The 57,671-nt window shown below is 53.5% G+C and carries 49 protein-coding genes and 2 rRNA genes (1 of these 51 running past the window's edge); 31 read left to right on the forward strand and 20 right to left on the reverse strand.

Translation table 11 applies throughout. From position 1 onward, the window contains the following. The 3 genes from VH187_RS21055 to VH187_RS21065 form a co-directional block, all read left to right on the forward strand. Positions 1–129, forward strand: a 23S ribosomal RNA gene (locus VH187_RS21055); the annotation flags it as partial. A 102-nt stretch (positions 130–231) separates the two neighbouring features. Further along, positions 232–347: ribosomal RNA gene (gene rrf, locus VH187_RS21060) — 5S ribosomal RNA — on the forward strand. A 490-nt stretch (positions 348–837) separates the two neighbouring features. Further along, on the forward strand, positions 838–2,136 hold the full coding sequence (locus VH187_RS21065) for an MFS transporter (RefSeq protein WP_329703391.1): 1,299 nt from the start codon (positions 838–840) through the stop codon (positions 2,134–2,136). A gap of 2 nt (positions 2,137–2,138) precedes the next feature. On the opposite strand, the gene VH187_RS21070 is transcribed toward VH187_RS21065, so the two are convergent. From VH187_RS21070 to trxC, 5 genes are all read right to left on the reverse strand, one after another. Continuing rightward, the gene (locus VH187_RS21070; protein ID WP_329703392.1) at positions 2,139–2,462 is read right to left on the reverse strand and encodes a YfiM family lipoprotein; all 324 of its coding nucleotides are present in this window, start codon (positions 2,460–2,462) and stop codon (positions 2,139–2,141) included. Positions 2,463–2,506: 44 nt separating this feature from the next. After that, positions 2,507–3,862, reverse strand: coding sequence for a CDP-diacylglycerol--serine O-phosphatidyltransferase (gene pssA, locus VH187_RS21075; protein ID WP_329703513.1), 1,356 nt, complete (start codon positions 3,860–3,862; stop codon positions 2,507–2,509). Positions 3,863–3,976: 114 nt separating this feature from the next. Then, on the reverse strand, positions 3,977–6,634 hold the full coding sequence (locus VH187_RS21080; RefSeq protein ID WP_329703393.1) for a bifunctional acetate--CoA ligase family protein/GNAT family N-acetyltransferase: 2,658 nt from the start codon (positions 6,632–6,634) through the stop codon (positions 3,977–3,979). 36 nt (positions 6,635–6,670) lie between these two features. Further along, positions 6,671–7,369 (reverse strand): tRNA-uridine aminocarboxypropyltransferase, encoded by a 699-nt coding sequence (gene tapT, locus VH187_RS21085; RefSeq protein WP_329703394.1) that lies wholly within the window; start codon positions 7,367–7,369, stop codon positions 6,671–6,673. Between the two features lie 69 nt (positions 7,370–7,438). Further along, positions 7,439–7,864: a thioredoxin TrxC gene (trxC, locus tag VH187_RS21090; RefSeq protein ID WP_329703395.1), complete on the reverse strand. Its 426-nt coding sequence runs from the start codon at positions 7,862–7,864 to the stop codon at positions 7,439–7,441. Positions 7,865–8,071: 207 nt separating this feature from the next. Here trxC and VH187_RS21095 point away from each other — a divergent pair, with 207 nt between their 5' ends. After that, on the forward strand, positions 8,072–9,172 hold the full coding sequence (locus tag VH187_RS21095; RefSeq protein ID WP_329703396.1) for a tRNA/rRNA methyltransferase: 1,101 nt from the start codon (positions 8,072–8,074) through the stop codon (positions 9,170–9,172). A 51-nt stretch (positions 9,173–9,223) separates the two neighbouring features. Here VH187_RS21095 and ung read toward each other — a convergent pair whose 3' ends face one another. Beyond that, positions 9,224–9,916 carry a uracil-DNA glycosylase gene (ung, locus tag VH187_RS21100; RefSeq protein WP_329703397.1) on the reverse strand — a complete coding sequence of 231 codons (693 nt, stop codon included), beginning with the start codon at positions 9,914–9,916 and terminating at the stop codon, positions 9,224–9,226. 317 nt (positions 9,917–10,233) lie between these two features. Between ung and grcA the strand changes: the two genes are divergently transcribed. Next, complete coding sequence (gene grcA / locus VH187_RS21105; protein ID WP_329703398.1) at positions 10,234–10,617, forward strand: autonomous glycyl radical cofactor GrcA; 384 nt, start codon at positions 10,234–10,236, stop codon at positions 10,615–10,617. Positions 10,618–10,666: 49 nt separating this feature from the next. Here the strand turns inward: grcA and srmB are convergent, their stop codons facing one another. Continuing rightward, positions 10,667–12,001 (reverse strand): ATP-dependent RNA helicase SrmB, encoded by a 1,335-nt coding sequence (gene srmB, locus VH187_RS21110; protein WP_329703399.1) that lies wholly within the window; start codon positions 11,999–12,001, stop codon positions 10,667–10,669. 133 nt (positions 12,002–12,134) lie between these two features. Between srmB and trmN the strand changes: the two genes are divergently transcribed. Then, positions 12,135–12,872 (forward strand): tRNA(1)(Val) (adenine(37)-N(6))-methyltransferase TrmN, encoded by a 738-nt coding sequence (gene trmN, locus VH187_RS21115; protein ID WP_329703514.1) that lies wholly within the window; start codon positions 12,135–12,137, stop codon positions 12,870–12,872. Here the strand turns inward: trmN and nadB are convergent. Further along, positions 12,857–14,476, reverse strand: a complete 1,620-nt coding sequence (gene nadB / locus VH187_RS21120) for an L-aspartate oxidase (protein WP_329703400.1) — start codon at positions 14,474–14,476, stop codon at positions 12,857–12,859. The genes trmN and nadB overlap by 16 nt on opposite strands. A gap of 424 nt (positions 14,477–14,900) precedes the next feature. On the opposite strand from nadB, the gene rpoE reads away from it, so the two are divergent. From rpoE to acpS, 11 genes are all read left to right on the forward strand, one after another. Beyond that, positions 14,901–15,476, forward strand: coding sequence for an RNA polymerase sigma factor RpoE (gene rpoE, locus VH187_RS21125; RefSeq protein ID WP_329703401.1), 576 nt, complete (start codon positions 14,901–14,903; stop codon positions 15,474–15,476). 30 nt (positions 15,477–15,506) lie between these two features. Beyond that, a complete protein-coding gene (rseA, locus tag VH187_RS21130) occupies positions 15,507–16,166 on the forward strand; it encodes an anti-sigma-E factor RseA (protein ID WP_329703402.1) in 660 nt (219 codons plus the stop codon). Beyond that, positions 16,166–17,119 (forward strand): sigma-E factor regulatory protein RseB, encoded by a 954-nt coding sequence (gene rseB / locus VH187_RS21135; protein WP_329703403.1) that lies wholly within the window; start codon positions 16,166–16,168, stop codon positions 17,117–17,119. The genes rseA and rseB overlap by 1 nt, the downstream gene beginning before the upstream one ends. After that, complete coding sequence (gene rseC, locus VH187_RS21140; RefSeq protein ID WP_329703404.1) at positions 17,116–17,595, forward strand: SoxR-reducing system protein RseC; 480 nt, start codon at positions 17,116–17,118, stop codon at positions 17,593–17,595. Before rseB ends, rseC begins: the two co-directional genes overlap by 4 nt. Before the next feature lie 184 nt (positions 17,596–17,779). Beyond that, positions 17,780–19,579, forward strand: coding sequence for a translation elongation factor 4 (lepA, locus tag VH187_RS21145; protein WP_329703405.1), 1,800 nt, complete (start codon positions 17,780–17,782; stop codon positions 19,577–19,579). Between the two features lie 16 nt (positions 19,580–19,595). Then, positions 19,596–20,570: a signal peptidase I gene (lepB, locus tag VH187_RS21150; RefSeq protein ID WP_329703406.1), complete on the forward strand. Its 975-nt coding sequence runs from the start codon at positions 19,596–19,598 to the stop codon at positions 20,568–20,570. A 222-nt stretch (positions 20,571–20,792) separates the two neighbouring features. Continuing rightward, positions 20,793–21,473, forward strand: a complete 681-nt coding sequence (rnc, locus tag VH187_RS21155; protein WP_329703407.1) for a ribonuclease III — start codon at positions 20,793–20,795, stop codon at positions 21,471–21,473. Beyond that, positions 21,470–22,375 (forward strand): GTPase Era, encoded by a 906-nt coding sequence (gene era / locus VH187_RS21160; protein ID WP_329703408.1) that lies wholly within the window; start codon positions 21,470–21,472, stop codon positions 22,373–22,375. Before rnc ends, era begins: the two co-directional genes overlap by 4 nt. Before the next feature lie 9 nt (positions 22,376–22,384). Next, the gene (gene recO, locus VH187_RS21165; RefSeq protein ID WP_329703409.1) at positions 22,385–23,095 is read left to right on the forward strand and encodes a DNA repair protein RecO; all 711 of its coding nucleotides are present in this window, start codon (positions 22,385–22,387) and stop codon (positions 23,093–23,095) included. A 40-nt stretch (positions 23,096–23,135) separates the two neighbouring features. Continuing rightward, entirely contained in the window at positions 23,136–23,867 is a 732-nt protein-coding gene (gene pdxJ, locus VH187_RS21170) for a pyridoxine 5'-phosphate synthase (protein ID WP_329703410.1), read from the forward strand. Next, positions 23,867–24,247: a holo-ACP synthase gene (acpS, locus tag VH187_RS21175; RefSeq protein WP_329703411.1), complete on the forward strand. Its 381-nt coding sequence runs from the start codon at positions 23,867–23,869 to the stop codon at positions 24,245–24,247. Before pdxJ ends, acpS begins: the two co-directional genes overlap by 1 nt. Here the strand turns inward: acpS and VH187_RS21180 are convergent. Further along, positions 24,244–24,504 carry a YfhL family 4Fe-4S dicluster ferredoxin gene (locus tag VH187_RS21180; RefSeq protein ID WP_329703412.1) on the reverse strand — a complete coding sequence of 87 codons (261 nt, stop codon included), beginning with the start codon at positions 24,502–24,504 and terminating at the stop codon, positions 24,244–24,246. The genes acpS and VH187_RS21180 overlap by 4 nt on opposite strands. 114 nt (positions 24,505–24,618) lie before the next feature. Next, on the reverse strand, positions 24,619–25,467 hold the full coding sequence (locus tag VH187_RS21185) for a MurR/RpiR family transcriptional regulator (protein ID WP_329703413.1): 849 nt from the start codon (positions 25,465–25,467) through the stop codon (positions 24,619–24,621). A gap of 258 nt (positions 25,468–25,725) precedes the next feature. On the opposite strand from VH187_RS21185, the gene yfhb reads away from it, so the two are divergent. Together yfhb and tadA are read left to right on the forward strand one after the other, a co-directional pair. Beyond that, positions 25,726–26,361, forward strand: a complete 636-nt coding sequence (yfhb, locus tag VH187_RS21190) for a phosphatidylglycerophosphatase C (protein ID WP_329703414.1) — start codon at positions 25,726–25,728, stop codon at positions 26,359–26,361. A 52-nt stretch (positions 26,362–26,413) separates the two neighbouring features. Continuing rightward, positions 26,414–26,911, forward strand: a complete 498-nt coding sequence (gene tadA / locus VH187_RS21195) for a tRNA adenosine(34) deaminase TadA (RefSeq protein WP_329703415.1) — start codon at positions 26,414–26,416, stop codon at positions 26,909–26,911. On the opposite strand, the gene mltF is transcribed toward tadA, so the two are convergent. Continuing rightward, positions 26,908–28,458, reverse strand: coding sequence for a membrane-bound lytic murein transglycosylase MltF (mltF, locus tag VH187_RS21200; RefSeq protein ID WP_329703416.1), 1,551 nt, complete (start codon positions 28,456–28,458; stop codon positions 26,908–26,910). The two genes, tadA and mltF, sit on opposite strands and share 4 nt — an antisense overlap. 256 nt (positions 28,459–28,714) lie before the next feature. Here mltF and purL point away from each other — a divergent pair, with 256 nt between their 5' ends. From purL to glnB, 5 genes are all read left to right on the forward strand, one after another. Then, on the forward strand, positions 28,715–32,602 hold the full coding sequence (purL, locus tag VH187_RS21205) for a phosphoribosylformylglycinamidine synthase (RefSeq protein WP_329703417.1): 3,888 nt from the start codon (positions 28,715–28,717) through the stop codon (positions 32,600–32,602). Positions 32,603–33,146: 544 nt separating this feature from the next. Beyond that, positions 33,147–34,583, forward strand: coding sequence for a two component system sensor histidine kinase QseE/GlrK (gene qseE, locus VH187_RS21210; protein WP_329703418.1), 1,437 nt, complete (start codon positions 33,147–33,149; stop codon positions 34,581–34,583). Next, a complete protein-coding gene (gene qseG / locus VH187_RS21215; RefSeq protein WP_414714026.1) occupies positions 34,580–35,296 on the forward strand; it encodes a two-component system QseEF-associated lipoprotein QseG in 717 nt (238 codons plus the stop codon). The genes qseE and qseG overlap by 4 nt, the downstream gene beginning before the upstream one ends. Then, positions 35,293–36,630, forward strand: coding sequence for a two-component system response regulator GlrR (gene glrR, locus VH187_RS21220; RefSeq protein WP_329703420.1), 1,338 nt, complete (start codon positions 35,293–35,295; stop codon positions 36,628–36,630). The genes qseG and glrR overlap by 4 nt, the downstream gene beginning before the upstream one ends. 64 nt (positions 36,631–36,694) lie before the next feature. Continuing rightward, positions 36,695–37,033 carry a nitrogen regulatory protein P-II gene (gene glnB / locus VH187_RS21225; protein WP_002914032.1) on the forward strand — a complete coding sequence of 113 codons (339 nt, stop codon included), beginning with the start codon at positions 36,695–36,697 and terminating at the stop codon, positions 37,031–37,033. A gap of 90 nt (positions 37,034–37,123) precedes the next feature. On the opposite strand, the gene hmpA is transcribed toward glnB, so the two are convergent. Further along, entirely contained in the window at positions 37,124–38,302 is a 1,179-nt protein-coding gene (hmpA, locus tag VH187_RS21230; RefSeq protein WP_329703421.1) for an NO-inducible flavohemoprotein, read from the reverse strand. Between the two features lie 316 nt (positions 38,303–38,618). On the opposite strand from hmpA, the gene glyA reads away from it, so the two are divergent. After that, entirely contained in the window at positions 38,619–39,872 is a 1,254-nt protein-coding gene (glyA, locus tag VH187_RS21235) for a serine hydroxymethyltransferase (RefSeq protein WP_329703422.1), read from the forward strand. Positions 39,873–39,966: 94 nt separating this feature from the next. Here the strand turns inward: glyA and VH187_RS21240 are convergent, their stop codons facing one another. The 6 genes from VH187_RS21240 to VH187_RS21265 all read right to left on the reverse strand — a co-directional run bounded on the left by VH187_RS21240 (position 39,967) and on the right by VH187_RS21265 (position 47,241). Continuing rightward, entirely contained in the window at positions 39,967–40,389 is a 423-nt protein-coding gene (locus VH187_RS21240) for a DoxX family protein (protein WP_329703423.1), read from the reverse strand. A gap of 115 nt (positions 40,390–40,504) precedes the next feature. Further along, complete coding sequence (locus tag VH187_RS21245) at positions 40,505–40,690, reverse strand: ChiQ/YbfN family lipoprotein (RefSeq protein WP_329703424.1); 186 nt, start codon at positions 40,688–40,690, stop codon at positions 40,505–40,507. Positions 40,691–40,724: 34 nt separating this feature from the next. Further along, positions 40,725–42,176 (reverse strand): OprD family outer membrane porin, encoded by a 1,452-nt coding sequence (locus VH187_RS21250; protein WP_414714031.1) that lies wholly within the window; start codon positions 42,174–42,176, stop codon positions 40,725–40,727. Positions 42,177–42,217: 41 nt separating this feature from the next. Then, positions 42,218–44,416, reverse strand: a complete 2,199-nt coding sequence (locus VH187_RS21255; RefSeq protein ID WP_329703426.1) for an alpha-galactosidase — start codon at positions 44,414–44,416, stop codon at positions 42,218–42,220. Beyond that, positions 44,413–45,804 carry an MFS transporter gene (locus tag VH187_RS21260; RefSeq protein WP_329703427.1) on the reverse strand — a complete coding sequence of 464 codons (1,392 nt, stop codon included), beginning with the start codon at positions 45,802–45,804 and terminating at the stop codon, positions 44,413–44,415. Before VH187_RS21260 ends, VH187_RS21255 begins: the two co-directional genes overlap by 4 nt. A gap of 237 nt (positions 45,805–46,041) precedes the next feature. Further along, positions 46,042–47,241 (reverse strand): ROK family protein, encoded by a 1,200-nt coding sequence (locus tag VH187_RS21265; protein ID WP_329703428.1) that lies wholly within the window; start codon positions 47,239–47,241, stop codon positions 46,042–46,044. A 115-nt stretch (positions 47,242–47,356) separates the two neighbouring features. Here VH187_RS21265 and VH187_RS21270 point away from each other — a divergent pair, with 115 nt between their 5' ends. The 4 genes from VH187_RS21270 to VH187_RS21285 all read left to right on the forward strand — a co-directional run bounded on the left by VH187_RS21270 (position 47,357) and on the right by VH187_RS21285 (position 54,207). After that, complete coding sequence (locus tag VH187_RS21270; protein WP_329703429.1) at positions 47,357–50,623, forward strand: DUF5107 domain-containing protein; 3,267 nt, start codon at positions 47,357–47,359, stop codon at positions 50,621–50,623. A 71-nt stretch (positions 50,624–50,694) separates the two neighbouring features. Further along, positions 50,695–52,125: a sugar porter family MFS transporter gene (locus tag VH187_RS21275; RefSeq protein WP_329703430.1), complete on the forward strand. Its 1,431-nt coding sequence runs from the start codon at positions 50,695–50,697 to the stop codon at positions 52,123–52,125. Then, complete coding sequence (locus VH187_RS21280) at positions 52,125–52,982, forward strand: aldose 1-epimerase (RefSeq protein ID WP_329703431.1); 858 nt, start codon at positions 52,125–52,127, stop codon at positions 52,980–52,982. Before VH187_RS21275 ends, VH187_RS21280 begins: the two co-directional genes overlap by 1 nt. A gap of 70 nt (positions 52,983–53,052) precedes the next feature. After that, entirely contained in the window at positions 53,053–54,207 is a 1,155-nt protein-coding gene (locus tag VH187_RS21285; RefSeq protein WP_329703432.1) for a 3-phenylpropionate MFS transporter, read from the forward strand. Here VH187_RS21285 and csiE read toward each other — a convergent pair. Continuing rightward, positions 54,183–55,466, reverse strand: coding sequence for a stationary phase inducible protein CsiE (gene csiE, locus VH187_RS21290; protein ID WP_329703433.1), 1,284 nt, complete (start codon positions 55,464–55,466; stop codon positions 54,183–54,185). The genes VH187_RS21285 and csiE overlap by 25 nt on opposite strands. 122 nt (positions 55,467–55,588) lie before the next feature. On the opposite strand from csiE, the gene VH187_RS21295 reads away from it, so the two are divergent. Both VH187_RS21295 and VH187_RS21300 read left to right on the forward strand, forming a co-directional pair. Then, a complete protein-coding gene (locus tag VH187_RS21295) occupies positions 55,589–56,227 on the forward strand; it encodes a DUF1007 family protein (protein ID WP_329703515.1) in 639 nt (212 codons plus the stop codon). Next, positions 56,218–57,198, forward strand: a complete 981-nt coding sequence (locus tag VH187_RS21300) for a nickel/cobalt transporter (protein WP_329703434.1) — start codon at positions 56,218–56,220, stop codon at positions 57,196–57,198. The genes VH187_RS21295 and VH187_RS21300 overlap by 10 nt, the downstream gene beginning before the upstream one ends. 95 nt (positions 57,199–57,293) lie before the next feature. On the opposite strand, the gene suhB is transcribed toward VH187_RS21300, so the two are convergent. Beyond that, positions 57,294–57,671 carry the end of an inositol-1-monophosphatase gene (suhB, locus tag VH187_RS21305; protein WP_329703435.1) on the reverse strand. It continues 429 nt past the right edge of the window, so 378 of the gene's 807 nt are visible here — the last part of the coding sequence; the start codon falls outside the window, past its right edge; it ends in the stop codon at positions 57,294–57,296.

Here is a 57,671-nt window from a genome sequence, read left to right on the forward strand (position 1 = left end):
AGATGAGTTCTCCCTGACTCCTTGAGAGTCCTGAAGGAACGTTGAAGACTACGACGTTGATAGGCTGGGTGTGTAAGCGTAGCGATACGTTGAGCTAACCAGTACTAATGAACCGTGAGGCTTAACCTTACAACGCCAAAGCTGCTTTGGTGAGAGACGACAATATTCAGCTTGAGACAGATAAAGACAGACTGCGACGCGGAAGTGAAGCGGTAGGTCGAACAGAATTTGCCTGGCGGCAACAGCGCGGTGGTCCCACCTGACCCCATGCCGAACTCAGAAGTGAAACGCCGTAGCGCCGATGGTAGTGTGGGGTCTCCCCATGCGAGAGTAGGGAACTGCCAGGCATCAAATAAACAAGAAAACCTCATGCGAAAGCATGGGGTTTTTTTGTTTGTCTGCTGTTTGTCGGGGACCGGTCTCGTGAGAGGAGGACAAATTCGTCGGGAACGAATTTGCACAGCACGACGTGCTGCCCGAAGGGTGACGGGCAGAAAGCCCGGCATACAACTGCCAGGCATCAAACAAGTGGAAAGCCCAGTCGAAAGACTGGGCTTTTTGCGTTGTTGCATATCTGGAAAGCAATATCTGCGTTGTTAATGCCTGGATCCTTAGTTTGCCCCCACATTCTCACATGAAATCCTCCACCAAAAGCTAATAACCCGACGACGTACTGCTGCGACAAATCCTGAATACTGAGCCTGCTAATGAAAAATGTGTGATATGTCACAAATTCCATGGTAACAACTATGTAACATTTCGCTCACGAATTGTTCCGCTGTCGTCTGGTAAAGGCAAGGCGCAGCGGGTCTGGTTTTTTGCAGGAGTATAATAACAATGACTGAGAACGCATTTTCATCTCGCGAATCGTTGACGGGTAGTGACACCCGACGCCGGGTCTGGGCTATCGTGGGGGCTTCATCCGGGAATCTGGTGGAATGGTTTGATTTCTATGTTTATTCGTTTTGTTCACTCTATTTCGCACACATCTTTTTCCCTTCAGGCAACACAACGACTCAGTTACTCCAGACGGCCGGCGTTTTTGCTGCCGGATTTTTGATGAGACCCATCGGTGGCTGGCTGTTTGGGCGTATTGCCGATCGTCACGGGCGCAAGAAATCGATGCTGATCTCTGTCTGCATGATGTGTTTCGGATCGCTGGTGATCGCTTGCTTACCTGGATACGCCACTATTGGCACCTGGGCTCCAGCATTACTGCTGATAGCCCGTTTATTCCAGGGACTTTCCGTTGGGGGTGAATATGGCACCAGCGCCACCTATATGAGTGAAGTTGCCATCGAAGGACGTAAGGGCTTCTTCGCGTCATTCCAGTATGTAACGTTAATTGGCGGTCAGTTGCTAGCCTTACTGGTTGTTGTGGTTCTACAGCAGGTGCTCAGCAGCGAAGATCTACATACCTGGGGTTGGCGTATCCCGTTTGCCCTTGGTGCTGTACTGGCGTTAGTTGCACTTTGGCTTCGTCGTCAGCTGGATGAAACCTCGCAACAAGAAACGCGTGCGCTCAAAGAGGCTGGATCGCTCAAAGGTCTATGGCGTAATCGCAAAGCATTCGTGATGGTGCTTGGTTTTACTGCCGGTGGTTCTCTGGTGTTTTATACCTTCACAACTTATATGCAAAAATATCTGGTCAACACCACGGGAATGAGCGCAAGTGTTGCCAGTATTGTTATGACCGCTGCGCTCTTTGTTTATATGGTCGTTCAGCCATTGTTTGGTGCGCTATCTGACAGGATTGGTCGCCGGACATCGATGTTATGCTTTGGTGGCCTGGCAACGCTGTTTACCGTACCCATCCTCACCGCACTTCAGCGTGTACATTCGCCTTATGCCGCATTCGCATTGGTGATATGCGCGCTGCTGATCGCCAGTTTTTATACGTCGATAAGCGGGATCCTGAAAGCGGAAATGTTCCCGGCGCAGGTTCGTGCCTTAGGGGTTGGGCTTTCCTATGCTGTGGCGAATGCGCTATTCGGTGGTTCGGCGGAGTATGTGGCGCTTTCGCTGAAATCCGTAGGATTTGAGAGTGCGTTCTTTTGGTATGTCACACTACTGAGCGCAGTGGCTTTTTTGGTTTCGCTGATGCTACACAGCAAAGGGAAGGGATTACGTCTATAGCCTCATTGATGTGCCATCTGCCACACCGTATAACCGGTCGTGGCACCGGCAACATCCCACGCAAAATCTTTCCAGCTCCAGCCGCTTCCCGATGGGCGGCTGTCCCACAATTCTTTTCCGGCTCCGAGACTGAGGGAAAACATCAACCCATAGACTGCACTTCTGTCTTGGCTGAGTCCCTGATGCTGAGCGTATTCGTTGCCTGCTGCAGAGAGAATGGCAGAGGCGATAAAATGTTGAGCTTTATCCTGCCCGGTCCAGGCATCATTCGCCATATGACTACAGCCGCAAAGCCATAATGAAGACAGCAGAACCAAAATACGCATCGCAGACTCCTGTAAAAAAGCCCCGAAAATTCGAGGCTTGCAGATCACAGAATACGGCTGATAAGTCTGTCGATTCGAATTCGACGCAGACGACGAATCAGCTTACGCACTTTAACCGGGTAATCGGAAATACTTTGCAGATCGCGATAGTGCTTCACGATTGTCGTGTGCGTACGGATCAGCGCTAACTCTTTCTCACGTGCCTCCGCTAACTGCTGTTTCGGATCGTGAATGAGAATGGCATTCTCCAGATCCAATCGCCAGGCGCGTGGGTTCAGGTTATTACCAGTCAACAGCATCCATTCATCATCAACCCACATTCCTTTCAGGTGATAGCTGTTGTCCTCATCTTTCCACAGACGAACCACCAGTTGGTCTGTGTTCACGTAATATTGCAGACGGCTGAGGAAACGGCGCAGATTGATTTCGTACAAATAAGGCAGCGCGCCGATAATCTTAAACGGCTGATCTTCAGGGATATAGAAGTCATTCGCTGTTTTGTCGCCGACGATAATTTCCACTTTCTTACCCTGACGCAGCAAGTGGATAATATTTCGCACCAGCACTGCAGGTAGGTTGAAATACGGTGTGCAGATAGTGAGTTTTTCTTCGGCACACGGCATCAGGTGGAAAATCGTTTTGTTGAGCATACTCGATTTTCCGAGCCCAACCAGCGGTGTCACCGAAAGCTGTTCATTGTCGGCATTGCCCTGAAAATGATAACCGGTGTCACGCAATTCCTGGCGATAAAGTCGGATATCGTTTTTGATTTCAGGACTCTTCGGGCGCTCGTTGTCATCGAGGCGATTGACGCCGCGACCCTGCACCAAATTCTGGTCGACCCAATCAAACATGATATCGGCCATTTGCGTGTTAACAATGGCCTGGTAGCGATCGTAGCGGTATTTATCATGTTGATGCAGGTAAACATCATTCAGACTGGCTCCGCTGTAGAGCACACAGTCATCAATGATAAAGCCTTTGAAATGCAGAACGCCGAGTGCTTCCCGAGTGTTTACCGGAACGCCATAAACGGGGACATCAACGCCTGGGTTTTCCTGCGCCATGCGGCAGTACCAGTCAGCGTTGGTGTTTGATGCGGCAGCGCCAATACGTCCACGCTGGGCGCGATGCCAGTCAACGAGAATGCGGACATCCAGTTCCGGACGATGACGTTTCGCATCATAAATGGCCTGCAAGATGGTTTTTCCGGCGTCATCCTGCTCCAGATAAAGGGCAATAATGCAGATGCGGCGGGTGGCATTGGCAATTTTAGCCAACAGCGCTTGCCGGAAATCCGAAGGCGTGTAAAAGAACTCGACATCATCAACTGACTGAGAAAGCTTAGGTAGTTGAGCAAGGTGTTGTTGATGCTTGTTGCGCTTAAATTTTGACAACATCACAGTGCGTTTCTTCTCTGATTAATCAAGGGACCTCTGTACCATGCAGACGACAGAAGCGGGCAATAATACCATTAGTGCTCGCTAATGTGGTCAACATTTCCAGCAGCTTAGTCAGGATGGCGATGAAGCCAGCTTCAACGTTAATCCTACAATGCCATCTTCTAACTGAATATCGACCTCAAAACCCAACTTGCGCGCCAACGCAATCATTCCCTGATTGTTCGGCATGGTAATGCCATTCAGACGTTCCAGTCCATGCTCACGCGTGTAATTGATGAGCTTTTCCAACAATCGACGCCCAAGGCCCAGGCCTTTAAGATCGGAACGCACCAACACGGCAAACTCGGCATCAATATTGTCAGGGTCTGAAATAGCGCGTGTGACGCCAAGGATTTCAGTACCGCTCGCAGTGGTATGCACGGCGACAAAAGCCATCTCACGATCGTAGTCGATCTGCGTCATATTGGCTAAATCGTCGTGGGTAAATTCATTGATTTCACTGAAATAGCGGTAGTAGAGATCTTCTTTAGTGACCTGCGAAATGAACTGCTGCAAGAGTGGTTCATCTTCCGGCAGAATCGGTCTGAAGAGACAGCGATCGCCGTTTTTCAATACGACCCACTCTTCAAACTGCTGCGGGTAAGGGCGCACCGCCAGGCGGCTTTCACTGTTGCCACTGAATGGTGCGATGCCCAGTGTCACATCCAGCGCGGTGAATTCATTACCTGAGGCCAGCAGAGGATGAATGTCCAGGCGTTGGATCTCCGGGCAATCAACAATCAAGTTGGAGACCTGAACCAGAACCTGACTGAGCCCGGCAATGTCTAAAGGACGCAAGCCGCTTCGTCCACGGATCTTTTTACTTTTAATGGCCTGGATCACCAGATAACGGGCGAGGTTCATGTTCAACGGTGGGAGTGCCACGGCGGCTTGATCTTCTGCGCGCCACTCAACACCGCCTTCACCCAACATGATTAACGGGCCAAATAGTGGATCGTGTTCCACAACGACGCGGAGTTCCTGGGCACCAGCACGATTCGCCATGCTTTGCACGAGCAATCCGTGGATCCTCGCCTGCGGCCAGGCCATTTTTACGCGATCAATAATCGCATCGGCAGCTTGCTGTACTTCTGCAGCGGTACGTAGATAAAGCATTACGCCCTGAACTTCCGACTTATGCGGGATATCCGGCGAGCGCAGTTTAAGTGCCACCGGATAACCAATTTGTTCGGCGATATGCACGGCTTCTGCGCTGTCAGCCGCAATCCAGGTCGGCAGTGTTTGCATCCCATAGGCTTTCAGGATGGGTTGCACTTCGTGGGTATCGAGTGACGTTGCGCCATCCGCAATGGCCTGCTGCAACAATGCATGGGCTTCTGCCGTATTGGCGGTCAGGTCGTCCGGTAGTATGGGCGTTTCGCGCAGCTGTTTCTGGTTGCGGCGATATTCCACCATATGCATAAACGCCGTAATGGTGCCTTCTGGGGTGCGATAAGTCGGGATGCCCGCATCACTAAACAGTCGCCGAGCCTCCTGGGATGAATATTCTCCACACCAGTTAGTCAGAACGGTGACATATTTCCCGCGTGGGTGGTTGTTGAGTGTATCGATCAACGCCTGCGCACTTTCGGTGCCGGGGGCCGCCGCACTTGGGGAATGAATAACCAGCAGGGCATCATAGTCCTGGCTGTCGAGTAAAATACTCAGCGCTTTTTGATAGTGCGCGCTGTTAGCATCATCGCGCAGATCGAGCGGGTTTGCCGCATCAACGCTTGAAGGCAGTGCTTCGCGAATGCGCGTCAATGTCTCATCGCTAAGTGTTGCGAGCTTACCGTTGCGTAGCCAAAGTTCATCGAGGGCCAGAGCAGCAGGCGCGGCACCGTTGCTGATAATCATCAGTCGCTCACCGCGCAGGGGGCGCATGTGGCTCAGGGTTTCGACGGCAGAAAACAGCTCATGGGTATCCTGAACGCGTAACAGCCCGGCCCGCTGAATCGCAGCGTCCCATGCGGGATCCATTCCGGAATTTACATGCAGTAAGCGCTGTGCCGCTGGGCTGCGACCACTTTTGATGACCAGAATCGGTTTATTGCGCGACGCACTTCGGGCTGCCGAAACAAAACGCCGCGCGTCACTGAGATGTTCCAGATACAGCAGAATGGCGCTGGTTTTACTGTCGCGGGCCAGGAAATCGAGTAGATCGTCCACGTCGATATCAAGGCTGTCACCGAGAGCAATAAAATACGAAAAGCCCATTTCACGCTGTTGTGCCCAATCGAGAATGGTATTGGATACGGCAGCCGACTGTGAAATAAAGGCTAATTTTCCGCGACGAATCGGTACGGGGGAAAAACTGGCATTCAGCCCTTGCCAGGGGGCGAGTAGCCCCAGGCTGTTTGGGCCGAGTAACCGCATTTGATAACGTGCAGCCGTTGCTTTCAGTTCACCGAACTGTTCCGGCGGCGCAGAAAGAATAATGCAGGTTTTACACCCTTTCTGTCCGAGTGCTTCCAGAAGAGTGAGATTGCGTTTAGCGTGAGTGCAAATAACCGCCAGATCGGGCGTAAACGGCAGGCTCTCGATATCGGGCCACGCCAGTACACCCAATACCGCTTTCCAGGTTGGCGTCACTGGCAGTACCGGGCCACTGAATCCCCCAGCCAGCAGGTTGCGCATCATTAAATAGCCCGCTCGCTGCGGTTTCATCGACGCGCCAATCACGGCAATCGATTTGGGTTTCAGTAACGCTTCCAGTCCCCGTTGGCTCATCGCATTCATCTCCAGGATGCTCGTTCCTGAATGATTTTAAACGCTTTCCGTCTCCGGCACTGTGATGTTTCCCTTATGATGCGTTTTTCCTGCCAGATAACGAGTGCGGAAACAGTGAAAATGCGAACCCAGCGCGGTTGCTGCCTTGGTGTCATTAGCCAGATCCAGCAAGGCGATAGCCACTTCGGCTGTACAGTACTGGCCTTCGGCGTGGGCTTCGCGCAGGTGGTAGGCCGATACCCGCGACAAATCTACTGAAATAACTGGCAGTGCGTCGAGATACGGGCTTTTGCGGAACATTTTGCGTGCTTCCGTCCAGGTGCCGTCGAGCATAATAAACAGCGGCGGTTTACCTGATGGGGGCGCAGTAAGCACTTCTCTTTCGGCTCCGGCATAGGACGCAGGGAAGACGACCATAGGCTGATAATCGGGATGCTGCACCAACTCAAGCAGCGCCTGCGGCGGCTCGGTACGCGACCACTGAAACGCCTCTGTATCAGGCAGAATATCGGCAATCAGACGACCGGTATTGCTGGGCTTCATCGGCTCCGTGTCGAACATCACCAGACAAAAACGGCTACGCGCAGCGGAAGACGTGAGGGTTTCGCACAGACACTGTTTCAACGGTAAAAGACAGCGCTGACAGCGACGAATACGATTGCCACGAGCAAGGAAAGGGCGAGTAGCGCGAGCGAGGCGCTCGGCGCGCAAACGGAGTACGGCGTTATCAGTCATTGGAAGCTATGCAGGAAAAACGCCATTGTCGCAGAGGGGAAAGCGGGGCACAAGATGTGCCCCGGTAGATCAAGCTTCGGTGGCTTCGTTCAGCCAACTGTCGAACGGTGCTTTCGGCACGGCGCCGTTCAGCATGTCGATAACTTCGCCTTTATGGAAAATCATAATGGTTGGAATGCTGCGAATGCGAAAGCGTGCGCTGAGCTCGCGTTCGGCTTCAGTGTTCACTTTCACGAAACGCATCTTGCCGCTGCGTTCTTCTGCAACGTCTTCGAAAATGGGGGCAAAGTTACGGCACGGGCCGCACCATGGCGCCCAGAAATCGACCACGACCGGCAAATCGTCTTTCAACAATTTATCCAGCGTTTCTCCCGTTGCATTGATAACATCGCCATCAAACAGCTCATGACCGCAACGACCGCACTTCGCGGTATCATTAATACGTTCGTCGGGGATACGGTTAAGCGCCTGACAACTGGCACAAACGGTATTCATAGCTAACCTCTGGGTAATCGGGTTGAGACAACGGCCTGAGTGACCGAAATGTATCTGTAATGTTACGTATTATCGATGAGACTGTTTTAAAGGACAATGTGGTTTATTCGATGAATATAATAGTCGCAGTCTTTGGTACGAAATCATGGCGAAGCTCGGACACATCGAGTAATCTTCGCGCTTCGCGCAGCGCAGGTGGAGAAAAAGATGAACGACGAACTGAAAAATAAAAGCGGCAAGGTCAAAGTGATGTATGTCCGCAGTGATGATGACTCGGATAAACGCACGGAAAACCCGCGTACCGGTAAAGGTGGCGGCCGCAGTGGCCCATCCCGCACCGAAGGTGGTCGTCGTCCTGCGCGCGATAGTCGCGATAGCCGTGACGGAAAGTCTCGTGATGGAAAACCACGCGGTGACCGTTTCCGTGATAACGCCTCACGTGACCGCGACAGTCAGCCGCGCGAGAACTCACCGTGGCGTACCGTTTCCCGCGCTCCGGGTGAAGAAGTTGCAGACAAGCCGGATCACGGCGGGATCAGCGGTAAAAGCTTTGTTGATCCAGAAGTTATTCGTCGTCAGCGTGCGGAAGAAACCCGTGTGTACGGTGAAAACGCCTGTCAGGCACTGTTCCAGAGTCGTCCAGATTGCATCGTTCGTGCCTGGTTTATCCAGAGCGTGACCCCGCGTTTCAAAGAAGCCTTACGCTGGATGGCAGCAAACCGTAAAGCCTATCACGTGGTTGATGAAGAGGAACTGGAGAAAGCGTCCGGTACCGAACATCATGGCGGCGTGTGCTTCCTGATTAAAAAACGTAACGGAACCAGCGTACAGCAGTGGGTGCGTGAAGCATCAGAAGAAGACTGCGTACTGGCGCTGGAAGATGTGGGCAACCCACACAACCTCGGTGCCATCATGCGTAGCTGCGCGCACTTCGGTGTGAAAGGTGTTGTGGTTCAGGATGCCGCAGTACTGGAGTCAGGTGCGGCAATCCGTACCGCAGAGGGTGGTGCTGAGCACGTTCAGCCCATCACAGGTGACAGCTTCATCGATGCATTGGATCAGTTCCGCAAAGCCGGTTACGCCATTGTGACCACCTCCAGCCATAAAGGCACGCCGCTGTATAAAGCGACCATGCCGAAGAAAATGGTGCTGGTGTTAGGTCAGGAGCGTGATGGTCTGTCTGATGCCGCGCTTGATAGCGCTGATCTGAGTGTCGCTATCAGCGGTACTGGCAACGTTGAAAGTCTGAACGTTTCGGTTGCGACCGGTGTTCTGTTGGCCGAGTGGTGGCGCCAGAATAAAGCCTGATGCTTTTGCATCGGTAAAAATAAGAATGCCAGCGCGATGCTGGCATTTTTTTTATTCGCTTTCTGCTGGTGGGAGTACCGGCATCCAGTCAATAGGCGGTTCGCCGCGCTCTGCCAGCCATTCATTTGCCTGTACGAAATGATTTGAGCCAAAGAAGCCTCGGTGGGCCGACAGTGGCGACGGATGCGGCGCTTTCAACACATGATGACGCTGAGTGTCGATAATTGCCCCTTTCTTCTGCGCATGCGATCCCCAAAGTAAAAAGACCACGCCTTCGCGATGTTCGTTGATAAGGCTAATCACCTTATCGGTAAACGTTTCCCACCCCAGACTTGCATGAGAATGCGCCTGACCGGCGCGTACGGTGAGTACGGTGTTGAGTAACAATACGCCCTGACGCGCCCAGCTTTCGAGATTACCATGTTTCGGACGGGTGAAACCCGGGATCGTGCCTTCGAGCTCTTTATACATATTCAGAAGAGAAGGAGGAATATTGATGCCAGGGAGTACCGAAAACGCCAGCCCGTGCGCCTGACCGGGACCGTGATAAGGGTCTTGTCCGAGGATCACGACTTTCACATCGTTGAGTTCGGTATAGCGAAACGCGTTAAATACGTCTTTCTGCGGCGGGTAAATGGTTGTTCCCGCCTGACGTTCGTTAGCGACCGTCGTCAGCGTATTGATGAAGTAGGGCTGTTCTTTTTCAGTCGCCAGCACGTCGTGCCAGGTTAAGGGCGTGGTCATCTCGCTCTCCTGCGAATTTCGTTGGCGGTAGCTTAACGGCTTCTTTCTGTGGTGCAAAACTTTGTGTAGTCGGAAGGTGAGATTATTCAAATAAAGTTGAATGTTTACAGCGATCTTTGTCTTTTGTGTCTGATTAAAATTGACCTAAAACAATAAAATCCACACATGTACTCAGTACACGCACTAATTCTATTGATTTAAATCAATGATTGCCGGGTGTCAGACTGATATATATACACTCAAGCAACAATGGTTTTACCAATTGGCCAGTTTCTGGCTGATGCAAAAACGAATACATGAGCCTAGGGAGGCATCAAATGATTACAGGTATCCAGATTACTAAAGCCGCTAACGACGACCTGCTGAACTCTTTCTGGCTGCTCGACAGCGAGAAAGGCGAAGCGCGCTGCCTGGTAGCAAAAGGTGGTTTCACTGAAGATCAGGTTGTGGCTGTCAACAAACTGGGCGAAATTGAATACCGTGAAGTGCCGGTAGATGTACAGCCAGAAGTGCGCGTTGAAGGGGGTCAGCACCTGAACGTTAACGTACTGCGCCGTGAAACCCTGATGGATGCGGTTGAGAACCCAGAGAAATACCCACAGCTGACCATTCGTGTTTCTGGCTATGCGGTTCGCTTCAACTCACTGACGCCTGAACAGCAGCGTGATGTTATTGCGCGTACTTTCACTGAAAGTCTGTAATTTTCAGCATTAGAAATGAAAAGGCCGGGATGATTATCCCGGCCTTTTTTTATTCTTTCGTTTTCTGCTCGGTTGCTGCAGCGGCAGCGCTCGGCTTACGACGTTTACCAATATTCTTCGAATCGCGGTGACGATCTTTCACACGCGGTTTTTCTTTCTCTGCTTTTTTCTTCTCTTCGCGTTTAGCCTGCACTTTCTTCGACGGCTTCCCTTTGTTTTTCTCACTCGGGATGCGGGTCGTCGGACGCAGTTCTTCAATCACGCGCGCTTTAAGCGGCTCTTCAACGTAGCGACCAATTTTGTTCAACAGCAAATGGTCATGCGCTTCGACTAACGAAATCGCGATGCCTTTATTTCCGGCACGTCCGGTACGTCCGATACGGTGAAGATAGGTATCGCCGCTGCGTGGCATGTCGTAGTTAAAGACATGGCTGACATCAGGAATATCAATCCCGCGAGCGGCTACGTCAGTCGCAACCAGCACGTTTACACGACCGTCAGTCAAACGCTTAATCGCTTCATTACGCTTAGCCTGAACCATCTCGCCTTCGAGATAGCAGTTGTTAATGCCTTGCGCACGCAGTAAGCCTGCCAGTTCATGAACACGCTCACGTTTACGCACGAATACGATAGAGCGGGTAGCGTCATCTTGCTGAAGCAGATGGATCAGCAGGGCTGTTTTATGCTCAGCATCATCGGCACGGTAGTACCACTGATGGATTTTTTTACGCTCACGAGTAGACGGCATCGCGGAAACTTCCACCGGATCCTGCAACAGGCGTTCGGAGAAGTCTTTAATCGCATCGCCTTCCAACGTGGCTGAGAACAGCATGGTCTGCTTACGCCAGCGGGTTTCCGCGGCGATGGTTTCGATGTCCTGCGCGAAGCCCATGTCTAACATACGGTCAGCTTCGTCAAGGATCAGTGTTTCAACCGCACGACAGTCAAAGTTTTCTTCTTTGATGTATTGCAGTAGACGCCCGGTGGTGGCAACCACGATGTCCTGGTTTTCGCTGAACACTTCTGCGTGGTTCATGTAAGCCACGCCGCCAGTGATAGTGGCAATATCCAGATGAGTATTCTTCGCCAGTTCACGAGCGTGATCGGCAACCTGCATCGCCAGTTCGCGAGTGGGGGTGACAATCAGGATGCGCGGCGGCCCGGATTTTTTACGCGGAAAGTCGAGCAGGTGCTGCAACGCTGGCAGCAAAAATGCCGCCGTTTTACCGGTGCCTGTCGGCGCAGAACCGAGAATATCACGGCCATCGAGCGCAGGCGGGATTGCAGCGGCCTGAATGGCGGTCGGGCGTGTGAAGCCTTTTTCCTGGAGGGCTTCCAGAAGGCTTTCGTCGAGTTCAAGTTCGGAAAAAGTCGTTACAGTCATGATCTACCTCTGTGTGGGCCGCTGATTATAGACGTTATGGCTGCAATCTTCATCTGTTTGTATGGCTATCTGTTCTCGGGTATTGTGCAATACCCAATGCTCAGGGGATTTTTCCAGGAAAAGGTTGTTGATGATGAGTCAGTCTGCCTCCGTGCTTCGTCGCAACGGATTTACGTTTAAACAATTTTTCGTCGCCCACGATCGGTGTGCAATGAAGATCGGTACAGATGCGATCCTGCTTGGCGCATGGGCACCGATCGCCCGGGTAAAACGAATCTTAGATATTGGAACTGGTAGCGGATTGCTGGCGCTAATGTTAGCGCAACGTACCGAAGAGACCGTAATGATCGATGCTGTTGAGCTGGATGCTGATGCTGCCGCACAGGCCGTTGAAAATGTCGCGGAGTCGCCTTGGGCCGAACGCGTTCAGGTCCATGCTGCGGATGTTCAGCAGTGGCTCAAAGAAGAAAACAGCCGTTATGACCTGATCATCAGCAACCCGCCTTATTATCAGCAGGGTGTTGAATGCGCAACACCTCAGCGCGAACAGGCCCGATATACCACCACACTTGATCACACGACGCTGTTGAATTGTGCGGCAAGTGCTATCACGGAAGACGGTTTTTTCTGTGTGGTGTTACCGGAAGATATCGGCAATGCGTTTACTGAACTGGCGCTGTCGATGGGGTGGCATTTGCGCTTACGCACTGATGTAGCAGAAACAGAGCTGCGCCCACCTCACCGCGTGTTGATGGCTTTTTCGCCGCGCGCCGGGGAGTGCTATAGCGACCGGTTGATTATCCGTGGGCCAGAGCAGCAGTACTCCGAAGGGTATACCGCCCTGACCCAGGCATTCTATTTATTCATGTGAGCCAAGGGAGAAAGCACTGACGGTCCTGAATTTTCCAGCAGTTCTGGATAATCCAGCGTGTAGTGCAGGCCACGGCTCTCTTTACGCATCATCGCGCAGCGGACAATAAGCTCCGCGACTTGCACCAGATTGCGTAGCTCAAGCAGGTTGTTGGACACCCGGAAGCGGGAATAGTATTCGTCCAACTCCTGCTGCAATAACGTGATGCGGCGTAACGCACGCTCCAGTCGTTTCGTCGTGCGAACGATCCCCACGTAATCCCACATAAACAGGCGCAGTTCGTGCCAGTTGTGCTGGATAACCACCAGTTCATCCGGGTTTTCTACCCGGCTTTCATCCCACGCTGGCAACGCGCTGACATCGCGGGCATAAGGCATGCGCTTCTTGATATCTTCTGCCGCAGACCAGCCATACACCAGACACTCAAGCAGCGAATTGGACGCCATACGGTTCGCGCCATGCAGACCGGTGTAACTCACTTCGCCAATAGCATATAACCCGTCAACATCGGTGCGCCCAAAGTCATCGACCATCACGCCACCACAGGTGTAATGCGCGGCAGGAACAATCGGAACCGGCTCTTTGGTGAGATCGATCCCAAGGCCCAGCAATTTTTCGTGGATCATCGGGAAGTGCTGGCGAATAAAATCTTCCGGTTTATGGCTGATATCGAGGTACATGCAGTCTACGCCAAGGCGCTTCATCTCATGATCGATAGCGCGAGCGACGATATCGCGAGGGGCCAGTTCTTCGCGTTCGTCGAAATCGGGCATAAAGCGCGTTCCATCCGGGCGCTTAAGCAACGCACCTTCACCGCGCAGGGCTTCCGTCAGTAAGAAATTGCGCGCCTGAGGATGAAAGAGCGCTGTCGGGTGAAACTGATTGAACTCGAGGTTTGCCACACGACACCCTGCGCGCCAGGCCATAGCAATGCCGTCACCGGATGAAATATCGGGGTTTGTGGTGTACTGATACACCTTTGACGCGCCGCCCGTTGCCAGCACAACCGATTTCGCGGCGCAGATTTCAACACTTTCTTTATTGCGGTTCCAGACCCACGCCCCAACCACCCGACGCGTACCCGGCAGGCCAATTTTATCGGAAACGATAAGATCCACGGCATTACTTCGCTCAAGCACCCGAATATTAGGGTGATTTAAAGCTTTTCCGACTAACGTGGTTTCGACTTCTTTCCCGGTGGCATCAGCGGCATGGAGAATGCGGCGATGGCTGTGACCCCCTTCACGGGTCAGGTGATAGCTAGCCTCGCCATTAGGCTGAACTTCGGTATCAAACAGCACGCCCTGATCGATAAGCCACTGAACGCACGGGCGAGCATGGCTGGCAACGAATGACACCGCATGGCGATCGCACAGCCCGGCCCCTGCAATCAGCGTATCTTCAACATGAGATTCAATGCTGTCGGTTTCATCGAATACGGCGGCAATCCCGCCTTGCGCGTAAAACGTCGAGCCTTCACTGACTGGCCCTTTACTAAGAACGATGACGGAACTGTGCTCAGCCAGGCGGAGTGCAAGGGATAAACCGGCAGCACCGCTACCGACAATAAGAACATCACAGGAAAGGTCAGGTGTCGTAGTCATGATCTGTGTTTAATTTACTAAACAAGGTTCAGGCAATGTAGCACTGCAATGGGCTTTTTAGCACGAAATTTTTTCAATGCTGTTATGACGACTAAACAGGGTGGGAAAGCTTGAGGATTTGTAAATCAGAGAAAATTATTGCGAAGCAGATCGTTAGCCTCAGATTTTATGATGAAAAAAGCCTGGCGTTACGGTACTCTGCAGACAGATTTCAGACGTTTATTGCGCGCCTGACACTTCATTTAGCAGTGGTAGACTTATAATGAGTGATAATGAGCTGTCTATCCGCAGTCAATAAAAAGCAAAGGCGTAACTGAACTTAATGATAATAGCCCGCTCTAAGCTGATGCTTGCTCATAGTGCAGTGCATGGAGTGGCGTTTTGATTACGCATGGGAATAAGGTTTGAGGAGACATTACCTCGGATGAGCGAGCAGTTAACGGATCAGGTCCTCGTCGAACGGGTCCAAAAGGGAGATCAGAAGGCTTTCAACCTGCTGGTGGTACGCTATCAGCATAAAGTGGCAAGTCTGGTTTCCCGTTACGTACCGTCTGGCGATGTGCCTGACGTAGTACAAGAGTCTTTTATAAAGGCCTATCGTGCGCTGGATTCATTCCGGGGAGATAGTGCTTTCTATACCTGGCTGTACCGTATCGCTGTAAATACGGCCAAAAATTACCTGGTTGCTCAGGGGAGACGCCCGCCAGCAAGTGATATTGATGCTGTGGAAGCAGAAAATTACGAAAGTGGCGGTGCGCTGAAAGAAATTTCGAACCCTGAGAACTTAATGTTGTCAGAAGAACTGAGACAAATAGTGTTCCGTACCATTGAGTCTCTCCCGGAAGATTTACGCATGGCAATCACGTTACGGGAGTTGGATGGCCTGAGCTATGAAGAGATAGCCGCTATCATGGATTGTCCGGTCGGTACGGTTCGCTCGCGCATTTTCCGTGCACGAGAAGCTATTGATAATAAAGTTCAACCGCTAATCAGGCGTTGACATAGCGGAATACTGGAAAAGGTATTAGGCATGCAGAAAGAAAAACTTTCCGCCTTAATGGATGGTGAAACGCTGGACAGTGAGTTGCTTAACGAGCTGACTCATTCCACTGAGATGCAAAAAGCGTGGGAGAGCTACCATCTTATCCGCGATACTATGCGCGGTGAGACAGCGCAGACCCTGAATTTTGATATTTCAGCTCGCGTTATGGCCGCTATTGAGAATGAACCTGTTCGCCTGGCGACTCCACTCATTCCTGAAGCCCAGCCCGCACCGCACCAGTGGCAGAATATGCCATTCTGGAAGAAGGTTCGTCCTTGGGCGAGCTCTCTGACTCAAATGGGCGTTGCGGCTTGTGTATCACTCGCCGTGATCGTGGGTGTTCAGCACTATAACGGTCAAACTGATGCGTCCCAGCAGTCTGAAACGCCAGTGTTTAACACACTGCCGATGATGGGCAAAGCCAGTCCTGTGAGCTTAGGTGTACCAGCCGATGCGAACGCGGGTGTGACATCATCTGGCCAGCAACAGCAGGTTCAGGAGCAGCGCCGTCGTATTAACGCGATGTTGCAGGACTACGAATTGCAGCGCCGTCTGCATTCCGAACAGCTTCAGTTTGAACAATCCCAGACTCAGCAAGCCGCTGTTCAGGTGCCAGGCTATCAAACGTTAGGAACGCAATCGCAGTAATGAAGCAACTTTGGTGTGCCATGTCACTTGTGGCTGCTAGCCTGTTCTTCTCCACCAACGCCTCGGCTGATGTCTCGTCCGGGGCGTTGTTGCAGCAGATGAATTTGGCCAGCCAGTCTCTCAATTATGAGCTGTCGTTCGTCAGCATCAATAAGCAGGGCGTGGAATCATTACGCTATCGCCACGCTCGTCTGAATAATCAGGCGCTGGCGCAACTGCTCCAGATGGACGGTCCGCGCCGTGAAGTTGTCCAGCGTGGAAACGAAATCAGCTATTTCGAGCCTGGCCTCGATCCCTTCACGTTGAACGGCGACTACATCGTCGATTCATTGCCATCCCTGATTTATACCGATTTCAAACGCCTCGCGCCGTACTACGATTTCATTTCCGTAGGTCGCACTCGCATAGCCGACAGATTGTGTGAAGTGATCCGCGTCGTGGCGCGTGATGGAACCCGTTACAGCTACATTGTCTGGCTCGATTCGGAAACCAAACTCCCGATGCGTGTTGATTTGCTGGACCGCGATGGCGAAACGCTGGAACAGTTCCGCGTGGTGGCTTTTAACGTCAGCGACCAGGTGAGCAGCAACATGCAAACGCTGTCCACCGCGAGTTTGCCGCCGCTGTTGTCCGTGCCAGTGGGTGATAAAATCAATTTCAACTGGTTGCCGAGCTGGTTACCGCAAGGGTTTGTCGAAGTTGCAGGTAGCCGTAGAACCTTGCCGACGATTGAAACTCCGGTGGAATCCCGCCTGTACTCAGACGGTCTGTTCAGTTTCTCGGTGAATGTGAACCGTGCCAGTGCCACCAGTAGCGAGCAGGTGCTGCGTACCGGGCGTCGTACCGTCAGTACTTCTGTGCGAGACAACGCGGAAATCACTATTGTTGGTGAATTGCCGCCGCAGACCGCCAAACGGGTTGCTGACAGTATCAAGTTCAAGGCAGCTAAATGATTAAAGAATGGGCCACGGTTATTTCCTGGAGTAACGGGCTTGCGCAAGTCAGCTGCGACGTAAAATCCTCTTGCAGCAGCTGCTCATCAAGAGCGGGCTGCGGCAGCAGAGTCCTGAATAAATTAGGGCCGCAGACTGAACATACCCTCAGCGTGTCAAGCGCTGAGCCGCTTGTTGTTGGTCAGAAAGTGGAACTGGGGATCAGTGAAGGCAGTCTGTTGACGTCAGCCATGCTGGTTTACATGACGCCGTTGCTCGGTATGTTTGTCATGGCTGCCATCTTCCAATTGCTTTTTGTCAGCGATCTGGTTTCTTTTGCAGGTGGCGTGCTGGGTGGCGTAGGCGGCTTTTTGATTGCCCGTGGGCTGTCGCCAAAATTGGCCTCCCGCGAGGCATGGCAGCCCATCATTATCAGCATCGGGCTGCCGCCGGATCTCCTTCGTGTGGACAACACTTCTTCTGAACTGAGCCAGTAATCACGCTGGCTTTTATCTTTATTTACATCTCCGACAGGATCTCCTCTCAACTAACCGCTAAGCTTGCCGGAAGAGCATTTCCTGGCGACGGAGATGTAGTGTAGAATGCGGCGTTTTCGAACGATCAAACGTCAGGCGCAGACCCGCGGCCTCCAGGAATTCGTAAGGCATAACTCACTCTAATATGAAGAATATACGTAACTTTTCGATCATCGCGCATATCGACCACGGCAAATCGACGCTGTCTGACCGTATTATCCAAATTTGCGGCGGACTTTCCGATCGTGAAATGGCCGCTCAGGTTCTCGACTCCATGGATCTGGAACGTGAACGTGGGATCACCATCAAAGCACAAAGTGTGACCCTGGATTACAAAGCGACTGACGGTGAAACTTACCAGTTGAACTTCATCGATACCCCGGGCCACGTTGACTTCTCCTATGAAGTTTCCCGTTCTCTCGCCGCCTGTGAAGGCGCATTGCTGGTGGTTGATGCCGGGCAGGGCGTAGAAGCGCAGACGCTCGCGAACTGCTATACCGCAATGGAAATGGACCTGGAAGTGGTTCCGGTTCTGAACAAAATTGACTTGCCAGCGGCTGATCCAGAACGCGTGGCAGAAGAGATTGAAGATATCGTCGGCATCGACGCCGCAGACGCTGTGCGCTGCTCGGCGAAAACCGGCGTGGGTGTTCCTGATGTGTTAGAGCGTCTGGTGCGTGATATTCCACCGCCAGTCGGCGATGCGGATGCCCCATTACAGGCGCTGATCATCGACTCCTGGTTTGATAACTACCTTGGCGTTGTGTCGCTTATCCGTGTGAAAAACGGCACCCTGCGCAAAGGCGATAAAGTCAAAGTCATGAGTACCGGCCAGGTCTACAACGCAGACCGTCTGGGCATCTTCACCCCGAAACAAGTTGATCGTACCGAGCTGAAATGCGGTGAAGTAGGCTGGCTGGTTTGTGCTATTAAAGACATTCTCGGCGCACCGGTCGGCGATACGCTGACTCTGTCCCGTAACCCGGCTGACAAAGCGCTTCCTGGCTTCAAGAAAGTGAAGCCGCAGGTTTACGCGGGTCTGTTCCCGGTAAGCTCCGATGATTACGAAAACTTCCGTGATGCCCTCGGCAAGCTGAGCCTGAACGATGCTTCCCTGTTCTACGAGCCAGAAAGCTCAACGGCGCTGGGCTTCGGCTTCCGTTGTGGCTTCCTCGGTCTGCTGCACATGGAAATCATCCAGGAGCGTCTGGAGCGTGAATACGATCTCGACCTCATCACCACCGCACCAACGGTTGTGTATGAAGTGCAGACCACCAATAAAGAAGTTATCTACGTCGATAGCCCCTCTAAGCTACCACCACTGAATAACATCGAAGAACTGCGCGAGCCGATCGCCGAGTGTCACATGCTGTTGCCGCAAGAATTCCTTGGCAACGTGATCACCCTGTGTATCGAAAAACGTGGCGTACAGACCAACATGGTTTACCACGGTAACCAGGTGGCGCTGACCTATGACATCCCGATGGCAGAAGTGGTGCTCGACTTCTTCGACCGCCTGAAGTCTACCTCTCGCGGCTATGCATCGCTGGATTACAACTTCAAGCGCTTCCAGGCGTCCAACATGGTGCGTGTTGATGTCCTCATTAACGGCGACCGCGTTGATGCGCTGGCGCTGATCACCCACAACGACAACGCGCCGTATCGTGGTCGTGAATTGGTTGAGAAGATGAAAGAACTTATCCCGCGCCAGCAGTTCGATATCGCGATTCAGGCGGCCATCGGCAACCACATTATTGCCCGTTCAACTGTGAAACAGCTGCGTAAAAACGTCCTGGCGAAATGCTACGGCGGTGACGTTAGCCGTAAGAAAAAGCTGCTGCAGAAACAGAAAGACGGTAAAAAACGCATGAAGCAAGTGGGTAACGTTGAGCTTCCACAGGAAGCATTCCTCGCCATTCTGCATGTTGGAAAAGACGGTAAATAACCAATAAGGAGTTGGCATGGCGAACATGTTTGCCCTGATCCTGGTCATTGCGACCCTGGTGACAGGGATTTTATGGTGCATGGATAAGTTTATTTTTGCGCCAAAACGCCGTGAACGTCAGGCCGCTGCACAGGTTGCAGCGGGTGATACGCTGGATCAAAAGACGTTGAAGAAAGTTGGCCCGAAACCGGGCTGGCTGGAAACGGGGGCTTCTGTGTTCCCGGTGCTGGCTATCGTGCTGATTGTGCGCTCATTTATCTACGAGCCGTTTCAGATCCCATCGGGTTCGATGATGCCAACGCTGCTCATTGGTGATTTTATTCTGGTGGAGAAATTCGCCTATGGAATTAAAGATCCGATTTACCAGAATACGCTAATCGAAACCGGTCATCCGAAACGTGGTGATGTCGTCGTCTTTAAATACCCGGAAGATCCACGCCTTGACTATATCAAGCGTGCAGTTGGCTTACCGGGCGACAAGGTGACTTACGATCCGATCGCTAAAGAAGTGACCATCAAGCCTAACTGTAGCTCAGGCCAGGCTTGCGGTAACGCTTTGCCGGTCACGTATTCCAATGTTGAAGCCAGCGATTTCGTGCAGACGTTTGCCCGTCGTAATGGCGGTGAAGCGACCAGCGGTTTCTGGCAATTGCCGAAAGGCGAAAGCAAAGATAACGGCGTGCGCCTGAGTGAGCGTAAAGAGACGCTGGGCGATGTCACTCACCGTATTCTGACCGTGCCTATCGCGCAGGACCAACTGGGTATGTATTACCACGAGCAAGGCCAGCAGTTGGCGACCTGGGTTGTTCCGCCTGGACATTACTTCATGATGGGTGATAACCGCGATAACAGCGCTGACAGCCGTTACTGGGGCTTCGTCCCGGAAGCGAATCTGGTCGGCAAAGCGGTGGGCATCTGGATGAGTTTCGAAAAACAGGAAGGTGAATGGCCGACCGGCGTACGTTTAAGTCGTATTGGCGGAATCCATTAATTCCTGACTTTTATTCATGCCGTCATCATCATAATGGCGGCATGAATTATTTCCGATTTAAATGCCCATCAGCTAACGACATCACTCGTCGTTGCGTATAGAATGTCCCCCCGAAGTTTTAGGTTGGTACCCATCAGGGATCCACGGCACACGAAACCGCGTTGGCTATTTCAGGTCGGTTTCGTGTGCTGCATTATTGACGCATTCATCTATTGGTAACGCATGAACCCCATCGTAATTAATCGGCTTCAACGTAAGCTGGGCTACACTTTTCAACATCAGGATCTGTTGCAACAGGCTTTAACCCATCGCAGCGCGAGCAGTAAGCATAATGAGCGCCTCGAATTCCTGGGTGATTCTATTTTAAGCTATGTGATTGCCAATGCGCTGTATCACCGCTTTCCTCGCGTTGACGAAGGCGATATGAGCCGTATGCGCGCCACGCTGGTGCGCGGCAATACGCTGGCAGAAATCGCTCGTGAATTTGAACTGGGTGAATGCCTGCGTTTGGGGCCCGGCGAACTGAAAAGTGGTGGCTTCCGTCGTGAATCTATTTTGGCGGATACCGTTGAAGCACTGATTGGCGGTGTCTTCCTTGACAGCGATATTCAGAATGTCGAGAAGCTGATCCTCAACTGGTATCAGACCCGATTGGACGAAATCAGCCCGGGCGATAAGCAAAAAGATCCGAAAACGCGTTTGCAGGAATATTTACAGGGTCGTCATCTGCCGCTGCCATCCTATCTGGTTGTGCAAGTGCGTGGCGAAGCCCACGATCAGGAATTTACTATCCACTGCCAGGTCAGTGGCCTGAGTGAACCGGTAGTTGGCACGGGTTCCAGCCGCCGCAAGGCGGAGCAGGCTGCCGCCGAACAGGCGCTGAAAAAACTGGAGCTGGAATGAGCGACGAAAAGAGTTATTGCGGATTTATTGCCATCGTTGGACGCCCCAACGTTGGTAAATCCACCCTGTTAAATAAACTGCTTGGGCAGAAGATTTCCATCACTTCTCGCAAAGCGCAGACCACGCGTCACCGCATTGTCGGGATCCATACCGAAGGGGCATATCAGGCAATTTATGTCGATACCCCGGGTCTGCATATGGAAGAGAAGCGTGCGATCAACCGTCTGATGAACAAAGCGGCGAGCAGCTCCATCGGCGACGTAGAGCTCATCATCTTTGTGGTGGAAGGCACCCGCTGGACGCCTGACGACGAAATGGTGCTGAACAAGCTCCGTGGTGGTCGCGCACCAGTTATCCTCGCAGTTAACAAAGTCGATAACGTTCAGGAAAAAGGCGACCTGCTGCCGCACTTGCAGTTCCTCGGCAGCCAGATGAACTTCCTCGATATCGTACCGATTTCTGCCGAAACGGGCATGAACGTGGATACGATGGCGGGCATCGTGCGTAAGCACCTGCCGGAAGCGATTCACCATTTCCCGGAAGATTACATCACTGACCGTTCACAGCGCTTTATGGCCTCTGAAATCATCCGTGAAAAACTGATGCGTTTCCTGGGCGCAGAGCTGCCGTACTCTGTAACGGTAGAGATCGAACGCTTCCAGACCAACGAACGCGGCGGCTATGACATCCACGGTCTGATCCTCGTCGAGCGCGAAGGGCAGAAGAAGATGGTGATTGGCAACAAAGGTGCCAAAATCAAAACCATCGGTATTGAAGCCCGTAAGGATATGCAGGAGATGTTTGAATCCCCTGTACACCTTGAGCTGTGGGTCAAAGTGAAATCTGGCTGGGCCGATGACGAGCGCGCCCTGCGCAGTCTCGGTTATGTCGACGACCTTTAAGTAAATTCCATGGAAGGCTGGCAGCGCGCTTTCGTCCTGCATAGTCGTCCCTGGAGCGAAACCAGCCTGATGCTGGACGTCTTCACGGAAGAGTCGGGCCGCGTGCGCCTTGTGGCTAAAGGCGCACGTTCCAAACGTTCAAATCTTAAAGGCGCGCTTCAGCCCTTTACTCCCCTGCTGGTCCGTTTTGGTGGTCGTGGCGATGTCAAAACGCTACGCAGCGCCGAAGCTGTGTCTCTTGCACTTCCTCTCAGCGGTATCACGCTCTACAGCGGCCTTTACGTCAATGAACTGGTTGCCCGCGTGCTGGAAAACGAAACCCGTTTCTCCGAACTCTTTTTCGATTATCTGCACTGTATCCAGGCGCTGGCTGGCGTAACAGGTTCACCTGAACCTGTGCTGCGCCGTTTTGAGTTGGCACTGTTGGCGCATTTGGGGTACGGCGTGGATTTCCTGCATTGCGCAGGCAGTGGCGAACCGGTGGATGACACCATGACCTACCGTTATCGTGAAGAAAAAGGCTTCATCGCAAGCGTAGTGATTGATCACTACACGTTTACCGGGCACCATTTGAAGGCGCTCGCCAGCCGGGAATTCCCCGATGCAGATGCGTTACGGGCAGCAAAACGCTTCACCCGGATGGCGTTAAAGCCTTATCTTGGCGGGAAGCCGCTTAAAAGCCGCGAATTATTCCGGCAGTTTGTGCCAAAGCGCGGTTGAGCCACGCTTAAAAAATCAAAAATGAATAACGAGGATTGTCATGGCTGAATTACTGTTAGGCGTCAATATTGACCACATCGCCACGCTGCGTAATGCTCGCGGCACTGCTTACCCGGATCCGGTTCAGGCGGCGTTCATCGCTGAGCAGGCAGGCGCCGACGGCATCACCGTGCATCTGCGTGAAGACCGTCGCCACATTACCGACCGCGATGTACGTATTCTTCGCCAGACCCTCGATACCCGCATGAACCTGGAAATGGCTGTCACCGAAGAGATGCTGACCATTGCCTGCGACACCAAACCGCATTTCTGCTGCCTGGTGCCGGAAAAGCGTCAGGAAGTGACCACCGAAGGCGGTCTGGACGTTGCCGGTCAGGTCGACAAAATGCGCGATGCCTGTAAACGCCTGGCCGATGCAGGGATCCTCGTTTCGCTGTTTATTGATGCTGACAACGCACAGATTAAAGCGGCAGCTGACGTGGGCGCGCCCTATATCGAAATTCATACCGGTTGCTATGCCGACGCTAAAAATGAAGCGCAGCAGGCGAAAGAGCTGGAGCGTATCGCTAAAGCGGCAACCTACGCAGCAAGCCTTGGGTTGAAAGTGAACGCCGGGCACGGTCTGACCTACCACAACGTCAAAGCCATTGCCGCGCTGCCAGAAATGCACGAGCTGAACATCGGTCATGCGATTATTGGTCGTGCAGTAATGAGCGGCCTTAAAGAGGCAGTAGCGGAAATGAAACGCCTGATGCTGGAAGCGCGCGGCTAATGGCTATCATCGGTATCGGCACCGATATCGTTGAGATCACCCGTATTGAAGCGGTGATCACCCGTAGCGGTGATCGCCTGGCGCGCCGGGTGCTCAGCGATAACGAATGGAAAGTATGGGAAACGCATCAGCAGCCGGTGCGTTTTCTGGCAAAACGTTTTGCGGTGAAAGAGGCGGCGTCGAAAGCGCTTGGCACTGGCATTCGTAACGGCTTAGCGTTCGAGCAATTTGAAGTTTATAACGATGAGCTGGGTAAGCCAAAACTACGACTGTGGGGCGCGGCAAGTGAACTCGCAGCTCAGCTTGGCGTAGCGCATATCCACGTTACGCTCGCGGACGAACGGCATTACGCCTGCGCGACGGTAATAATGGAAAGCTAGATTTTGTCGGCGTGGTGCAGCTGGACGAATTTATCCCACAGCTGCTCTTCGTTTTCGAGATGCTCAGGGTTTTTGATGATGGTGTTGGCGATAGGGCACACGCTCTGACAGGTCGGTGTTTCGTAATGGCCGATGCATTCCGTACAACGATCGCTGTTAATCTCATAAATGCTGCTGCCCATCGAAATGGCCTCATTCGGGCACTCCGGTTCGCACATATCGCAGTTGATGCATTTTTTGGTAATTAACAGCGCCATTTGGAAACTCTCAGAAACACCACAAACAGGGCGGGCATTATACGCTCATTCTCTGTGCAGGCCACTTTTTTGTTGCCCATCCGCACTTACTTCGCGATGAAGCACCGCCGATCATCACACCAGTTTTTTCACCAATGCTTCGCTGTGGCGAATGCGATCCGGGGCATGTTCCAGATCCTGTTGAACCAGACCCATAAACAGCAAATCGGTGAGCATCATCTGTGCGCTGGTGGATGAGATCGCCGCACTGCGCGTGGCCAGCTCTTCGGCAATGGTATACAGGCAATGACTCGCCCGTTGTTGTAGTGCATTGGGTGAGAATCCGGTGATCGCCAGAATCTTCCCGCCTACGCGTAGCGTTTCATCTGCCGCCAGATTGATCTCCCGTCGCTCACCCGAATAGGAAATCGCCAGCAGTAAATCGTCCTCAGTCATCGCCTGTACCGTGGCGAGCAGGGCATGCATATCTTTTTCCACCACCGCGTTAAAGCCAATTTTCAGCAGCTTCCAGCTAAAGTTTTGTGCCACCAAACCTGACGCGCCAATCCCGGTCAGCACGATGCGTCGGGCATTGCGCAGCAGATCGATACTCTCCCGCAGCTTCTCTTCGGTGTTGACGTCAAGCGAAGCGTGCATCGCCGAGATATTGTCCTTAATGAGTTTTTCGCCCACCAATCGCAACGGATCGTCGCCGCGAATCTGGTTATGCACGGGCACCGATTGTGGATGTGGATTGCTGGCCAGCGCTTCACTCAGCGCCAGTTTTAACGCTGGAAACCCTTTGAATCCCAGTTTTTGGGAGAACTTCACCACACTCGACTGGCTGACGCCGGCCTCGGCAGCCAGCTGCTGAGAGCTGAGGTGACGGGCTTCATCAGGTTGCGCGAGGATGAAATCCGCCAGCTTTTTGTCGCTTTGCGCAAGCCCGGCGTAACGCTGACGGATACGAATCAAACAGTTCATTGGCTCTCCAGAGGGCCAAATCGTGGCCGCCTGTCAGAATTTAGTCTTTGATTATAGGGGATTGTGATGCAGACACGGTTGGTTGCGGACGTCTTGCGCTGCTTTCTTAATCGATTCATCATTTTAATCAAAAGGATACGCTGTATCCCGGACAAGGGAAAGGCGCATTACGGATCGTTTTTGGAAATGTGAGGTTCTGGCTGTTAGGCTATCTGACAGGAACGATTGATACGCGCTCACCTTTTTAAGGAGAATGATTTGGTAAGCAATTCGCGTCGGGTAGTGTTTTTTGATCTGGATGGTACGCTGCATCAGCAGGATATGTTCGGCAGTTTTTTACGTTATCTGTTGCGCCATAACCCACTGAATGCACTGCTGGTGCTCCCTTTGTTACCCGTGATTGGCGTGGTGCTGCTGGTGAAAGGGCGGGCGGCGCGCTGGCCGATGAGCCTGCTGCTGTGGGCGGCCACATTTGGGCACAGTGAAGCCAGGTTGAGTGCACTGGAAGCCAAATTTGTGCAATGGTTCCGGGGCCACGTGACGGCCTTCCCGGTCGTGCATCAGCGCCTCACCGAATACCTGACCAGCTCTGATGCCGATGTTTGGCTCATCACCGGTTCGCCGAAATCGCTTGTGGAGAAAGTCTATTTCGACACGCCGTGGCTGCCGCGCGTTAATCTGATCGCCAGCATGACCGAGCGCCGCCACGGCGGTTGGGTGCTGACGCTGCGCTGTTTAGGTCATGAAAAAGTGGCCCAGCTTGAGAAAAAAATCGGTACGCCGCTACGCCTGTACAGCGGTTACAGCGACAGTAATCAGGACAACCCGCTGCTCTATTTCTGTCAGCACCGCTGGCGAGTGACGCCGAGGGGCGAGTTACAACAGTTGGAATAAAAGTCTCGCGGATGTGTATAATGCGCCCCGCTTTTCTACCGGAGTAGTTGCTTTGTCTGACAATGAATTGAACCACGAACACTGGATGCGTCATGCGCTGACTTTAGCCCAACGAGCCTGGGATGAAGGGGAGGTGCCGGTCGGGGCAGTGCTGGTTTATCAGAATCAGGTGATTGGCGAAGGCTGGAACCGACCGATTGGTCATCATGACCCGACCGCACATGCCGAAATCATGGCGCTGCGTCAGGGAGGAATGGTGCTTCAGAATTACCGGTTAATCGACACCACGTTATATGTCACCCTTGAGCCGTGCGTAATGTGTGCCGGGGCGATGGTGCATAGTCGTATTGGGCAACTGGTGTTTGGTGCGCGGGATGCAAAAACCGGGGCGGCGGGATCGCTGATGGATGTGTTGCATCATCCCGGCATGAATCATCGGGTGGAAATTACCGAAGGCGTGCTTGCGCAAGCGTGTTCGTCGATGCTGAGTGACTTTTTCCGCCACCGCCGTGAGCAGAAGAAAGCGCTCAAGCGTGCCACTTTGCTTTAACGGCGAGAAAACTCGACCAGTTGGCTCGGGTGCTTCACTTCAATCTGACCGCTGCGTTCATCAGGATGCAGTGAGATGAATGGCAGTAAACCCAGGCTGGTGTGATTCAGTTCGCCTGATCTTACCGCAGGATAATCCTGGGCATATTCCCTGTCCTGAGCGGCCTTCTTCTCTTTTTCAAGCAAATAACCCACCAGGCTGATTTGGTACTTACGGATATTTTCCACATAAGCGTAGGCTTCGTGCCCGCGCGCATAACCGTATGTCAGGCGAGTGTAATAGGGTTTCTGGCTTAGCAACGGCAAGCGCTGTTTCACGTCGGCCCAACTGTCCGGATTGCCTTTTTGCTTCGCCGTTAACGCTCTGGCGTCAAGCATATGCGCGTAGCCCATATTGTAAGCCGCCAGTGCAAACCAGATACGCTCTTCCTTCGGTACGGTGTCCGGTACTTTATCCATCATGTCCTGCAGATAACGCATCCCACCGCTGACACTTTGCTCAGGGTCGGTTCTGTCGGTCAGGCCCAGACTTTGCGCGGTGTTTTTGGTGAGCATCATCATGCCGCGCACCCCAGTGGGTGACGTCGCCAGCGGATCCCAATGAGATTCCTGCCACGCAATAGCCGCCAGTAAACGCCAGTCAATCTCCTTGGCGTATTTCTGAAAGAGTGGCTGAACATCCGGCAGCAAATTTTCTACTGCACGCAAGAAGGTACGGGTATCGAAATAATCGAAATCATCGCCATGACCGAGGTACTTCTCTTCCAGTCGGGCCAGCGTGCCGTCTTCATTAATGTTATTGAAGAAATCGAGCATCGCCGCAGGCAGCGTGTTGTCGCTGTCTTTCAGGCTAAACCAGGTGACGGGCTGTTCATCGGTGATATCCAGTGCCACCGCCAGCTCAGGATGCACGCGCTGGAACAGGCTAATTGCTACAGAATCGGCAATGGTGTAATCCAGTTTACCGTCGATGATATCTGCCATCAGCTCAACGCTGCCGCGCTTGTCATCAACGGTCCAGGTGAGGTTCGGGTATTTCTTGTCTTTCAGTGCCTGCAGATCGTTGATCGCCACATGGCCTGGGGCAATCGTCAGTTGTTGCGCGGTCAGGTTATCCAGCGTGTGCGGGCGCAGGCTGCCTTTACGATAAACCAACTGCTGAGAAACGGAGTAGTAAGCCGGGCCGGGTTGGTAGTTTTTGAGGCGCTCGCTGTTGTACACCAGCCCTGCGGCCAGCATATCGGCATTGTCGTTGTCGAGGTCATCGAAAAGCTGGCTGATGTTCTGGCGGACGGTAATTTTGAGTTTGACGCCAAGATAGTCGGCAAACTGCTGCGCCAGTTCGTAGTCGAGGCCGTAATCTTTTTCGTTAATGCTGGCAAATGTCAGCGGAGAAATTACGGTGCTGACACGAAGCTCACCGCGCGCCTGAATAGCGGCGATGCGATTTTCTGGTTTACTGAACCAGGGAATAGAAGGCCATAGCGCCGCTGCCAGTAGCAGGGTGACAATGCCAATAAACAGATAATTAATCTTTAATTTTTTCAATTAGTTAATTCTCTGTGAAGAGAGTGATCTCAGGCAATAGTTACCATGTTAAAGTTTAAGGGCTCTACAGAATGAGCGGCATTTTGCTTAACAATGCGCCAGTTGGCAACCCATTCATGCGATAGGTCACATCAATTGGTAAAACGAAGCGGTAATTTTATTTTGACGCAAACGGTTTCGTCGCCGCTCAGGATTCACTATAATGGCGCCCGTTTTCCGCCATTACGCACACTGAAACCCAGAAGACGAGAGACTTATGATGGAAATTCTGCGTGGTTCGCCTGCACTGTCTGCATTTCGTATCAACAAACTGCTGGCACGCTTTCAGGCAGCCAACCTTCCGGTCAGCAATATTTACGCCGAGTACGTGCATTTCGCCGAGCTGAACGCACCGCTTTCAGACCAGCAACACGCCCGGCTGGCACAGTTGCTGCAATATGGCCCAAGCCTCAGCAGCCATACCCCCGCCGGAAAATTACTGCTCGTCACTCCCCGCCCTGGCACCATCTCCCCCTGGTCTTCAAAAGCAACGGATATCGCCCACAACTGCGGCCTGACCCAGATTGATCGCCTTGAGCGCGGTGTTGCGTATTACGTTGAAGCCTCCACCCTGAGCGAGGCTCAGTGGAGCGAATTAGCAGCCGAGCTGCACGATCGGATGATGGAAACCGTATTTGCGGCGCTTCAGGATGCGGAAAGCCTGTTTGCCCATCATCAGCCCGCACCCGTTTCCAGCGTCGATATGCTCGGACAAGGGCGTCAGGCGCTGGTGGAAGCTAACCAGCGTCTGGGTCTGGCGCTGGCGGAAGATGAAATCGACTATCTGCACGATGCGTTCATCAAGCTGAACCGCAACCCGAACGACATCGAACTCTACATGTTTGCTCAGGCGAACTCCGAACACTGTCGTCACAAGATTTTCAACGCCGACTGGGTTATCGACGGCGAAGAACAGCCGAAGTCGCTGTTCAAAATGATCAAGAACACCTTCGAGAAAACGCCGGATCACGTGCTGTCGGCTTATAAAGACAACGCTGCGGTAATGGAAGGCTCAGAAGTCGGGCGCTTCTACGCCGCCCATGACGGCCTGCGCTATGACTTCCATCAGGAATCCGCGCATATCCTGATGAAGGTCGAAACGCATAACCACCCAACCGCTATTTCTCCATGGCCGGGTGCGGCAACGGGGTCCGGCGGTGAAATTCGCGACGAAGGTGCAACCGGACGCGGCGCGAAACCAAAAGCTGGGCTGGTAGGCTTCTCCGTTTCCAACCTTCGCATTCCGGGCTTTGAACAGCCGTGGGAAGAAGATTTTGGTAAACCTGACCGTATCGTCACCGCGCTGGACATCATGACCGACGGCCCGCTTGGCGGGGCGGCGTTCAACAACGAATTTGGTCGTCCGGCACTGAATGGCTACTTCCGTACTTACGAAGAAAAAGTGAACAGCCACAACGGCGAAGAGTTGCGTGGCTATCACAAGCCGATCATGCTGGCGGGCGGGATCGGCAATATTCGCGGCGATCACGTGCAAAAAGGCGAGATCAACGTTGGCGCGAAACTGGTTGTTCTCGGTGGCCCGGCGATGAATATCGGCCTCGGCGGCGGGGCTGCATCTTCTATGGCTTCCGGTCAATCCGATGCGGATCTGGATTTTGCTTCTGTACAGCGTGATAACCCGGAAATGGAACGTCGTTGCCAGGAAGTTATTGACCGCTGCTGGCAGTTGGGTGAAGCCAACCCGATTCTGTTTATCCATGACGTAGGCGCAGGCGGCTTATCTAACGCGATGCCAGAACTGGTTAGCGACGGTGGGCGCGGCGGCAACTTCAATCTGCGTGACATCCTCAGCGATGAACCGGGGATGAGCCCACTGGAAATCTGGTGTAATGAATCGCAGGAGCGCTATGTACTCGCCGTGGCTGCTGAACAGTTGCCGTTGTTTGACGAGCTGTGCCGCCGCGAGCGCGCACCGTACGCGGTGATCGGCGAGGCGACCGAAGAGATGCACCTGAGCCTCAGCGACACACATTTTGACGACAAGCCCATCGATCTGCCACTGGATGTGCTGCTTGGCAAAACGCCGAAAATGACCCGTGACGTAGCAACGCTCAACGCTAACGGCGAAGCGCTGAACCGTCAGGGCATCACGATTGCCGATGCGGTTAATCGTGTTCTGCATCTGCCCACAGTGGCAGAAAAAACCTTCCTTGTGACCATCGGCGACCGTTCGGTGACTGGCATGGTTGCGCGGGATCAGATGGTGGGTCCGTGGCAAATCCCGGTGGCGAACTGCGCGGTGACCACCGCCAGCCTGGACAGCTATTACGGCGAAGCAATGGCGCTTGGCGAACGTGCGCCTGTAGCGTTGCTCGATTTCGCGGCCTCTGCCCGTCTGGCGGTAGGTGAAGCACTGACCAACATCGTTGGCACGCAGGTAGGCGACCTCAAACGCATCAAGCTTTCGGCAAACTGGATGGCAGCAGCAGGGCATCCGGGTGAAGACGCTGGTCTGTATGCGGCGGTAAAAGCGGTGGGTGAAGAGCTTTGCCCGGCGCTGGGCCTGACTATTCCGGTCGGCAAAGACTCAATGTCGATGAAAACCCGTTGGCAGCAAGGCAGCGAACAGCGCGAAATGACCTCACCGTTGTCACTGGTGATCACCGCGTTTGCGCGTGTGGAAGACGTGCGTCGTACCGTTACGCCAGAGCTATCAACTGAAGACAATGCTTTGCTGCTGATTGATCTCGGTAAAGGCCATAACGCGCTGGGTGCAACCGCCCTGGCGCAAGTTTATCGCCAGCTCGGTGACAAAACGGCGGACGTGCGCAGCGTTGAGCAGTTAAAAGGCTTCTGGGATGCGATGCAGGTGCTGGTTGCCGAACGCAAACTGCTGGCGTGGCACGACCGTTCTGATGGCGGTCTGCTGGTGACGCTCGCAGAAATGGCCTTTACCGGTCATTGTGGTGTTGAGGTGGATATAGCCGCGCTGGGCGAAGATCGTCTGGCGGCCTTGTTCAACGAAGAACTGGGCGGCGTGATTCAGGTTCGTGCCGAAGATCGCGCTTTGGTCGAAGGCATTTTCGCAACCCATGGTTTAGCGGATTGCGTGTATTTCCTCGGTAAAGCTACCGAAGGCGACCGTTTCGTTATCACCGCAGATTCACATCCGGTCTACAGCGAAAGCCGCACCACACTTCGTATGTGGTGGGCAGAAACGACCTGGCAGATGCAGCGTCTGCGTGATAACCCGGAGTGCGCCGATCAGGAGCACGAAGCGAAGCGTAACGATAACGATCCGGGCCTCAATGTGAAGCTCTCGTTCGATATCAACGAAGACGTTGCCGCGCCGTACATCGCCAAAGGTGCGCGCCCGAAAGCCGCGGTGCTGCGCGAGCAGGGCGTTAACTCTCACGTCGAAATGGCGGCGGCGTTCCATCGTGCGGGCTTCGATGCTATCGATGTCCACATGAGTGACCTGCTTGCCGGACGCACCGGTCTGGAAGATTTCCAGGCGCTGGTGGCCTGTGGTGGTTTCTCTTACGGTGATGTGCTGGGCGCGGGTGAAGGCTGGGCGAAATCGATTCTGTTCAACGACCGTGTGCGTGACGAGTTCGAAACCTTCTTCCATCGTCCACAGACGCTGGCGCTGGGCGTGTGTAACGGCTGCCAGATGATGTCTAATCTGCGTGACCTGATCCCGGGCAGCAGCCTGTGGCCGCGCTTTGTGCGTAACCATTCTGACCGCTTCGAAGCGCGTTTCAGCCTGGTGGAAGTGACCCAAAGTCCATCGCTGTTGTTACAGGGCATGGTAGGTTCACAGATGCCTATCGCCGTTTCTCACGGCGAAGGTCGCGTAGAAGTGCGTGATGGTGCGCATCTGGCGCAGCTCGAAAGCAAAGGGCTGGTGGCGCTGCGTTTCGTTGACCACTACGGTAACGTCACGCAGAACTACCCGGCGAACCCGAACGGCTCCCCGAATGGGATCACTGCTGTCACCAGCGAAAGCGGGCGCGTGACCCTGATGATGCCACACCCGGAACGCGTATTCCGTACGGTGGCGAACTCATGGCACCCGGAAAACTGGGGCGAAGACAGCCCTTGGATGCGCATTTTCCGCAACGCGCGTAAACAGCTGGGTTAATCACACTCCAGCAATGAAAAGCCTTCCCGATGACGGAAGGCTTTTTTATGAGTGAGACACAGCAACAATACTGTCTGAAAAAGGCGACAGGTCGGATTTTGAGTGTCGCTAAAAGGTGACATTTATCTTCATGATATTTATGACTTTTATTTTACCGCCTCGAATGTGTCTCTTTTTGCAGACGGTAAGGTTGAAAAGTGAGCAGTGATCGCTGGGGCAGTGGTATCAATAATTTCTTATAATATCAGTCTGTTAATTATATGTTTTGCATTATGGCATGCTTACTGCATAATACTCTGCAGTGGCTCATTCACCTTCTTATGTCAGCCCCTTCGGGACGCGCTACATAAACCTCGAATGACGCACAAACAGGTGCCTGCCGTCCAACTACTGATATCAGCTTAGCTATATCAAACATCGGGCGAAACGTGGAGTTAGGCACCGCCTTATTCAATAACAACGCCGGGTTCTGACCCGGCGTTGTTGTATCTGAACCCCTACCTCAGTTACCCTGCCTTTAAGAATATTTTTAGGGGCAAACTCCTTGAAACGCTGGTCTCTTTTCCCTCGATCGCTACGCCAACTGGTGATGCTGTCGTTTCTGCTGATCCTGCTCCCGCTGCTGGTGCTGGCATGGCAGGCGTGGCAGAGCTTGAATGCGCTCAGTGATCAGGCTGCGATGACCAATCGCACGACACTAATTGACGCTCGCCGCAGCGAAGCGATGACCAACGTTGCGCTGGAAATGGAGCGAAGCTATCGACAGTACTGCGTGCTGGACGACGCGACGTTGGCGAAAGTTTATCAAGGGCAGCGTAAGCGCTACAGCGACATGCTCGACGCCCATGCGGGTGTTCTGCCGGATGACAAGATCTGGCAGACGCTGCGTGATAATTTGAACGGCCTGGCAGAATTGCGCTGTAAAAACAGCGGCCCGGAAGAGAAAGCGGCGGCGCAGCTGGAAGCGTTTGCTGCTGCCAATACCGATATGGTGCAAGCCACCCGCACGGTGGTGTTCTCGCGCGGGCAACAGCTTCAGCAAGAAATCGCCGAACGCGGGCAGTTCTTCGGCTGGCAGGCGTTGGTGCTGTTTCTGGTCAGTCTGACCATGATGGTGTTATTCACCCGCATGATTATCGGTCCGGTAAAAGGCATCCAGCGGATGATTAACCTGTTAGGCGAAGGCAAATCCCTGGGCAGTTCGGTGATACTAACAGGCCCACGCGAACTGCGTTCCGTCGGGCAGCGCATTGTCTGGCTCAGCGAACGTCTTACCTGGCTTGAATCTCAGCGCCATCAATTTTTACGTCATCTCTCTCATGAGTTAAAAACCCCGCTCGCCAGTATGCGTGAAGGCACGGAGCTATTGGCCGATCAGGTCGTCGGTCCGCTGACGCCGGAGCAAAAAGAGGTGGTGTCGATTCTGGATGACAGCAGTCGCAATTTGCAAAAACTGATTGAGCAACTGCTTGATTACAACCGTAAACTCGCTGACAGCCCGGTGGAAATGGAAACCGTCGAACTGGCACCGTTGATGGAGATTATCGTTTCGGCCCACAGTTTGCCGGCAAGAGCTAAAATGATGCATACCAGCGTCGAGCTTGAGGCTCGTGAGTGCCGCGCTGAGCCAATGTTGCTGCTGAGCGCGCTGGACAATCTCTACTCCAACGCGGTGCACTACGGTAGTGAATCCGGTAACATTTATTTGCGCAGCCGCCAGCAGGGAAATGCTATTTTCCTTGAAGTGGCAAACACCGGGACGCCGATCCCGGATGCAGAAAAAGCCATGATTTTTGAGCCTTTCTATCAAGGCAGTCATCAACGTAAAGGGGCTGTGAAGGGAAGCGGACTGGGGCTGAGTATTGCCCGGGACTGTATACGCCGGATGCGCGGATCGCTGCAACTGGTGAACTCCCCGGCGGGCAATGTTTGTTTTCGCATTGAGCTTTCTCTTTCAGACACGGATAAACCCATTAAATGAAGCAATGTCTGGTAAATATGTCCCCCAATTTTCTCGCGCGCCTGGCCGTAGCCTCCTGTTTTTTGCTGACGGGTTGCGTGACGACTCAGCACGCTGCTAATGGCAGTGACGAAGACAAACTCCCTCAGCAACAGGTGGCCGATTTTCTGTCGACCGACTGTGCGGACGTCTGGTCGCTGTTTGGCGAAACGACAGAGAAAAACCCGCTCTACTGGCTGCGGAGTATGGATTGCGCCGAACGCCTCTCGCCGGAGATGGCGAGGACTGAAGCACGTCTGCACACGGACGACAGTTGGCCGGATGCGTTCCGTCGCGGCATTCTGCTTGCCAGCGCCAAAATTACCCCGCTGGAACGCCGCGAGGCAATGAGCCGTCTTGACAGTTTCAGCCCACAAATTCCCTCGCAGGTTCGACCGTTGTATCAGGTCTGGCGCGATGGACAAGCTTCTCAGTTGCAGCTTTCTGACGAGCGTTCACGCTACAGTAAACTGCAACAGACCTCTGACGTTGAACTCGACATTCTGCGTCAGCAACAGCAGCATCTCAGCAGCCAATTGGAGCTGACCACCCGTAAGCTTGAAAATCTGACCGACATAGAACGGCAGCTCTCCAGCCGTAAACCAGCAAGCAGTAATTTCACGCCGGATCCGGGTCACGCGGCAGACCCTTCAGCCGCAACGAAAGAGGCGCCCGCCGCAGAGGAAAAACCATGACAGGACGCAAACCCGCACACCTTTTACTGGTCGATGACGATCCTGGTTTGTTGAAGCTGCTTGGCTTGAGATTGACCAGCGAAGGTTTCTCCGTCGCCACTGCCGAAAGCGGCCAGGAAGGGCTGCGCGTGTTGGCGCGTGAAAAAATCGATCTGGTGATAAGCGATCTGCGTATGGATGAAATGGATGGGTTGCAGCTGTTTGCCGAGATCCAAAAGCGCCAGCCAGGGATGCCGGTGATAATCCTGACCGCACATGGCTCGATTCCGGATGCGGTGACGGCGACGCAGCAGGGCGTGTTCAGCTTCCTGACCAAGCCCGTCGATAAAGACGCGTTATACAAAGCGATCGATGAAGCGCTGGTGCACACCGCCGCCGCGACAGATGACCAGTGGCGCGAATCTATTGTCACCCGTAGCACGGGGATGTTGCGTCTGCTGGAGCAAGCGCGCATGGTGGCGCAATCTGATGTCAGCGTGTTGATTAACGGTCAGAGCGGCACCGGGAAAGAGATTTTTGCGCAGGCTATTCACAACGCCAGCCCGCGTGGGAAATACCCATTTATCGCGATCAACTGCGGCGCGTTGCCGGAACAATTACTGGAATCTGAATTGTTCGGGCATGCTCGTGGCGCGTTTACCGGCGCGGTCAGCAATCGTGAAGGGTTGTTCCAGGCGGCAGAGGGCGGCACGCTGTTTCTCGATGAAATCGGTGACATGCCCGCGCCGTTGCAGGTCAAACTGCTGCGCGTGTTACAGGAACGCAAAATCCGCCCGCTGGGCAGTAACCGCGATATCGACATCAACGTGCGTATTGTGTCGGCAACGCACCGCGATTTGCCCAAAGCAATGGCGCGTGGCGAATTTCGTGAAGATTTGTTCTATCGCCTCAACGTCGTGAGCCTGAAAATTCCCACGCTTGCCGAGCGCACCGAAGATATCCCGCTGCTGGCAAACCATCTGCTGCGCCAGTCAGCCGACCGGCATAAACCATTTGTGCGAGCGTTTTCAACCGACGCGATGAAGCGACTGATGACCGCCAACTGGCCCGGAAACGTGCGTCAACTGGTGAATGTTATCGAGCAATGCGTGGCGCTGACCTCGTCGCCAGTGATAAGCGATGCGCTGGTCGAGCAGGCACTGGAAGGCGAAAACACCGCGTTGCCGACGTTTGTGGAAGCGCGCAATCAGTTTGAGCTCAACTACCTGCGCAAACTGCTGCAAATTACTAAAGGCAACGTTACGCACGCGGCAAGAATGGCAGGGCGCAACCGCACCGAATTCTACAAATTGCTGTCGCGTCACGAACTCGACGCTAACGATTTTAAAGAGTAGCCCGCCTTTCACGGCAACGTTATGATAAGGTAAGCAACCGGTTACGCACATAAGACAGGAAACCATGAAAAAGATTGATGCGATTATTAAACCCTTCAAACTCGATGATGTGCGCGAAGCGCTGGCGGAAGTGGGTATCACCGGGATGACGGTAACGGAAGTGAAAGGTTTTGGTCGTCAGAAAGGCCACACCGAGCTGTATCGCGGCGCGGAATATATGGTCGATTTTCTGCCAAAGGTGAAAATTGAAATCGTCGTGACTGACGACATTGTCGATACCTGCGTGGATACCATTATCCGTACGGCGCAGACCGGGAAAATCGGTGATGGCAAGATCTTCGTTTTCGATGTCGCACGCGTGATTCGTATCCGTACTGGCGAAGAAGACGACGCGGCAATCTGATTTTACGTGCCTCTCCCCGAGGCGCGAACGTGCTGCCCGCTCCGTTTCGCGGGCCAGCAGAAAGCCCGGCCCGCAATCGACGATAAAGCGTTACAGAACTTTATGCGGGCCGAAGCATTCGTAATGAATATTCTCTGCGTTCACGCCCAGCGCAACTAACTGTTTCGCGGCAAACTGCATGAATCCTACCGGGCCACAGAGATAAAACTGCATCGTTGGGGCGCTGAAATGCCCTTCATGGGCGCTCAGGTCCATCAGCCCTTTGCTATCAAATACGTCATTACCTTCCGGCGCGTTATACCAGACGTGTGACGTAAAGCGTGGCAGCATCTTACCTGACTCAGCGACTTCATTCGCGAAGGCGTGGACCGCGCCATTTTCAGCGGCGTGGAACCAGTTTACCTGTGCCGGATGCGCGCGGTTTGCCAGCGTGTCGAGCATTGAAAGCATTGGCGTTTGACCGACACCTGCGGAAATCAGTGTGACCGGCGTGGTTTCATCTACGGTCATAAAGAAATCGCCCGCTGGTGCGGCCAGATGTACGCTGTCACCGACACGTGCTTCGTCGTGCAACCATTCTGATACCTGACCGCCATTTTCACGTTTCACTGCGATGCGATAGCTTTTACCGTCCGGCTGGCGTGTAAGTGAATACTGACGGATTTCCTGATGGGCAAATCCTTCGGGTTTCAGCCATACGCCGAGATACTGACCCGGCTGATAATCTGCCACGTCGCCACCATCTGCGGGAGCAAATTCAAAGGCGGTGATAAGCTGACTTTGCGGATTTTTGCTGACGATGCGAAATTCGCGTGTGCCTTCCCAGCCGCCGTTTTTCGCCGCGCTTTGCTGATAAATTTCCCCTTCACGCTTAATGAACACGTCGGCCAATACACCGTAGGCTTTGCCCCACGCGTCCAGCACTTCCTGGCCCGGGCTGAACATTTCATCGAGCGTTGCCAACAAATGACCGCCAACAATAGCGTATTGCTCAGGCTTGATCTGGAAACTGGTGTGCTTCTGGGCGATTTTCTCTACCGCAGGCAGCAGGGCGGCCAGATTTTCAATATTGCTGGCGTAAGCGGCAATGGCGTTGAATAACGCTTCACGCTGATCGCCGTTGCGCTGGTTGCTCATGTTGAAGATCTCTTTCAACTCCGGGTTATGAGCAAACATGCGGTCGTAAAAGTGGGCGGTGAGTTTGGGGCCGGTTTCGACCAGCAGGGGAATAGTGGCTTTCACCGTAGCGATGGTTTGTGCGTCTAGCATGGCAGTGTCCTTTTTGAGGTTCTTGGTCATGTATCTTAATGATGTATTTTAAATGCATCTTATTAAAAATACCCCTGCGTTGTAAATGGTTCTTTGCATCATGAAAAATGTGCATCACAAACCTGAAAAGAAATCCGCTTAATCTGCGAGAGGCTTTTGCGCTCAAACCCTTGCGTAGCGGCAAGGTAATCGTTTGCGTAAAATCGTTTGTCAAGACCTGTTATCACAGAACTTATCAGTTATACTGTTCGCCGTTGCCCAAATCGGGCCCCTTTTTTAGCGGTAAAACTACTGTTAGCTGAGTCAGGAGATGCGGATGTTAAAGCGTGAAATGAACATTGCCGATTATGATGCCGAACTGTGGCAGGCTATGGAGCAGGAAAAAGTACGTCAGGAAGAGCACATCGAACTGATCGCCTCCGAAAACTACACCAGCCCGCGCGTGATGCAGGCTCAGGGTTCTCAGTTAACCAACAAGTACGCGGAAGGCTACCCGGGCAAGCGCTATTACGGCGGCTGCGAATACGTTGATATCGTTGAGCAACTGGCTATCGACCGTGCGAAAGAGCTGTTTGGCGCAGATTACGCCAACGTGCAGCCGCACTCTGGTTCCCAGGCTAACTTCGCGGTCTACACCGCGCTGCTGCAACCGGGCGATACCGTTCTCGGTATGAACCTGGCGCAAGGCGGTCACCTGACTCACGGCTCTCCGGTAAACTTCTCCGGTAAGCTGTACAACATCATCCCTTACGGCATTGATGAGTCCGGTAAAATTGACTACGAAGACATGGCGAAGCAGGCTCAGGAGCACAAACCGAAGATGATCATCGGTGGCTTCTCTGCTTATTCCGGTGTGGTTGACTGGGCAAAAATGCGTGAAATCGCCGATAGCATCGGTGCATGGCTGTTTGTCGATATGGCGCACGTGGCAGGTCTGATTGCCGCAGGCGTATACCCGAACCCGGTTCCGCACGCTCACGTTGTGACCACCACCACCCACAAAACCCTGGCGGGCCCACGCGGTGGTCTGATCCTGGCGAAAGGCGGTGATGAGGATCTGTACAAAAAACTGAACTCTGCCGTTTTCCCAAGCGCACAGGGCGGCCCTCTGATGCACGTTATCGCGGCGAAAGCCGTGGCGCTGAAAGAAGCGATGGAGCCAGAGTTCAAAGTTTACCAGCAGCAAGTGGCAAAAAACGCCAAAGCGATGGTGGAAGTGTTCCTGAGCCGTGGTTACAAAGTGGTGTCTGGCGGCACGGAAAACCACCTGTTCCTGCTGGATCTGGTCAACAAAAACCTGACCGGTAAAGAAGCCGACGCCGCACTGGGTCGCGCGAACATTACCGTGAACAAGAACAGCGTACCAAACGATCCGAAGAGCCCGTTCGTGACTTCCGGTATTCGTATCGGTTCCCCGGCTGTGACTCGCCGTGGTTTTAAAGAAGCGGAAGTGAAAGAGCTGGCAGGTTGGATGTGTGACGTGCTGGACAACATCAATGATGAAGCCGTCATCGAGCGCATCAAAGGTAAAGTGCTGGATATCTGCGCCCGTTTCCCGGTTTACGCGTAATATCGGACCAACTCCACTTTGTAGGCCGGATAAGCTAAGCGCCATCCGGCAATAATAAAAGGCCGCACATGCGGCCTTTTTGCTTTCTCAACCTCTAACGCCGATCAATCGATATTGAACCCGGCCCAACAATCGCCAGCAGTAAAAACGCTCCGGCGATACTCACGTTTTTATAGAAGTTAATCATATTCGGCACTACCGCATCCCCACTCATATTCCAGTAGTGATGACCAATCACCGCGGTTCCCAGGGTATAGAAGATAAACAGCACCGCCAGCGGACGGGTAAAGAATCCCAATATGATAAGAATTGCCGCCGGGACTTCCATAATCACCGCAATAATGGCCGCCAGTGTCGGCATGGGGGCACCACTGCTGGCCATATATTGCACCGTCCCGCTGAAGCCAAGGATCTTCGGATAACCAAAAATAATAAACAGCGCCACGATGGCAATGCGGGCAATCAGTAACAGTAAAGGACGCAGCGCGCCAAAATCACAATACCGAATGGAGTTCATAGCCGTTCCGTTGTGCAAAGGAGTGTATTTAAAAGCTAATACACAACGCTGAAATCTGCCATTCATCAGCATAAACAAAGGGCTAACCAGTCTTTCGTTTGGTTAGCCCCAGTGGCTAGCGCGTGTCCTGCATTACTTTCTCACATTTTTCATCACTCGCCGCGCCGTTACCGCTTTTGGCGGCCTGAATACAGGCCTGATAATCGGTGGGGGAAATCGTCTCCGATGCTTGCCCGGAAGACGGTGTCCTGCAGCAGCCTGTCAGCAATAAAAGGCTAACCAAAATCGTTGCTTTACGCATTAATGTTCTCCTTGTGGCTCAGTCTCCCGGTTCTTCAGAAGATAGTGAACGGTGCAATGACGTTGAATTTAATGTCGATTTCGTCCTGGAACATGTTGTTATAACCGCCGCTGTAGTTCGGGTTTTTCCCGTGATTGTCGTAGTTGATGTAGTGCAGGTTGAACAGGGTGCCTTTCAGTCGCCCGGTCTGTACGGTGTGAGCGATGTTAAAGGTCCAGGCCGATTCATCAATGCGTTGGTTTTGATCTGCAAGCGCCCCATCGACGGTGCAGGTAGTACAAGGTTTGGCATCCCAGCCGTAGGCGTAACCGGCGCCTACCGCCCAGCCGGGCAAATCATTGTTTTTAAGATCGTAAGTGACACCAGCAAACACCGAGGTTTCACCGTTGGCATCAAAGTCAGAGGCGGCGTCCCACCAAATGTCGAGGCGACCGTTGGAGCTGGCATAGGCGGGGGTGATGCGTTGCAGGAAGAAGCCTTGATTGCCCTCGGCTTTAACGGTTTGAGCTTCAAGGCGAAAGTCGAGCGTATCGAGGGTATAACCGAGCGTGATCCCTTGTAACCATGCCAGCCCGTCATACTCATCATTGATTGAACCGTAGGCGGCAATGCTGTTATCGCCGACTTTGTCCTTCGCGCCATAAAACTGGTAGCTCATGCGCAAATCGTTCCCGGCGACGGGAGCGCTCCATGATACTTTGCCGAAGTATTGATCCATAAAATCGGCGGCCTGTGCCATTGAGGCTTCCAGTGCCAGCTTATTTTTGAAGTCGTAACGCAGGCCCAGCGCCTGCACATAATTGATTTTAGTGGTGTTGTCGGCGGCGCGGAATTCATACATTTCTGTATACCAGGGGGCTTTGTATTTATCCGACCACAGATAAGACGCCGACAATGCGCCATGTTCACCGAAATCCCAATGGCCACCCGCTTCCGCACCCTGGTAAGCGCCGGGCACGAACCCCCAATGAACAGCCAGTAGCGTTTGCCCGGACGGCTGGATGTAACCGGCACGCATCCAGTAATCATCATGTTTCAGTTTCAGAGCGGCTTTATACAGATTGAACCCGCCTTTATCACCGGACCAGTCCTCGTCCCAGCGCTGGTTTGCCGAGCTGAGACTGATTTCGTTCGGGTGCGCGGCATTACCTGTAGCAAGATTGGCGGCGGCAAAACCGGCGGCGTCAAAGCCGATAAAATTCGCGGCAAAACCGGAAATGAAATCAAGATTAGCGTTGAACGTTGCGTGGTGTAAATCTTCGACGTAATGCCCGTAGTCAGGGCTGCCGACGGTCATATCACGCTTATCGCGATAGCGCTGGGAATAGTAAATTCCGCCCGTGAGATGTGAATCGTCCACAAAGCCTTCTGCCTGAACGGGGGCAGATAGGATTATCGCGGGAATACTCACCAGTGGAGTGGCAAACAAACCGTAAAGCGGTGAAAAGCGCATAGAGGTGCTCCTCTTCCATGTGAAGATAAACAGTGGGAACAACACAGTGAAAAGGGGGCATTTGCCCCCGAATGTTAGGGCAGGCGCGTCAGATGCCAGGTTCGGCTGATGTAATCGCAACTGAGCGGCGGGTCGATGAAGATCCCGCGATACATCAACTCATCGCCGCCAACCGGCTGTGGTGAGGTATCGACCTGATAAAAAGCTTGGGGATCGAGCCCGGCGAGGCGAATTTTTCGCAATGGTGCTGAAGCCTGGCTCACCAGCGAAAAGCCCATCAGCAGGGCTTCATTTTGATCGGGCGAAACGAACATCCAGGCGGCGAAATCCGTATTCTCCCAAGGGCTGACCAACCGCCAGAAGGTCCCGAACTGCAACAGCTGGCGATGCTGCTTGTAGAAGGCAATTTGCTGGCGTACCACGTCATCGCGCTCACTGTTGCTGTGCATCAGATCGAGCATCAGGCCATAGTTGCCGCTCATCGCCACCGCGCCGCGCATGTCCATGCTGGTGGAGCGGCCCATCTGGTGATTCGGTACTTCCGAGACATGGGCGCACTGCATAATCGGCGGGTACATCACGCTGGTCGAGTACTGAATATGCACCCGCGAGGCGGCATCGGTATTATCGCTGACCCACGCCTGCGGCATGTAGTAGAGCATCCCCGGGTCGAAACGCCCGCCGCCGCCCGCGCAACATTCAAACAAAATGTGTGGAAAGCGTTCGGTCAGCGATTCCAGCAGGGCATACAGACCAAGAATATAGCGATGCGCCGTTTCCTGTTGTTGCTCCGCCGGGGCAGTAGACGAACCGACTTCGGTCATATTGCGGTTCATATCCCATTTGATGTAGTCAACGGGGTGTTCATCAAGAAAGCGACTCATTTGGTGCAGAATATTGTCGCGTACCTCTGGGCGACCCAGATCCAGAATATATTGGTTTCGTCCTTCTGAAAGGGGTTGCAGCCCGGTAGTAAGGATCCAATCAGGATGCAGGGCAAACAGTTCACTGCGCCGGGAAATCATTTCCGGCTCAAACCACAGGCCAAATTTCATCTCCAGGGCGTGAACCTGATCAATCAACGGACGCAGGCCATCCGGGAATTTTTGTCGGTTAACGAACCAGTCGCCCAGCGATGACGTGTCGTCATTGCGCTCACCAAACCAGCCATCGTCGAGCATCAGTAATTCGACGCCCAGCGCTTTAGCGTTATGGGCGAAACGCAGCAGCTTTTGTTCGTTGAAATCGAAATAAGTCGACTCCCAGTTGTTCGCGAGGATCGGACGTGTTTTATGGCGATGTTCCCCGCGAACCAGATGATCCCGATAAAGACTATGCAATGTGTGCGACAGCCCGTTCAGACCTTTATCCGACCAGGCAAGCACCGCTTCCGGTGTTTGGAAGCTGGCTTGTGGTGCAAGCTGCCAGCCGAAACCGTGCGGGTTGATACCGAGCAATATGCGGGTTTGCCGATAGGCGTCGACTTCGGTACGCGCCGTAAAATTGCCGCTGTAGACCAGATGCAAACCCCAGGCCTCTCCTTGCATTTCGGTGGTTTCAGGCCGTACCAGGCCGATGAAGGGCTGTTGATGTGTGCTGCTTGCGCCGCGTTTACTGTCGAGCATCGTGATCCCGGGATTGAGCCGCTGGCGATGGAGTTGACGTTCGCGCGCCCAGGCACCGGGAAACTGAATTTGCTCAAATTCGCTGTCCGGGAAATCGACCGCGCAGCTTAATGCGCGCAGCAGGCGCAGTGGTTGATTGCTACGGTTGGTAAAGCGGGCATTTCTCGCCACGACGGGAAGATCGCGAAACAGGGAGTAACTGAGTTCCACTTCCAGATGTGTCACCGGGTCTGCTAGGGTTATCAGCAGTGTTTCGGCTTCTGCTGGTGAGTCGCTCCAGGTGGCGGGCAGTCCTTCCAACGGCGGCTTTCCCGCGATAATTCGGTGTGAAACGTAATGCAGATTACTCACCTGATTGCCATCGGCGTAGCGCACTTCAAACGCCGGTTCGCGGTAATCCCCTGCGCCATGTCCCGGATATTCCTGCAACACCGTATCGAGTGAAAAGGTTCTGTCCGGCCAGTCGGCAGGCGTCGGGGAAAACGACGAGCGATCCAGCTTCGGGTAATCGTCCGGCTGGCTGAACATGGCGATGCGTTTCCCCCAATAGCAATGCACCAGATAGCGCTGATGGGCGATGCCGAGCACGTAACTCACCTGCTGATTTTGCAAGTGGAAAAACTGTTTTTCTGCATTCCAGGTAATCATGCTTTCACCTCAGCCGTCTCGCTGGTATTACGTTGATGAATATCGCTCAGAATTTCATAGAAGCGCTGTTCGGTAATTTCATAGCGTGCAAGGGGGATAAGACTTATCAGCGTCAGGACGCCGGGAACCATCGTAAATAAAAGGCCAATCCACATCGCCGTTTCGCTTGCCTGAACCTGGTGCGGTATATAGCCCGCCCACGACAACATAAAACCACCGATAGCCCCACCCAACGCGCCCGAGAGTTTGGTTTTAAAAATATTGAGTGAAAACACCATCCCTTCGGAGCGGTTGCCGCTCCGCCATTCGCCGTATTCAACACAATCGGCGACCATTGAATAAAGCGAAATCTGGCCAATACCGCCGCAGAAAGGTGCTAGTGCTCCGACAATAAAAATAAGTGTGATGTTGGTCTGGAAGAAAAATAACAACATGCAGGCCAGTGCCATCACGGCGCTGCTATAAAGTGCGGTATTCTTTTTACCGATTTTTGCAGAGATAAACGGTGAGGCTACCGCGCCTAGCACCTGCGCAATCATAGATACCGTTAAAAACACTCCGAGCATCATTTCGGCATTTAAATTATAAATAAAGAAATACAACTGAAAAGTACCGCGAATAACGCCGATCATTTCTAATAAGAACATGCCAGTTAACAACAGGCGTAGCGGGCGATGCTGTTTTAACAACGTCCAGAAACCTTTAAAATTCTGACGCTCTTTACGCGGTACGGTGTGTTTTTCTTTAACACCAAAAAAGGTGATCAGCATACAGAACAGAAACACCAGACTATAAATTAGCGCCACGCCCCACCAGCTTCCAACATATTTTACAAGCCACAGCGTAGAGGCACTGACGGAAAGAAAACCAAAAGTGGCAATGGTGCGCGGGATGGTAATGACTTTGGTACGCTCGGTTGGGTTTTGGGTTATTGCCGCGGATAATGACCAGTAAGGGATATCAATAACAGCAAAGCAAATACTCCACAGAATATAGGTTGAGTAGGCATACACCAGTTTCCCAGCCTCTGAAAGGTCGGGGCTCAAAAAGCAGGCGACAGTGGTCAAGGAAACCAGAATACTGCCGGTGAGGATCCAGGGTCTGAATTTCCCCATTTTGGTGTGGGTATTATCAACCAGAATGCCCAGTGCCACATCGGTTGCGCCATCGACCAGTCGAGCGATTAAAAACAGCAACCCGACCGCTGCCGCTTTAATACCAAAGCTGTCGGTATAGTAAAGCATGAGGTAAATAGCAATAAAGGCATACATCACGTTGGCACCAAAACTCCCGATTCCGTAAGAAATGGCGGTAGTCCATGACACTCTGTCGCGAGCATATTGCTGTGGGTTTGATGCTGATTCTTCACTTATTTGTGTTAATTCCATACAGGACACTCCTGAATCAAGGAACGATAAACAGTCAGCCAAGATAAATTTTGAATAATTTGCGTCGGGGGTTTGAACGCTGGCAATTGTAGGGGCTAAAAAGAACAGGGACTTTGCGCGAGAGTTTATTATTCAGTAAACAGAGATTACTAAGCGAACCGTTAAATTAATCGCCATGAAAATAAAGTGATGTTTCATTTCCACAAATAATAGAAGGGTATCGACTGCTGAATCGCATTAGCCTTCATTTTCGAGAGCGGCTTCGGCATATAAATAGCCAATCCCCATTACCTGTTGGGCACGGCTTAACTGCCCAAAATTAATTTGCGTAGCATTACGTTTTAAACCATCGCTGTGATCAAAAGGGTTAAAACCACTGCGTAATTTAATAGCATCCAGCCAGCTTTCACCAAAACCACAGCTCCGACCATAAAACCAGATTTGGTTGATATTGAGGATGTTGAGAAAATTATAGAGACTCAGACCGATGGCATCTGCCGCGCCCTCAACCCAATGTATGACGCGTTCGTCGCCCTGATGCCAGGCGTGAACTAACTGTTGCGAGCTGAGCGTTTCTGGGTCCTGAGGGCGTGCAGAAGGATTGGATTTTAGCCAGATACGCGCCTGCTTTTTCAGCGCGGAAAGGGAGGCGACGGTTTCCAGACAGCCATAGCGTCCGCAGTCACAAAGCGTTCCGTCAGGGTTGACGATGGTGTGACCAATTTGCCCGCTTCCGTACAAATTACCGCGATAGATTTGCCCGTTGATCACAAATGAGGAGCCGATACCGTAATCGACGTTTATCACGCAGAAATCTTCCCGGTTGCCTGCGTTTTGCCATTTTTCCGCCAGCGCCAGCATCACACAGTCGTTATCCAGTTTTACGGTGATACCCAGTTTTTCTTCCAGCAGATATTTGATTTCGATGTTTTCACGCCACGGAGCTTGCGGCATGGTTTGTGACACGCCAGTGACGGGGTCGACCTGCCCGTGGATCCCTAGCGCAAGATGAATGGTTTTACGTGGACATTTTTTACCGTGCTCTAGCCAGAGTGTTTCAATTGCTGTTAGCAGGGTTTGAGGCGTGGGAGCGTAGATCGCGTGACGTTCAAACTCCCCTAATGCCGAGAGTTGCGCGTCGCACAGTTGGCTTTCGATACTGGTAGGAGTGACATTCATACAAAGAATGTAATCGCCATCCGGTGGGATTTGATAACTGCCACCGTTTAAGCCGCGACTGCTGAGATTTTCGCTGGAATGACTGAGCTTGCCATCGTCGACCAGCTCCTCAAGAATTTTACTCACTGCGGGGATAGACAATCCAGTGTGGTGGGCAAACTGCGATTTACTGAGTCGTTTATGACGCCACACCAACCGCAGCAGCGTTTGTCGATTGAGCTGGCGCACCCGCTGATTGTTCAGGCCTGATTCATTCATTTCACTAAACCTCGTTAACTGTATTGCGTGAGCTTTCAGCGATTAAATCATAATCAGCTATCGCAAACTGTTGCTATTCCCACATTCACTATCATTTATTTACTGGAGAATGGTTATGTACGGAGTCGTCAACGTCTGGCAGGAAACGCTTTCTCTACCCACCTGGACCCTCGGCGCAGAAGATCCCAACCCGATGTTTCTCGAGAATCGCGTCTATCAGGGCTCGTCCGGCGCGGTCTATCCGTACGGGGTGATCGACACTCTCACCGGGCAGAAAGAGATACGCGACTATCAGGCCGTCTGGATGGAAAACGATTTCATCCGCATTCTGTTGCTGCCGGAGCTGGGTGGACGCATTCACCGCGCGTATGACAAGGTCAACCAGCGTGATTTCGTGTACTACAACGAAGTGGTGAAACCGGCGCTGGTTGGGCTGCTTGGGCCGTGGATTTCCGGTGGCATCGAATTCAACTGGCCACAGCATCACCGCCCGACCACGTTTATGCCTGTCGACGTCAGCATTCAGCAGGGCGACAACGGCGAACAAACCGTGTGGCTCGGGGAAGTTGAGCCAATGCGCGGTTTACAGGTGATGGCGGGTTTCACGCTATATCCTGACCGTGCGCTGGTGGAAATTACGGGCAAAGTCTTCAACGGCAACGCCACGCCGCGCCATTTCCTGTGGTGGGCGAATCCGGCGGTGAAGGGCGGAGACGATCATCAAAGCGTGTTCCCGCCAGACGTGACAGCAGTGTTCGACCACGGTAAACGCGCGGTGTCTGCGTTCCCCATTGCGACCGGGACCTATTACAAAGTCGACTACTCTGCGGGCGTGGACATTTCGCGCTACAAAAATGTACCTGTGCCGACGTCCTACATGGCGGAAAAATCAGAATATGATTTTGTCGGTGCCTATCACCACGGCGAACAGGGCGGACTGTTGCACGTTGCCGATCATCACGTTTCGCCGGGCAAAAAACAGTGGAGCTGGGGTTACGGCGATTTCGGCCAGGCCTGGGACCGCAATCTTACAGACGATAACGGGCCGTACATCGAACTGATGACCGGCGTGTTCACCGACAATCAGCCGGATTTCACCTGGCTTGCGCCGTACGAAGAAAAAGTGTTCGTGCAGAATTTCCTGCCGTACAGCGGGTTGGGGCGCGTGCATAACGCCAGCGCGGTACTGGCAATTAAACTTGAACGCGTCGACACAAAGCTTGAGCTTGGAGTATACGCCGTTGCGCCGTTGCGTGACGTTAGTGTGGTAGTTAGCGCCAACGATACGCCGCTATGGGAAACCGTGATTTCTCTCGAACCGGGAAAAAACTGGCAGCAGACATTGCCGGATTTCGGCCCGCAGCGCCTGACGCTAACTGTCAGCACTACCGAAGGCACAACGCTGCTGCGTTACGATGAGCATATCGCCGGAGAAACGCCGCTCCCGGATGCCGCCAAAGCACCGCTGCTGCCGGAAGAAATAAGCAACACGGATGAACTCTATTTCATCGGCCAGCATCTGGAGCAATACAACCATGCCAGCCGTCATGCCGCCGATTACTATCGCCGCGCACTGGCGATTGACCCACAGGATTACCGCAATAACGTTGCGCTGGGAACATTACTGCTCAACGCCGCCGACTGGCAGGGCGCGCAGCAATGCGCCGAAGCCGCACTTGCCCGGGCGCATAAGCTGAACAAAAACCCGCGTGACGGTGAAGCCAGTATGCTGCTTGCCTCGGCGCTGGAGCGTCAGGGCGATGATGCACAAGCCTTGGATCGTTATTACAAAGCCAGTTGGAGCGGAAACTGCCGCGATGCCGCGTTTTGGGCGCTCGCGCGACTGGCAATGAAAAAAGGCGATTACGCAGATGCGCTGACCAAAGTCGAACAAAGCCTGCTGTTCAATGGCAGTAACAATCTGGCGATGGGGCTGAAAGCGTTAGCGCTGGCAAAACTCGGGCGCAAAGATGACGCGCTGGCATGGATTGATACGCAGCTTATTGCTCAGCCGCTGAGTTATCCGCTGCATTACGCCCGCTGGGACATTCGTGGCAGTGATGTTGACCGTGAAGCGCTGCTCGATGTCACCGGACGACGCGGAATTAACGCCAGCTATCTGGCGGGATGGCTGCTGTCGCTGGGGCAAAAAACTCAGGCGCTGCGGTTACTTGAGATCCTCGATAGCCAGGAAACGCTACCGATGTTGTGGCGCGCCGCACTCGGCGGCGATCCTGAACAATGTCTGCAACAAGCTCGCGCCTGTTTTGCGCGCCGGGTGCGTTTCCCCAATACGCTCGATGAAGTGCAAATGCTGCAACAGTTGCCGCATGACGCTTTCGCCAGCTATTTGCTCGGCTGTTTCTGGTACAGCAAACGGCGCTATGCGGAGGCCATTGCTTGCTGGCAACAAACGTTGCAGAAGGAGCCAGATTTTGCTCCGGCGCATCGCCTGCTCGGGATTTATCACTGGAACAAACTTCACGATGCGCAAACCGCACAGCGTTATCTGGCGCAGGCCGTGGCGCTTGAGCCAGATAATGCGCGCTTCCTGTTTGAACTTGATTGCCTGGCAAAACTGAATGCCGCGCCAGTCGCGGCGCGTTTGGCACAGCTTGAGTCACGTCAGCAGATTGTGTTTAAGCGCGACGACCTGACCGCTGAACTGTTGAGCCTGTGGAACATCTGCGGGAAATGGCCGCAGGTCGCAGGCGTACTGCGCGAAAAAGTGTTCCATCCGTGGGAAGGCGGCGAAGGGAAAATCACCGGGCAGTATCTCTTGAATCAAATGCATCAGGCGCTGGCTTTGCTGCAGGACGATGAACCGGGAAAAGCTGCGGAGCTGTTACAGCAGGCGCTGCGCTATCCGCATAACCTCGGTGAAGGGCGCTTGCCAGGTCAGACCGACAACGACATCTGGTATCTGCTTGGCGCTTGCGCGACCAAACAAGGTGATAACGCGAAAGCCCTTCATTGCTTTAATCAGGCGACGCTCGGTGATTCGACGCTCGATGCGGGGCGTTATTACAACGACCAGCCTGTGGATTATCTCTTCTGGCAGGGCATGGCGATGCGCGCTCTGGGCGAGGATGTGCGAGCTGATGCGCACTTCCAGCGTTTCCACGATTGGGTTGCCGCGCAGCGGGATGCGGTGCCTCAGACCGATTTCTTTGCTGTTTCTTTGCCTGATTTGCTGGCGCTGGACGGCAATCCCGAGTTGCGACATCAACAGCATTGTCTGTTTATCGAAGCGCTTGGCTATTTGGGTAAAGGCGACATTGCGGCGGGAAATCACACGCTGGAGGCATTGCTTGAACATCATCCATCCCATGATAAAGCGCAGTTGCTCCGTCATGCGTTAGCCGCCGACATTCTGAAATAAATACACTGACCCGGCGGGAAACGACCGCCGGGCACCTCTGACCCTATGTTTTCCCGTGTGAGGAAATCGACATGCAAAACTCAGCTTTAAAAATGGGCTATATCTGGACTATCTGTCTGGTGGCGGCCTGCGGTGGACTGTTGTTTGGCTACGACTGGGTGGTGATCGGCGGGGCAAAGCCCTTCTATGAAGCCTACTTTGGCATCACCGACCCGGCGGTCTCCGGGTGGGCAATGAGTTCCGCGCTGGTGGGCTGCATTTTTGGCGCACTGGTGTCTGGCTGGTGTGCAGACAAATTTGGTCGACGTCTGCCGTTGATCGCCTCCGCCATTCTGTTCTGCGCCTCGGCGTGGGGTACGGCGATGGCGAGCAATTTCGATATGTTTGTGGTGTATCGCATTGTGGGCGGCATCGGGATTGGTCTGGCCTCCGCGCTCAGCCCGTTGTATATCGCTGAAGTGAGTCCAGCAGAGAAACGCGGGCGTTTTGTCGCGATCAACCAGCTGACTATCGTTATCGGTGTACTGGCGGCTCAACTGATTAATCTGCTGATTGCCGAACCGGTCGCCGCAGGAGCGACACAGCAAGCGATTGTCGAGAGCTGGAACGGGCAGACCGGCTGGCGCTGGATGTTTGGCGCAGAACTGGTTCCTGCGCTGGCGTTTTTAGTGCTGCTGTTCATCGTGCCAGAATCACCACGCTGGCTGATGAAAGCCGGGAAAGAGGCCCGCGCGCGCCAGACACTGGAGCGTATTGGCTCACCTGCGTATGCCACGCAAACGTTGAATGACATCGCCCATACGCTGGCGAAAGATGCTCATCGTGTGTCGTTCTCAACACTCTTGCAGCCGCAGATTCGTCCTGTGGTGATCATGGGCATGGTACTGGCGGTGTTCCAGCAGTGGTGCGGGATTAACGTCATCTTTAACTATGCGCAGGAGATCTTTGCTTCTGCCGGGTTTGATATTAACGGCACGCTGAAATCCATCGTCGCCACCGGGATAATCAACCTGATATTTACCCTCTGCGCATTGCCGCTGGTGGATAAAATTGGCCGTCGCAAGCTGATGTTATTCGGGGCCAGTGGCCTGACGTTCATCTACGTGCTGATTGCCGGAGCGTATGCGTTAGGCATTATGGGCTGGCCGGTGCTGATTCTTGTACTGGCGGCGATCGCCATTTATGCACTGACGCTTGCGCCAGTGACGTGGGTGTTGCTGGCAGAAATCTTTCCCAATCGTGTTCGCGGGTTGGCGATGTCGCTCGGAACGTTGGCGCTGTGGATTGCCTGCTTCCTGCTGACTTACACCTTCCCGCTACTGAACGCCAGTTTAGGCGCGTCGGGTAGCTTCTTCCTGTATGGCGTGATCTGTGCGCTGGGCTGGATTTACATTCAACGCAACGTGCCGGAAACCAAAGGCGTCACGCTTGAGGCGCTGGAAGAACAGCTTGCCGTTCGTCATCAAACTTCTGTGTCGGCAAAAGAAAGGAACGCACATTGATGGTGGAGACACTTTTGCTGGAAAACGCGCATTTAAGGATGCGCGTCGCTTTACTGGGGGCGGCGGTGTTAAGCCTGGATTCGCTCGCTTATCAGCAACCGATATTGCGGACGGGGAAGGGTGAAAAGCCCGGCGATTGTGGGCTATTCCCGATGTTGCCACTGGCAAATCGCGTGGCGGGTAATCGTTTTGTCTTGCAGGGGCGCGACATTACGTTGCCGGAAAGCCCAACTGACGCGCAGTTTTTCCTTCATGGCGATGGGTGGCATTTACTCTGGGAAGTGGCAGAGCAAAGTCGCGAACACTGCCTTTTACGGTTACGCCAGCGTCATGCCTGTGGCTTCGATTATCAGGCAGAACTGAGTTACCGATTGCGGGATAATGCGCTGGAAATCGGACTCTCGCTGGAGCATCTCGGCGACCAGCCGATGCTGTATGGCGGCGGTGTACATCCGTACTTCCATTTCACGCCCCAAAGCCAGATTCAATTTTCCGCCAGCGGTTATTGGCCCGAAGGCGAGTCACATTTGCCGCTTGGCTGGACGAGTACGTTGTCTACCTCCGCTGATTTTACGCAGGCGCAGCACGGCACAGATGAGTGGCTGAACGTCTGCTATTCCGGCTGGAACGGGATAGCCGAGATAACGCATGAGCAAATGAGCGTAACGCTTTTGTCGCCCACTTGCTGGCTGATGCTGTTTCGCATGCCCGGCGAACCGTTTGTTTGTCTCGAACCACAAACCCATCCGGTGAATGCGCATAATATAACGGACCAACCGGGGCTGGTTATGCTGGCAAAAGGAAATAAATGGCGATTTTCTACGTGCATCCTCGTAAAATCGCACAAAACATGTTAGCAAATTGTTAAAGTCACTTGCCAGCCACGCACTTTGTCGCCAGACTAGCGCCACCATTTGGGAGGGAATCATGGTCTTGCATTCCACGCGCTGGCTGGCGCTCAGTTATTTCACCTACTTCTTTAGCTACGGCATCTTTCTACCTTTCTGGAGCGTATGGCTCGCAGGCACAGGGCTGACCCCGGAAACCATCGGCGTGCTGCTTGGCGCGGGATTAGTGGCTCGTTTCCTCGGCAGCCTGCTGATTGCCCCACGCGTCAGCGACCCGTCACGCTTAATCAGCGCTTTACGTATTCTCGCTCTGTTAACGCTGCTGTTTGTGCTCGCTTTCTGGGCTGGAACAAAAGTGGCCTGGCTGATGGCGATGATGGTCGGCTTCAACCTGTTCTTCTCACCGCTGGTGCCGCTCACCGATGCGCTGGCGAATACCTGGCAAAAACAAATCACAATGGATTATGGTCGGGTGCGTTTGTGGGGCTCGATTGCCTTTGTGATTGGTTCGGCGCTCACCGGTAAACTGGTAAGCCTGTTCGACTATCGCGCTATTCTGGTGCTGCTGAGCATCGGGATTGCGTCGATGCTGCTTGGGATGCTGATTAAGCCGTCGGTGATGCCGCAAGGGGAAACGCGTCATCAAGAGGGGGCGGGTTGGCCTGCATGGCGATCGATGGTGGCACAAAGCTGGCGTTTTCTGGCGTGTGTTTGTCTGCTGCAAGGTGCGCATGCGGCCTATTACGGTTTCAGTGCGATTTACTGGCAGGAAGCGGGATATTCCGCCTCATCAGTGGGCTATCTGTGGTCGCTGGGTGTCGTCGCCGAAGTGGTGATCTTTGCGGTCAGCAAGAAAGTGTTCAGTCGATTCAGCGCGCGTGATTTGCTGCTGCTATCCGGCATTTGTGGGCTGCTGCGTTGGGGCATTATGGGCTGGACCACCGAACTGCCGTGGCTTATCTTGGCGCAAATCCTGCACTGCGGCACCTTCACCGTTTGTCACCTGGCGGCGATGCGTTATATCTCTGCGCGTCAGGGCAGCGAAGTGATCCGCTTGCAGGCGGTCTATTCTGCCGTCGCGATGGGCGGCAGTATTGCGATCATGACCGTCTTCGCCGGGTTCCTTTATCAGCATCTGCACCAGGGCGTGTTCTGGGTGATGGCGCTGGTGGCATTGCCTGCGTTGTTTGTCAGGCCGAAGGTCACGCCTCAGCCAGGGGCTTCCAGCATCTGACAAATGTGCTGTCGCTGCCGCTCGCTGAGCGGTTCCCCGGCGTGGATCAGCGGTGGGGAAAACAGCGGCAGCGCAAGAGAATAAGGCGTGACAATCAGCGCCACGCCTTTCGCTGCCCCTTCTTTCTGGAAGGCTTGCAGCGTCTGATATTTGATATTCAGCGGCAGCAATGTCAGTTCTCGCAGCTGCTGTTCAATTTCCTGCTCCAGCTGCGGATTGTCTCCGGTTAACAGCACCACCTGTTTTTCCTGCAAATCGCTTTCCTGCATCAGCCATGCGCCAAAAATGACTGCAATCAATCCCATTTCTTCGTCAGAAATACGCAATCCGTAGTGTGTTTCAAACTCCGTCAGCGCCTGCTGTGTGGTGCGCATCAGGCGCGGATAAAGCCGCTGAACTTCTTCCGGCAGACTGTTATCAATCCCGACACCGTACAGGCAACGATTAATCGCCTGTGCCAGATGGACGTACAGCTGGTCGCGTAGCCCACGGCGATCGCTGAATTGTCGGCCTGAAAGCTGCTGGAAGCGGTCGATCAACTGGTTAATGCTGCGATAGAGCCGCACTTCTTGCGTGTGATGGTCGCGTTTCGGGTCCGGTACTTTCAGCATCATAAACAGCAGTGCCAGAAAAAGATGCTCATCCGGATGGGCGTCTTTCAACGTGCGGCGTTGCCAGTGACGGGCAATTTCTGCCGCGACCTGATATTCGGCGCTGGCCTTCGCCCATTTACGCTGCCCGCTGCTAAACTCCGGCGCTTGCTGTGGATGTTGCTGTAACAGGCAATATTGCAGATAGAGTCCGAGAAACGCGACATCGCGACTGTCAAACTGGCGCTGGAGGTTTTGCCCGCAGCGATTGACCAGCGCTCGCAGATTGGTATCGTCGTACAGAATTCGCGAGATGCCCGATTGTTTAAGCTGAGTTTTGAGCGATGGGGTAAACTGCCCGTTGATAAACCCCGGGCAAAGTCGTAAAGCACGGCGCAGCCAATGAATCAGGCATAAGCGCTGGTCTAGTGTGGTGCCTTCAATCCGGTAGCTGCCGTCTGCAAGCGTCACGATGTTCAGTCGGTGATAGCGCTGGATGACGTGACGAATGTCGGCGATATCCTGACGAGCCACAGCATCATCAACGCTGTTCACTCGCGCAATCGCCTCCGGCGTCACGGACTGCCCTGGCAGATACAGCATCAGCAGGATCTGGCAGCGGCGCTGTGGACTGGAAAGCACAGATGGCGGTTCGAGCACGGTCATCATCTGTCAGGTTCCAGTAAGGTTTATGATAAGAATAGTTAAAGGATGGCGGTGTGAAAGCCAGCCGGGACGCCTTTGCGCAAGTATTGCGGGAGTCGGTCACAGAATTTTTCGCTGAGGATGCGATGACGAGAGTGAAACAGAGCACAGTTCTGGTGGTTGGCGCGCTTTTATCGTGGCAAGTTGCCGCGCACCCGCACAGTTTTATCAGTATGCAAAGCCAGTTGGTGGCGAAAGAAGGCCAACTGACCGCCATTAACATGCGCTGGACAATGGATGAAATCACCTCTGCGGATTTGCTGTATGACGCGGGGAACGCCAAACCGGGTGACGAAGTGTGGAAGCGTCTGGCGGCGGAAGTGATGGCGAATGTGCTCGGGCAGCACTATTTCACCGAATTCTGGCACGGCAAGCAGAAGGTGAAATTTGAAAATCGCCCAACGGCATACGCCCTTTCCCGCGATGGGCATAAAGCTGTGCTGACGTTTACGCTACCGTTAGCGGCACCGCAGCCGCTTGCCGGGCAGAGCTATCAGTTTTCTACTTTTGATCCGACTTATTTTGTCGACATGCATTATGACAAAGACGCTTACGTTTCCCTGCCTGCCGATGCGCCAAAAGGCTGTAAGCTCAATGTGCACACGCCTAAACCCAATGAAGATTTGACCACCTACGCGCTGTCACTCGATAAAGCCGATGCGCCGCCCGAGGATATGGATTTAGGCAAACAATTCGCTCAACAGGTGACGCTGACATGTCCGTGATCTCCCCCGTAACGGCGCGTTCTCGCCATTGGTTACAGCTGTGGCCGCTGGCGCTGTTTCTTGTTTTTGCGCTTTCAGGCGGCGTTTGGCTGTGGCATGCCTGGCCGCAGGTGCTGCTGAAAAGCATTATCTGGCAGCGAGATCTGAATCAGCAATTGAGCGGCCTGTTGCAGGCAGTGGCAGCTAATCCGACCCAAGCGGGCGGTTCGCTGTTGGCGTTCAGTTTTATCTACGGCGTGCTGCACGCGCTAGGGCCAGGTCATGGCAAAGTGGTGATTACCACCTGGCTTGCAACGCATCCGTCGAAACTCAAATCAAGCATTGCTCTGACGCTGGCGGCTTCATTGTTGCAGGGACTGGTGGCGATAGGGCTGGTCGTTATTGTATTGACGCTATTGGCCTTACCCGCCCGTTCGCTACATCTCAGTAGCTTCTGGCTGGAAAAGGGCAGTTATGCGCTGGTCGGTATGCTGGGGTTGTTACTGTGCTGGCGGGCGCTGAAAAAAATGCGGCAGATTTTACGCAAACCGAAATTTACTGCCTTTACGCCGCACCATGAACATCATGCAAACTGCGGCTGCGGGCATCAACATCTGCCCGATCCGAAGCAAATGGAAAGCGGCAACGACTGGCGCGCCCGGCTGGTGATTGTACTGTCGATGGGCATGCGACCCTGTTCCGGGGCCATTATGGTGTTGTTGTTCAGTAAAGTGGTGGGTGTGTTCAGTTGGGGTGTGGTGTCAGCGCTGGCAATGGCAGCAGGAACCTCAATCACTATTTCTTCGCTGGCGTTGCTGGTTCACAGTTTTCGTCAACTGGCGGTGCGTTTGAGTGGAAATCGAGCGCCGGTCATGTGGCGACAGATTGGCTGGACGACATTAGCGTTTGCCGGTGGTGCAGTGTTAGTTATTGCCGCTGTAGTGATGTGGCTCAGTGCGGTGCCGGTAGGGCGGGGATTACGGCCTTTTTAATATTGCCGGATGGCGGCACGAATTTTATTGTAGGCTGGGTAAGCGTAGCGCCACCCGGCAATGCCCGGCACGAATACCGGGCACTCGATCTAAACTTAACGCTTCAGCGCTTCGCTCAGTTCGTCACGCATGTTCGCCAGCATCGCTTTCACGACGCGTGGGTTACCTGCCACGATGTTACCGGTGGTCAAGTAGTTGTGACCGCCAGTGAAATCGCAAACCAGTGCGCCCGCTTCACGAGCAATCAGTTCACCCGCAGCGAAATCCCACGGCTTAAGGCCCAGTTCGAAGTAACCATCAACGCGACCGGCCGCTACGTAGCAAAGATCCAGTGCAGCAGAACCCATGCGACGGAAGTCAGCACATTCGGTGAACAGTTTACCCAGAATATTCATATAAGCCGGAGCGTGTTGCTTCGCTTTGAACGGGAAGCCCGTTGCCAGAATAGTGCCATCCAGGTCGCGAGCGGTGGT

The organism is Scandinavium sp., from assembly GCF_036271055.1.
GTDB lineage: Bacteria > Pseudomonadota > Gammaproteobacteria > Enterobacterales > Enterobacteriaceae > Scandinavium.

Excerpts from the sequence above, each read along its gene's own strand:
- VH187_RS21065 (WP_329703391.1), top strand. The coding sequence starts at position 838 with ATGACTGAGAACGCATTTTCATCTCGCGAATCGTTGACGGGTAGTGAC.
- VH187_RS21070 (WP_329703392.1), bottom strand. The coding sequence starts at position 2,462 with ATGCGTATTTTGGTTCTGCTGTCTTCATTATGGCTTTGCGGCTGTAGT.
- pssA (WP_329703513.1), bottom strand. The coding sequence starts at position 3,862 with ATGTTGTCAAAATTTAAGCGCAACAAGCATCAACAACACCTTGCTCAA.
- VH187_RS21080 (WP_329703393.1), bottom strand. The coding sequence starts at position 6,634 with ATGAGCCAACGGGGACTGGAAGCGTTACTGAAACCCAAATCGATTGCC.
- tapT (WP_329703394.1), bottom strand. The coding sequence starts at position 7,369 with ATGACTGATAACGCCGTACTCCGTTTGCGCGCCGAGCGCCTCGCTCGC.
- trxC (WP_329703395.1), bottom strand. The coding sequence starts at position 7,864 with ATGAATACCGTTTGTGCCAGTTGTCAGGCGCTTAACCGTATCCCCGAC.
- VH187_RS21095 (WP_329703396.1), top strand. The coding sequence starts at position 8,072 with ATGAACGACGAACTGAAAAATAAAAGCGGCAAGGTCAAAGTGATGTAT.
- ung (WP_329703397.1), bottom strand. The coding sequence starts at position 9,916 with ATGACCACGCCCTTAACCTGGCACGACGTGCTGGCGACTGAAAAAGAA.
- grcA (WP_329703398.1), top strand. The coding sequence starts at position 10,234 with ATGATTACAGGTATCCAGATTACTAAAGCCGCTAACGACGACCTGCTG.
- srmB (WP_329703399.1), bottom strand. The coding sequence starts at position 12,001 with ATGACTGTAACGACTTTTTCCGAACTTGAACTCGACGAAAGCCTTCTG.
- trmN (WP_329703514.1), top strand. The coding sequence starts at position 12,135 with ATGAGTCAGTCTGCCTCCGTGCTTCGTCGCAACGGATTTACGTTTAAA.
- nadB (WP_329703400.1), bottom strand. The coding sequence starts at position 14,476 with ATGACTACGACACCTGACCTTTCCTGTGATGTTCTTATTGTCGGTAGC.
- rpoE (WP_329703401.1), top strand. The coding sequence starts at position 14,901 with ATGAGCGAGCAGTTAACGGATCAGGTCCTCGTCGAACGGGTCCAAAAG.
- rseA (WP_329703402.1), top strand. The coding sequence starts at position 15,507 with ATGCAGAAAGAAAAACTTTCCGCCTTAATGGATGGTGAAACGCTGGAC.
- rseB (WP_329703403.1), top strand. The coding sequence starts at position 16,166 with ATGAAGCAACTTTGGTGTGCCATGTCACTTGTGGCTGCTAGCCTGTTC.
- rseC (WP_329703404.1), top strand. The coding sequence starts at position 17,116 with ATGATTAAAGAATGGGCCACGGTTATTTCCTGGAGTAACGGGCTTGCG.
- lepA (WP_329703405.1), top strand. The coding sequence starts at position 17,780 with ATGAAGAATATACGTAACTTTTCGATCATCGCGCATATCGACCACGGC.
- lepB (WP_329703406.1), top strand. The coding sequence starts at position 19,596 with ATGGCGAACATGTTTGCCCTGATCCTGGTCATTGCGACCCTGGTGACA.
- rnc (WP_329703407.1), top strand. The coding sequence starts at position 20,793 with ATGAACCCCATCGTAATTAATCGGCTTCAACGTAAGCTGGGCTACACT.
- era (WP_329703408.1), top strand. The coding sequence starts at position 21,470 with ATGAGCGACGAAAAGAGTTATTGCGGATTTATTGCCATCGTTGGACGC.
- recO (WP_329703409.1), top strand. The coding sequence starts at position 22,385 with ATGGAAGGCTGGCAGCGCGCTTTCGTCCTGCATAGTCGTCCCTGGAGC.
- pdxJ (WP_329703410.1), top strand. The coding sequence starts at position 23,136 with ATGGCTGAATTACTGTTAGGCGTCAATATTGACCACATCGCCACGCTG.
- acpS (WP_329703411.1), top strand. The coding sequence starts at position 23,867 with ATGGCTATCATCGGTATCGGCACCGATATCGTTGAGATCACCCGTATT.
- VH187_RS21180 (WP_329703412.1), bottom strand. The coding sequence starts at position 24,504 with ATGGCGCTGTTAATTACCAAAAAATGCATCAACTGCGATATGTGCGAA.
- VH187_RS21185 (WP_329703413.1), bottom strand. The coding sequence starts at position 25,467 with ATGAACTGTTTGATTCGTATCCGTCAGCGTTACGCCGGGCTTGCGCAA.
- purL (WP_329703417.1), top strand. The coding sequence starts at position 28,715 with ATGATGGAAATTCTGCGTGGTTCGCCTGCACTGTCTGCATTTCGTATC.
- qseG (WP_414714026.1), top strand. The coding sequence starts at position 34,580 with ATGAAGCAATGTCTGGTAAATATGTCCCCCAATTTTCTCGCGCGCCTG.
- glrR (WP_329703420.1), top strand. The coding sequence starts at position 35,293 with ATGACAGGACGCAAACCCGCACACCTTTTACTGGTCGATGACGATCCT.
- glnB (WP_002914032.1), top strand. The coding sequence starts at position 36,695 with ATGAAAAAGATTGATGCGATTATTAAACCCTTCAAACTCGATGATGTG.
- hmpA (WP_329703421.1), bottom strand. The coding sequence starts at position 38,302 with ATGCTAGACGCACAAACCATCGCTACGGTGAAAGCCACTATTCCCCTG.
- glyA (WP_329703422.1), top strand. The coding sequence starts at position 38,619 with ATGTTAAAGCGTGAAATGAACATTGCCGATTATGATGCCGAACTGTGG.
- VH187_RS21240 (WP_329703423.1), bottom strand. The coding sequence starts at position 40,389 with ATGAACTCCATTCGGTATTGTGATTTTGGCGCGCTGCGTCCTTTACTG.
- VH187_RS21245 (WP_329703424.1), bottom strand. The coding sequence starts at position 40,690 with ATGCGTAAAGCAACGATTTTGGTTAGCCTTTTATTGCTGACAGGCTGC.
- VH187_RS21255 (WP_329703426.1), bottom strand. The coding sequence starts at position 44,416 with ATGATTACCTGGAATGCAGAAAAACAGTTTTTCCACTTGCAAAATCAG.
- VH187_RS21260 (WP_329703427.1), bottom strand. The coding sequence starts at position 45,804 with ATGGAATTAACACAAATAAGTGAAGAATCAGCATCAAACCCACAGCAA.
- VH187_RS21265 (WP_329703428.1), bottom strand. The coding sequence starts at position 47,241 with ATGAATGAATCAGGCCTGAACAATCAGCGGGTGCGCCAGCTCAATCGA.
- VH187_RS21270 (WP_329703429.1), top strand. The coding sequence starts at position 47,357 with ATGTACGGAGTCGTCAACGTCTGGCAGGAAACGCTTTCTCTACCCACC.
- VH187_RS21275 (WP_329703430.1), top strand. The coding sequence starts at position 50,695 with ATGCAAAACTCAGCTTTAAAAATGGGCTATATCTGGACTATCTGTCTG.
- VH187_RS21280 (WP_329703431.1), top strand. The coding sequence starts at position 52,125 with ATGGTGGAGACACTTTTGCTGGAAAACGCGCATTTAAGGATGCGCGTC.
- VH187_RS21285 (WP_329703432.1), top strand. The coding sequence starts at position 53,053 with ATGGTCTTGCATTCCACGCGCTGGCTGGCGCTCAGTTATTTCACCTAC.
- csiE (WP_329703433.1), bottom strand. The coding sequence starts at position 55,466 with ATGATGACCGTGCTCGAACCGCCATCTGTGCTTTCCAGTCCACAGCGC.
- VH187_RS21295 (WP_329703515.1), top strand. The coding sequence starts at position 55,589 with ATGACGAGAGTGAAACAGAGCACAGTTCTGGTGGTTGGCGCGCTTTTA.
- VH187_RS21300 (WP_329703434.1), top strand. The coding sequence starts at position 56,218 with ATGTCCGTGATCTCCCCCGTAACGGCGCGTTCTCGCCATTGGTTACAG.